Raw genomic sequence first — 55994 nt, 5'->3', positions numbered from 1 at the left:
CGCAGCGCATCATGGTCAGCTACGACGAGCCGGGGCACCCCGTGGTGTACACGGTGTCGACGGTCACGTTCTGACCGCGGCAGGCCCGTCGAGCGCCGAGAAGACGCCCGGCAGAGTTTGAGATTTCCCACGCCGGCGACCGGCAGTAAGCCCTTGACGAACCGTCAGGGAAGCCTTCCGGGAGCTCGGGAAGCCGCGGTCGGGGCGGGCCGCCGCGGTCTCCGAGTTCCTTGTGCGGCATGGGGCGGGAGACGCCATGGAGGCCGGCGCGAGGCAAGGTGGGAGCGCGTCGCGACGTCGAGTGTGAGCGTGATGTCGACGTCGTAGGTGGTGTTCATCGCCATGTCGACGGCCAGGACGGCCTGTTGCCGTGCCACCCGGGTGCCCGAGTAGGGTCGGGGGCTGCGTGATGGCTGAGGGCTGCACCCCGGCCTCCCGGCCCCTGTGAGGGCACATGCGTACATGGCCTTCCCGGCCCCACCCGGGAAGGGTGCATGGCATGTGCACGTAGGGGAAGCGTCCGTACGCGCCGGGCACCGGGTTGCGGCTCCGATGTCTCACGGGCAGTACGGCGGACCCCCGGGTCCGTCCCCCCACACAAAGAGTCGCGCGTGCGCGGCCGCAGATCAGGAGCACCAGTGCAGGGCATCCCCCACATAGCCAGCACACCGCACGACGGGCGATTGTCGTCCGTACCCCCTGCCCGCAGGGAGCCGTACCCGGCGCAGCACCCAGGGCGGGACATGACACAGCCCGTGCCGCACCGGGGCGTCGCGCCTCGCGGGACCCCGGCCGCACGACGTCCCCAGGCCGCCGCCCCCCAACTCCCCGTCTTCATCGGCCGGTCGGGCTGGCGCAGGCGGATGCTGCAAGCCCTGGCGCTGGCCGTGGGATGCGCCTGTCTCGGGTATCTGCTGTTCGTCGGCACGCTGATCAGCGGTCTCCGGCAGTCCGTCGGCACGCACCCGCCGAGTATGAACGGACCGGTGCCGTCCGGCCCGGACACCGGCACGGCGCAGCGCGGCCACGGCGCACCGGCCCGAGCCGAGGCACACCGGCCGCCGGCCAGGGCCCACGTGGACCGCGACGACCACCGCCGCCCGCCGGCCGGCAGAGCCGCCCCGCCGGCCGGAGGCACGAAGCAGTGAGCCGGCACTCCACCGCCGTTCGGCGCCCGCCGCGCGGACACTGGCTCGTCCTCCTGCTGGTCCTCCTGGTGGTCGCCGTCACCCTCCTCTTCGAGGGCTGGACGACCCACCAGGTCGACGCCGCGCGCACCAAGCCGCCGTGCACCCGGCCGATCCCGCGCGCGGCGGACGACGGGAAGCCGCTGCTGCGGTTCGGCCCGAAGGGGGTCGCCACCGCGGCCATGCCGCCGGGGACCGTCGCGCTCACCTTCGACGGCGGCTTCGACCCGGTGTGGACGCCGCGCCTGCTCGACCTGCTGCGCAGGCACCACGCGCGGGCGACCTTCTTCGTCTACGGCAAGGACGCGGCCCAGCACCCGGAGCTGATGCGGCGGATCCTGCGCGAGGGGCACGAGATCGGCTCGTACACCTACAGCGGCGGCGACCTCGGTGTCGCCTCACCGCTGCGCGCGCGGCTCGAACTGTCGCTCACCCAGAGCGCCCTCGCGGGTGCGGCCGGCATCAACACCACCCTGCTGAGGCTGCCGCACACCACGGCCGCGGACACGCTCTGCGGCGCCGAGTGGACGGCCGCGAAGCACGCGGCGGCCCAGGGGTACCTGGTGGTCGCCTCGGACCACAAGGACCGCAAGCCGTGGCGGGGGTTGGTGACGCAGCACAGCCAGACCGACCTGGGCTACCACGAGGCCGAGGACCTTCTGCAGGACCGCGGTGTGAAGCGGTTCACCACCGTCAGCGGCGGGCTGGAACGCCTGTCCTTCCTCGACGAGGTCCCGGTCGCCCAGGAGATCAAGGGCGAGGGCCTGATCTGGTCGCAGCGGCTCGGGCACGCCTTCCTCACCGTGATGGTGTGGACGCTGACCCTCACCGGTGTCCTCGGCGTCCTGCGGATGCTCCTGTTCGCGCTGTTCGCCCGGCTCCACGTGCGCAGGCTGCACCGGTACCGGCCCGGCGCACCACGACTGCGCGAGGTGCGGGACCCGGTGACGGTCCTGGTGCCCGCGTACAACGAGGAGGCCGGCATCGCCTCCACCGTGTACTCGCTGCTCGCTTCCACCCATCCGGACCTGCAGATCATCGTGATCGACGACGGCTCGACCGATGCCACCGCCGACATCGCCGAGAACATCGACGACCCGCGGGTGACGGTGATCCGGCAGCCCAACGGCGGCAAGCCCAGCGCCCTCAACACCGGCCTGGCGCACGCCCGGCACGACATCGTCGTCATGGTCGATGCGGACACCATCTTCGAACCCGCGGCGCTGGCCCGGCTGGTCCAGCCGCTCGCCCACCCGGCGGTCGGTGCGGTCAGCGGCAACACCAAGGTCGGCAACCGGCGCCGCCTGCTGGGCAAATGGCAGCACCTGGAGTACGTCCTCGGCTTCAACCTCGACCGGCGGATGTTCGAGGTCCTGGAGTGCATGCCGACGGTGCCGGGGGCGATCGGCGCCTTCCGCAGGGACGCGCTGATGGGCGTCGGCGGCGTCAGCGACGAGACCCTGGCCGAGGACACCGACCTCACGATGGCGCTCTGGCGGGCCGGCTGGCGCGTCGTCTACGAGGAGTCGGCCGTCGCCTGGACCGAAGTGCCCAGCACCGTAAGGCAGTTGTGGCGGCAGCGCTACCGCTGGTGCTACGGCACCCTCCAGTCGATGTGGAAGCACCGTCACGCGGTGACGGAGGTCGGCCCCGCCGGACGCTTCGGCCGTCGCGTGATGCTCTACGTCACGCTGTTCCAGATCGTGCTGCCGCTGTGCGCACCGGTCGTGGACCTGTTCGCCCTCTTCGGGGCGCTGTTCCGCGACCCCGTGGAGGCCGGCCTCGTCTGGTTCGGGTTCCTCGCCGTCCAGTTGGTCACCGCCGCGTACGCGCTGCGGCTCGACCGCGAACGGCTGCGCGTGCTGTGGGTGCTGCCGCTCCAGCAGTTCGTCTACCGGCAGTTGATGTACCTGGTGGTCATCCACTCCGTGATCACGGCGCTGCTCGGCACCCGCCTGAAGTGGCACAGCATGAAGCGCACCGGAACCGCCGACCCGTATCTGATCGAAGCACCGTCCGCGGAGACGTCCGGAGCTCCGCTCGACCAGCCGCCCCCGCGGCGGAGCCTGTCGTCGCAGTGACGGGACGGAGCGGACGGGAGGGGAACCGGCGAGCGGCCGCGCGAGTCGGACCTGGGACCTGATCAAGGGAGTTGACCATGACAGACCCGCTTGACCAGCGGGCCGGACGCACCACACCCACAGGGGAGCAGGGCCGGCACGGCGACGCCGGGAGCCGTCCGGTGCGCCGGGGGCCGGTGCGGGTGACGGGCGAGCTGTGGCGCCCGGAGCCGGCGGGCGGCCGGGGACCGTACGTCGAGCCGGATCCGGACGCCGATCCCGGGCCGTACGCCGATCCGGGGCCGTACGCCGATCCGGCTCCGCAGGCCGGCCAGGGCCCGTACGCGGCCCCGGAAGGCGCCGCCGTGCACGAACGGTTCGCCGAACGCCCCAGCTCGCGCTACGGGCCCCGGCGCGCCCACGCCCGGCAGCCGAAGAAGCGCAGGAGGCTGCGGCGGGCGGTGCTCGTCCTGCTGGCCGTTGTGGGCGTCGCGGCGGGCGGCACGTACGGCTGGGCCGAGACCCGGCTCCAACGTGACGTCGACCTCGGCGCGTACGGGGACCGTCCGCCGCCCGGCGAGGGCACCAACTACCTCGTCGTGGGCTCGGACAGCCGCGACGGACTCTCCGACGACGACGTGAAGGACCTGCACGCCGGCGGGGGCGGCGGGCGGCGCACCGACTCGATGATGTTGCTGCACACCGGGGCCCATGGAACCAGCATGGTCAGCCTGCCGCGCGACTCCTGGATCACCGTGCCCGGCCGCCTCGACACGTCGACGGGCAAGACCAAGCGGCCCGAGGGGGACAAGCTGAACGCCGCCTTCTCCTACGGCGGCCCCGAACTGCTCGTGCACACCGTGGAGAAGAACACCGGGCTGCGCATCGACCACTATGCGGAGATCGGCTTCGCCGGGTTCGTGAACATCGTCGACGCCATCGGCGGCGTTCGGATGTGCCTGGAACGGGACATCAAGGACGAGAAGTCGGGCGCCGATCTGCGCAAGGGCTGCCACACCCTGAACGGCAAACAGGCGCTCGCCTTCGTCCGCGAGCGGCACCAGGAGAAGGAGGGCGACCTGGGCCGGTCGAGGAACCAGCAGAAGTTCCTGTCGACCCTCGCCCACCAGGCCGCCCGCCCCGACACCCTCTTCGACCCGCTGAAGATCGGCCCCGCCGTGCAGGCCGGCCTCGACACGCTCATCGTCGACAAGGGCATGAGCCTGCGCGATCTCAGCAGGATGTTCCGCGCCGTGCAGAACGTCACGGACGGACACGGCAAGCAGATCAACGTCCCCGTGTCCGGCATCGGCGTCCCCACACCCAAGGGCAACGTACTGAAATGGGACGCCAGGAGGTCGGTCCGGCTCTTCGACGACCTACGGCACGACCGGCCGGTGACGGAGACGGGCAAGCCGTCCCGGCACCGCGGCCCTGCCGCCCGCCGCGCGCCGTAGACGGGAACGGGAGCGCCCCGTCCGGGTCTCGGGGTGGCTCTCCCACCGCGGTGAGAAGAAGAGTCTGAACGAACAGGACCTGCTCAAGCTGGCGGCGGAACTGGTGCGGCGGGTGCATGTCCGGACCAGCCTTACGCCTCCGCCGGGGTGGCCGGTCGTGTCGCGTAGCGGTGGCGCATGGCGTCGCTGGCCGCGGGGCCTGCGGTGAAGACATAGGCGGCGCTGTCGTCGAGTCGGCGGCCGGTCTTGGCGTCGACGACGACGGGCTCGACTTCCTCGCCGCTGTGCGCGTCGATGAGGATCATGCTGCGTTCGGCCGATGTGAGGCGGGAGTTGCCCCATGCGGCCAGGGCGACGATCACCGGTCGCAGGGAGTGCCCGAGTTCGGTGAGGACGTACTCGTGGCGCACGGGGTTGCGCTGGTAGGGCCGGCGTTCCAGCAGCCCGTCCGCGACGAGGGTTTTCAGCCGGGCGGTGAGCATGCTGGAGGAGATGCCCAGGCTCTCCTGGAACTGGTCGAAGCGGGTGTAGCCGTCAAAGGCATCGTGGAGGATCAGCAGCGTCCACCACTCGCCTACGTGTTCCACCGTCGTAGACAGCGGGCACTCTCGGTCCGACAGCCTGATCCGGCTTGCCACGGCGACCACCCCCTCGGTTACTGCTAAAGTCGAAGTTAGTGGGTGCTATTTTAGCAGTAACGACGGGAGCGGACGGGAGCGGTGCCTTCTGCGTCCGCACCCGGGAACGGAGCACATCGTGACCTCCCTCAGCGAATGCCTCGAAGGCCGATGCGCTCTGGTCACCGGCGGCACCAAGGGCACCGGAGCCGCCATCGCCCGACGTCTCGCCCAGGTCGGCGCAAACGTACTGGTCACCGCCCGCAGCCGCCCTGACGACGTCGAGGAGAATGCGTTCATCACCGCCGACCTGTCCACCGCCCAGGGCGCAGCCCACGTCGCCGCCGAGGTGGAAGCCCGCGTGGGAGGTGTCGACATTCTGGTCAACACCCTCGGCGGGTCCGAGTCGCCGGCTGGAGGGTTCGCAGCGCTCGGCGAGGACGACTGGGCCAGGGAGCTGAACACGAACCTGCTGGCCGCTGTCCGCCTGGACCGCGCACTCCTGCCGCACATGATCGCCACGGGCAAGGGCGTGATCGTGCACGTCACCTCGATCCAGCGCCGCATGCCGCTGTGGAACGGAACCCTGGCCTACGCCGCCGCCAAGGCCGCCCTGACCACCTACAGCAAGGGCCTGGCCAACGAGGTCGCCCCGCACGGCGTCCGCGTCAACACCGTCTCGCCCGGCTTCGTACAGACCTCGGCCGCCGACAACCTTGTCGCCCGGATCGCCCACGAGGCAGACATCACCCAGGAAGCGGCGCTGGGCCGGCTCATGGACTCCCTGGGCGGCATCCCGCTGGGCCGTCCCAACCGGCCTGAGGAAGTCGCCGAGCTCGTCGCCTTCCTCGTCTCCGACCGCGCCTCGGCCATCGTCGGTGCCGAACACGTCATCGACGGCGGCACCACCCCCACCGTCTGAACCTGCCACCACCCCAGGGAGCGTCATGCACGGCAACCCGCCCCGAACCAGCACCGCGGACCCCCTGCCCGAGGTGATCACCCGCTACCTGAAAGCGCACCGCGCCCACGACACCGCAACCGCACTCACGGCGTTCACCCGCGACGCCACAGTGATCGACGACGGCGACACCTACGAGGGCACCGGGGCGATCGGGGAATGGCTCGACCGATCCGCCACCGAATTCCACTACACCATCCACCTCACCGGCGCCCAGCAGACCGACGCAACCCGCTACCTCGCCACCCACCACCTCGAGGGCAACTTCCCCGGCGGGGCCATCGATCTGCGCTACCAGTTCACACTCCGCGACGGCCTCATCGAACGCCTCGTCATCGAGCCCTGAGCCCCCACCCACGCCAGGAAGACCATCTGGCCCGGCCCGTGAAGTGCCATTTCCCGCAGTTGCTCGCCTCGGTGGGCATCGGTTCGGACAGTGCCGTCACTTCTCGCTCACGCCGGAGCCGCGGACGAGATTGCCTTCCTGGGCCCGGTGTTCATGGACGAGTCGGACGGCCATGGCGCCCTCCCCCGCGGCGGAGGCGACCCGCTTGACCGACCCGCTCCTGACGTCACCCGCGGCGAAGACGCCCGGCATCGTGGTCTCCAGCATCAGTGGCCCGCGCCCGAGCGATTCCCAGATGTTCTCGTCGGCCGCTGCCCGGGCGTCGGCGCCGGTGAGCACGAACCCCCGTCGGTCCAGCGCGACCACGTCCTTCAGCCACTCGGTGTGTGGCCGGGCGCCGATGAACACGAACAGGACGCGGGCCGGCAGTTCGTGACGGTCGCCGGAGGCGTTGTCCTCCACGGTCAACGACCGCAGGGTGCCCTCTCCGTTGACCTGGCGCACTTCGGTGTGGGTCAGCACCTCGACCTTCGGATGGCGTGTCACCTGGTCCACCAGATAGCGTGACATGTCCTTGCCGAGGTCGCCGCTGCGGACGAGCAGATACACCTTGGGTGCGTATTCGGCGAGGAAGAGCACCGCCTGGCCTGCGGAGTTGCCCCCGCCGACCACGGCCACCGGGTCCATCCGGCACAGGTTGGCTTCGTGGAGGGTGGCGGCGTAGTAGACGCTGGAGCCTTCCAGCCGGTCGATGCCCGGGATGTCGAGCCTGCGGTAGCGCACTCCCGAGGCCAGGACGATGGTGGCGGCCCGGATCTCGGAGCCGTCCGCGAAGGTGAGGGTGTACCGGCCGTCACGCGGTTCGAGCGAGGTGGCCTCGGCGGGAACGGTGAGCTGTGCGCCGAATTTGCGGGCCTGGAGCACCGAGCGTTCCATGAGTTCGCCACCCGAGATCCCGGACGGGAAGCCCAGATAGTTCTCGATGCGCGAGGAGGTGGCGGCCTGGCCTCCGGTGGCCATGGCGTCGACGGCTACGGTGACGAGGCCGTCCGATGAGCCGTAGACCGCGGCGGCGAGCCCGGCCGGGCCCGCGCCGATCACCACCAGGTCGTATTCACCGTCGCCGTGCGCAGAGGTGGGGAGCCCGATGAGGCGGGCGAGGTCCGCGACGCTGGGATTGCGCAGTATTTTCTCTCCCTTCCACATGACGACCGGGGTCTCGTCCGGGCGGATGCCGAACCGGCGCAGCAGCGCCTCGGCTTCCTTGTCCTTCTCCAGGTCGATCCATCGATGTGGTAGCCGGTTGCGGGCGGCGAATTCACGCAGTCGCAGGGTGTTGGGCGAGTAGCACGAGCCCAGGATCCGGAAGCCGGCGCCCAGGCCGATGAGCAGGGACCGGCGGCCGAGGTAGGCGCGCAGCACCAGGTCCCCGAGGGCCGGATCGCGTGCCACCAGGACCCGCTGGCGCTCCACCGGGACCGCGAGGACCTGGCCGGGCTTGCGTACGACCGCGGTGTCGAACGCCGTCTGCCCTTCGAGCAGACCGAGTTCCCCCAGGAAGCGGCCGGGGCCGTGTACCGCCACGGTGCGTTGGTCGGGATCGCCGTAGTCGTGGATGACCTCGACCATCCCGCTGACGATGGCAAGGAACTCCTCGCACGGTTCGCCCTCGCGGAACAGCACCTCGCCCCGCCGCGTGGTGCGGTACTCGCCGTACTGGGCCAGCGCATCGAGCTGTTCCGGCGTCAGCCGGGGGTAGGCACCGTGCTGATCGCGGGTTTCGGTCAGTATCCCATCCGGGCCCGCGGCGGTCATCAGACCACGGCCTCGTGGACGTAACACCAGCGCCAGTTCTCTCCCGGCTCGAAGGGCTGCACGATCGGGTGGCCGACGTTGGCGGCGTGCAGACGGGCGTGCTTGAGTGGCGAGGAGTCGCAGCATCCGACGTGTCCGCAGGTCAGGCACAGCCTGAGGTGCACCCAGGGAGAGCCGAGGCGCAGGCACTCCTCGCAGCCCTCGGGGGTGCGCGGTGTCACCGGGCGCACGAGCGACAGGTGCCAGTCGCTTTCGGTGGTCATGATGGTCGTCCTTCCTTGGCGGACGGGCTCAGCGGGGACCCGCGATGGTCTCCTCGACCCATTGGCGCAGCACGTTGGCGGGGGCGGCGCCGGCCTGCCGGGCGATCACCTCTCCCTGGTCGAGGAGGAGCAGGGTCGGCACGGCCTGCACCTGGAATCGCTGGGACAGCCTGGGGGCCTGGTCGACATCGACCTTGACGAGCTTGATCTTTCCGGCGAGCTCGCGGGCGACCTGTTCCAGTGCGGGGCTGACCATGCGGCAGGGACCGCACCAGGTGGCCCAGAGGTCGACGAGGACGATGGGCGCCGCCTTGTCGGCGATCTCCGCGAAGTCGTCATCGCCGGCATCGACGATCCAGGGCAACGGGGTACCGCAGCTTCCGCATTTGGGGCGCCCGTCCCCCGCTGCCGGCACCCGGTTCTTGCGGCCGCACGACTCACAGACGACCGTCTTGCTCGGGCTCGTTGTCACCGTTCTCACGCAGCCATTCCGTGCTCTGCCTGGGCCGGCCTGTCGTACGTCACGACCAGTTCACCGTTCTGGGCGTCGACCCGGATCGCCGAGCCGTCCCGCACATCGCCGCGGATGAGGGCGCGCCCGACGAGTGTTTCGACCTCGTGCGAGATGTAGCGGCGCAGCGGCCGTGCCCCGTAGACGGGGTCGAAGCCCTGCTGGGCGATGAGCTCGCGGGCCCGCTCGGTGAGTTCGACGGTGATCTGGCGTTCGGCCAGGCGTCGGCGCAGGTCGTTGAACTGCAGCTCGACGATGCGCTTGATCTGGTCCATGCCCAGGGGCTTGAACAGCACGACGTCGTCGACGCGGTTGAGGAACTCGGGGCGGAAGTGGCTTTGCAGTTCGCCCATGACCAGAGCCCGTGCCTCGGGTTTGATCTCGCCGTCGGAGGTCACCCCGTCGAGCAGATGGGCGGAGCCGATGTTGGACGTCATGATGACGACGGTGTTGCGGAAGTCGACGGTGCGGCCCTGGGCGTCGGTGATCCGGCCGTCGTCGAGTACCTGCAGCAAGGTGTTGAAGACATCGGCGTGTGCCTTCTCGACCTCGTCGAACAGGACCACGGAGTAGGGCTTGCGGCGTACCGCCTCGGTGAGCTGGCCGCCCTCCTCGTAGCCGACGTATCCGGGTGGCGCTCCGACCAGTCTGCTGACGGTGTGCCGTTCCTGGTACTCGCTCATGTCGAGGCGGACGATGCTCTCCTCGGTGTCGAACAGTGCCGCGGCGAGCGCCTTGGCCAGCTCGGTCTTCCCGACGCCGGTGGGGCCGAGGAAGATGAACGAGCCGATGGGACGGCGCGGGTCGCGGATGCCGGAGCGGGCCCGGATGATGGCGTCGGTGACCAGCTTGACGGCCTCGTCCTGGCCGATCACCCGCTCGGTGAGGATCTCGTCGAGCCGCAGCAGCTTCTCCCGCTCGCCTTCCTGCAGCCGGGTCACCGGGATGCCGGTCCAGGCGGCGACGATCTCGGCGATCTCGTCCTCGGTGACGACCTCGCGCAGGAGCCGGGTGTCGCCCTGCTTGGCGGCGAGCGTCTCCTCTTCGGCGGCCAGCCGGCGTTCGAGTTCGGTGAGTGTGCCGTAGCGCAGTTCGGCGGCACGGTTGAGGTCGTAGGTGCGTTCGGCCTCTTCCGCTTCCTGACGGACCTGTTCCAGTTCCTGACGCAGCTCCTGCACTCGCCGGATGGCCTGGCGTTCGGCCTCCCACTGGGCGTTCATGGCGTCGGCCTCGGCGCGCAGGTCGGACAGTTCGCGCCGGAGCTCCTCCAGCCGCTTGCGGCTGGCGGCGTCGGTCTCCTTTGCGAGGGCCGCATCCTCGATCTCCAGACGGGTCACCCGGCGGGTGATCTCGTCGAGTTCGGCCGGCATGGAGTCGATCTCGGTGCGCAGCCGGGCGCAGGCCTCGTCGACGAGGTCAATGGCCTTGTCCGGCAGGAAGCGGTCGGAGATGTAGCGGTGGCTGAGGGTGGCCGCGGCGACCAGCGCGGTGTCCTGGATCTTCACGCCGTGGAAGACCTCAAGACGTTCGCGCAGGCCGCGGAGGATGGAGACGGTGTCCTCCACGCTCGGCTCGTCCACCAGGACCTGCTGGAAGCGGCGTTCGAGCGCGGCGTCGGACTCGACGTGTTTGCGGTACTCCTCCAGCGTGGTGGCGCCGATCATGTGCAGCTCACCGCGGGCGAGCATCGGCTTGAGCATGTTCCCGGCGTCCATCGCGCCCTCGGCGCCGCCGCCGGCGCCGACGACCGTGTGGAGTTCGTCGACGAAGAGCAGGATGCGCCCCTCGGCGGCCTTGACCTCGCTCAGCACGGCCTGCAGTCGTTCCTCGAACTCACCGCGGTATTTGGCGCCCGCCACCAGCGAGCTCATGTCGAGGGAGAAGATGGTCTTCTCGCGCAGCCCCTCGGGGACGTCGCCGCGGACGATCCGCTGTGCCAGGCCCTCCACGATGGCCGTCTTGCCGACGCCCGGATCGCCGATCAGCACGGGGTTGTTCTTCGTCTTGCGGCTGAGGATCTGGGTGACGCGGCGGATCTCCGCGTCCCGGCCGATCACCGGGTCCTTCTTGCCGCTGCGCGCCTCGGCGACCAGATCACGGCCGTACTTCTCCAACGCCTCGTACGCGGCCTCGGGCGTCGCCGAGGTGACCCGCTGGTTGCCGCGGATGCGGGTCAGCGCGGAGAGGAAGACGTCCTTGGTGATGCCGTGTTCCTTGAGCAGACGTCCCGCCGCGGTCCTGGAGCCCTCATCGGCCAGTGCCAGGACGAGGTGCTCCACGGACACATATTCGTCCTTGAGCCGCTTGGCCTCCTGCTCGGCGGTGTCCAGCAGCTTGGCCAGCCGCTGGGTGACGTACACCTGGCCGGGTGTGGCGCCGGGTCCGGTCACCTTCGGTCTGCGTGACAGCTCGCTCATGAGCGAGGCGCGCAACGCCTTGGTGTCGGCGCCCGCTTGGTCGAAGAGCCGCGGCACCAGCCCGTCCGGCTGGTCGAGGAGGGCGAGCAGCAGATGCTCACCGTCGACCTCGGTCTGGTCCATCCGGCCGGCGATCGTCTGGGCTTCCTGAAGGGCTTCCTGCGACTTCAGGGTGAGCCGGTTCATATCCACGATTCATCACTCCTCGAGCCGGCGTTGCTGCGTCTCAACGCGGCCTCCAACTCACTGATCCGGTCGAGCAGGTCGAGCACCAGACCGAGGGAGGCGTAGTTGAGGGGGAGCCCGGCCCGTAGCCGTTGGATGCGGGCGAGAGTTGCGGGCGCGCCCGGGTCGAACCACAGCCGGCCGCTGTGGTCGCGGGTGGCGTCGACCAGGCCGAGGGTGACGAACCGCCGGACGAGATCGGGGTGGAGTCCGGAGCGTCGGGCCACGACGTCCAGGCTGAGTCTGTCGACGGGCGCGAGGGCGTAGTTGCGGACAACGACGTTCAGGGCCCGTTGCTTGTCCGGCGCCGTCGGCCGGCGATGCCCGGCCTCCGGCCCGGCGGCAGCGCGCCGTGGATCATGGGTCATCCTGGCTTCCTCGGGTCGAAGGTGGACACGGCGGCCAGCTCCTTGAAGAGCTCACGCTCCCGGTCGCTGAGTTCGGGCGGCACCATGATCCGGATTTCCGCGTAGAGATCTCCGTCGGCGCCACGGGGGTTGGGCATGCCCTCGCCGCGCAGCCGCAGCCGGCGGCCGCTGGACGAGCCCTTGGGAACGGTGACTTTGGCGGTGCCGCCGGGCGTGGGTACCGGTACCGTCCCGCCGAGCGCCGCCTCCCAGGGCGTGACGGGAAGCGCGACGTGGATGTCCCGGCCCTCCAGGCGGAATCGCGTATCGGGCTTGATCCGTACGCGGAGGTACAGATCTCCCGGGGGACCGTCGTCGCTGCCCCTGCCGCCTTCCCCGGCCAGCCGGATGCGCTGTCCGTCGACCACGCCACGCGGGATGTTGACGTCGTAGGTCCGCTGTCCGCCGAGCCCGGCGAGGGTGATGCCGCGGCGGCCGCCGTGGTAGGCCTCCTCGACACCGAGCTGGATCTCGGCCTCCTGGTCGGCCCCGGGAACCGGGCCCCAGCGTCCGCCGCCTCCGCCGCGGCCGTACAGCCCGCCGAACAGGTCCTCGAAGTTGAAGCCGGAGCCGTCGAATCCCTCGCCGTAGTCGGCGAACCGGACCCGGCCGCCGCCGGTGGACCAACCGCCGCCCCGGGCTCCCGCCCCGGCCCCCACGCCCGCCCCCACCCGTTCTTCCCAGTCCTCCGGGATCTGCCGGAAGTCCTCGCCGAAGCGGTCGTAGCGCTTGCGCGTCTTGGGGTCGGACAGCACGCTGTACGCCTCGTTGAGCTCCTTGAAGCGCTCCTCGGCCTGCGGGTCCTTGTTGATGTCGGGGTGGTGTTTGCGGGCCAGCTTGCGGAAGGCCTGCTGTATCTCGTCGGAGCTCGCGTCGCGCTGCACCCCGAGCACGTCGTAGTAGTCCCGTGCCATGGGGCGTCACTCCTGCCGCTTGCTGACCATGACGGCCGCGGGGCGCAGCTGCCGGCTTCCCTCGCCGTAGCCAGGACGCACCGCCTGCACGACGGTGTTCGGCTCGGCATCGGGGTCGTCGACGGTGCCGACGACCTCGTGCACGGCCGGATCGAACGGCACTCCGGTCTCCTCGTAGCGGGGATACCCGAGCCGGCGGAGCACGTCGACCGCCTGGTCGCGTACGGTCTTGACGCCTTCGACCACGGCGGACGGATCGGATCCGGCATGGGTGAGCGCCAGGTCCAGATTGTCGACCACCGGCAGCCAGGCCGCCGCGGTGCGGGCACGTTCCTCGTTCCGTATGGCGTCCAGTTCCTTGGCGTGGCGCTTGCGGAGGTTGTCGAGGTCCGCGAGGGCGCGGCGCCAGCGGTCCTGGAGTTCGTCGAGGGCCGCGGCGTGGTCGTCCACCTCCGGCTGCTCCGGGGGCAGGGCCTGGCTCAGCTCGTCCTGGGGCGTCGTCGGCTCCTGTTCGGTGGACATCGCCGCACCTCAGCTCTTGTCGAATTCGGCGTCGACCACGTCGTCGTCGGATCCCGCGGAGCTGCCCGAAGCACCGCCTGCCCCGGCGTCCGCCGTGGCCCGCTCCTCCGCGGACGGGCCGGCGCCTGCCTGGTGGGAGGCCAGCGAGGCGTGGATCTGCTGGAGATCGGAGGTCAGCGACCTGACCTTGTCGAGCGGCGCTTCTTCCTTGACGGCTTGCCGGGCGTCGGTGACGAGCATGTCGGCCCGTGCCTTCTCGTGCGCGGGTGCGGCGTCGCCCAGCTCGTTCAGCCGGCGTTCGACCTGGTAGGCAACGGCGTCCAGTTCGTTGCGGGCGTCCACCGCCGCGCGCAGTGCCTGGTCCTCGCCGCGGTGCGCTTCGGCCTCCTGGACCATCCGCTCGACCTCGCTCTGGTCGAGGTTGGAGCCCTCGCTGATGGTGATGCCCTGCTCGGCGCCGGTGTCCTTGTCGCGCGCGGTGACGTTCAGGATGCCATTGGCGTCGACGTCGAAGGTGACCTCGATCTGCGGCTCGCCACGGGGCGCGGGGCGGATGTCCTTGAGCTGGAAGCGGCCCAGGACGCGGTTGTCCTTCGCGAGCTCGCGCTCTCCTTGCAGGACGACGACGTCGACGGCTCCCTGGTTGTCCTCGGCGGTGGAGAAGGTCTCCGTGCGGCGCACCGGGATGGTGGTGTTCCGCTCGATGATCTTGGTCATCACACCGCCGCGGGTCTCCACGCCCAGCGACAGCGGGATGACGTCGAGCAGCAGGACGTCCTTGACGTCGCCCTTGAGCACTCCGGCCTGGATCGCGGCGCCCATGGCCACGACCTCGTCGGGGTTGACGCTCATGTTCGGGTCCTTGCCGCCGGTCAGCCGGCGGACCAGGTTCTGGACGGCGGGGATGCGGGTGGAGCCGCCCACGAGGATGACCTCGTCGATATCGCTCTCGCTGATCTTGGCGTCGGCCATCGCCTGCTTGACCGGTTCCATGGTCCGCTCGACCAGGTCGGAGGTGATCTGCTCGAACGTGGACCGCATGACGGTCTCGGTCAGATGCTTCGGGCCGGCGGCGTCCGCGGTGATGAACGGCAGGCTGACCTGCGTCTGGGTGACCGAGCTGAGTTCGGTCTTGGCCTTCTCCGCGGCCTCGAAAAGCCGTTGCAGGGCCTGCGGGTCCTTCCGCAGATCGATGCCGTTGTCCCGTTGGAAGTTGTCCGCCAGGTGGTCCACCAGCCGTCGGTCGAAGTCGTCGCCGCCCAGGTGGCTGTCGCCCGCGGTGGACCGGACCTCGACCACCCCGTCGCCGACGTCGAGCAGGCTGACGTCGAAGGTGCCGCCGCCCAGGTCGAAGACGAGCACGGTCTCGTGCCCCTTCTTGTCCAGCCCGTAGGCGAGGGCCGCCGCCGTGGGCTCGTTGATGATGCGCAGGACCTCCAGTCCCGCGATGCGCCCCGCGTCCTTCGTCGCGGTGCGCTGGGCGTCGTTGAAGTAGGCGGGGACGGTGATGACGGCTTCCGTCACCTTCTCGCCCAGCTGCTTGGCGGCGTCGTCGGCGAGCTTGCGCAGGACCAGCGCGCTGATCTCCTCGGGCGCGTACAGCTTGCCGCGTACCTCGAAGCGCGCGTTGCCGTGGTCGTCGGCGACCACGTCGAAGCCGACGGCCTTCGCCTCGTCCGAGACCTCGTCGTAGCGGCGGCCGATGAAGCGCTTCGCCGAGTAGATGGTGCCCTTGGGGTTGAGGATCGCCTGGCGGCGGGCCAACTGACCGACGAGCCGCTCGCCCGTCTCGGTGAACCCGACGACCGAAGGGGTCGTGCGGCTGCCCTCGGAATTCGGGAGAACCGTCGCCTCACCGCCCTCCCACGCGGCGATCACCGAGTTGGTGGTTCCGAGGTCGATGCCGACTGCCTTAGCCATGGGGATACTCCTTCATCGAAAGCCACGGAAGCGTTCGCGCGCCCTGTGCCGCGGGGTCTCACTCCTCGGTGGCGGTGGTGCCGGCCGCCGCGCTCCCGAGCCGGTTGAGCATGCCGCTGCTACTGGTTCACGGCTGACCGCATCAGTCTCGCGATGGCGGGCGACCCGCGGCCTGCGCCTGCGAGGCCGAAATCCGTAGGGAATCTCGGTCTGCCAGGGTGAGCTGATCAAAGGGCATATCGGACAAGATCTGCGTCATTGGGTAGTGTGGATCTCGGGCGAGTCCCTTAGAAAGGCCCGTGATCCCACCATGGCCACGACCTCGGGCACGACGGGCCGGTCCCCCCGGAACAGCTGGGGCCGCGAGCACCTGGCGAACCTGTACAGCCTTTTCGTGCTCTCGATGATCATGAATGGTGCGCCGGACGAGAGCGACGTCCTGACGCGGGCCCTCACCGCCGTCGGCACCCTCGGTCCGTGCCGCGCCGAGGCCGCCTACCTCACGCTCGCCAACGGCCTGACCCGCACACCCGCCGACTGGCCCCACGCCACCCCCCACCTCGATGCCCAGGTCCGCAGACTGGGCGGTCAGGGTGGGCCGGTCACGGTGCCGGACCGGGAATGGGGCTGGAGCCTCGCGCTGCGCAGCACGGCGGACGCCATCGGCCACCTGGTGGTCAGCGCACCGGCCCAGCCCACCGATGACGAGTACTTCCTGCTGCGGGTCCTGGCTCAGCAGACCGCGGCGGCCCTGACGCAAGCCATGGCCCGGCGCACGGAACGCCACCGTGAACAGCAATTGCGGCAGCTCAGCGATGACCGCGCGGCCACGAACGCCCGGCTCACCACATCCGTCTCCGAACTGGAGCATCAGCGCTCCGTCCACGAGATGCTCAGCGACGCCTCCGCGCACGACGACGGCGTACAGGGAATCGCCGAGGCCCTCCACCGGCTCACCGGCTACCCGGTCGCCATCGAGGACCGCTTCGGCAATCTGCGGGCCTGGGCGGGCCCGGGCCGCCCCGACCCCTACCCCAAACCCGAGGCGACCTCGCACGAAGAGCTTCTGCAGGATGCGGCCCGCCGGCAGCGTCCGGTGCGGGTGGCGGAACAGGTCATCGCGCTGGCCCAGCACCGTGGCGAGGTCCTCGGCACCGTGGCCTTGATCGACCCCGAAGCAGGCTCCGGCGAGGAAGAACGGTTCGCCCTCGATTACGCCAGCACCGCGCTGGCCCTGGAACTGGCCCATCTGCGCAACCTCGCCGAGGTGGAACTGCGGCTACGACGTGAACTCGTGGACGACCTGATCACCGGCACCGATGACGCGAGCGCCTACGCCCGGGCCGCCGCCGTCGGCCATGACCTGCGCGGTCCGCACTATCTCGCCGCCGTGCAATGGGTGGGCCGGCCGGCCGACGACACCTTCGTGCAAGCGGTCGGCAGGTCGGCAGCCGGGCTGCGGATGCGGTCACTGCTGGCCAGACGGTCCGGGATGGCCGTCCTCGTACTGCAAGGCCGTCCCCCAGCGAAGGCCCTGCACGAGGCAGTGGGCCGCGAACTCGGCTCACCCACCGGCTCGATCGGTGTGGGCGGCCGCTGCGACACCCCGAGCGAGATCCCCCGCTCGTTCCAGGAAGCGTTGCGCGCCCTGGAGGTCCGCCAGCGCTCGCAGTCCCCCCACGGCGCCACGACCTTCGACGAACTGGGTCTCTACCGCATCCTGGGGTCGGGCGGCGGCTACCGGGAGGTCGAGCAGTTCGTCCGTGAGTGGCTCGGCCCGCTCCTGGACTATGACGCCGCCCACCACTCGAACCTGGTCCGGACCCTCTCCCAGTACTTCGAGTGCGGCGGCAACTACGACGCCACGGCAGCCGCCCTGGCCATCCACCGCAGCACCCTGCGCTACCGGCTCCAGCGCATCCGCGAGGTCAGCGGCAGCGACCTCGGAGCCGTCGACAGCCGGCTGAACCTGCACGTCGCCACCCGGGTGTGGAAAGTCCTGGGCGGCTGACCCTGACCAGGAGGCGAGCGATGCACCGGCGGACAGCGGACACCCCCGTGGCCGCTGTCGCCCACCTGGGCGGAGTACCACTGACTCCCGGCGACCACATCTGTGCCCTGTACCGGGGGCGTGCCGAGCGGGACCAGCTCATGACCCCCTTCTTGGCGGAGGGCCTGAGTACAGGGCACCTCTGCCTCCTCTTGGGTACGGAGGGCGACGGCTGTACTTTTCGCGACGTCTTGGCCTCTCACGCCCCCGCGGTGGGCCGGGGCGGCAACAACCTCCAGATCAGGGGCCCGAACGAGTATCTGCGGGACGGGACCTTCGACGGAGACCGCGCACTGGCCCGGCTCTCCGCATGGTCGGACGAGATGTTCCCGTCCGACAACGACACCTGCGCCCGGCTCGCCGCCGACATGAGCTGGGCCCAGCCCTTGGTGCAACCCGCCTTCGTCCAGGACCTGGTCCGGTACGAGATGCACGCGACCCGGTGGCTGCGGTCGCATCCTCAGGTGGTGATGTGCATGTACGACCTGGAGATGTTCCACAGTGACCTGATCGTCCCCCTGATCAAGGCCCATCCGAAGGTCTGGCTGAACGGCATGATCATGGAAAATCCGTACTTCCTCGATCCCGACGAGGAGACCGGGCCACCGGCCTCCGGGGAGACCTGACACCGCTTACCGCCCACGGCTCCGGCCGTGCGCACATCCCGCCGTCCGGTTCCGGCACGGAACCCCGGCTTGCCGCACGGAACGCGGCGCTGCCTATCCGACGTCCTTGGGTGGCGGAGCCGAGCCGTCACCGTGCCCCCGCCGGAGTTCCTGTTCCTCTTCCGCATCCGTCGCCTCTTCCTCCGGTGCCGGTCGCTCCTGTCGGTCCTCCCGCGCCTCCCGGACCGGCTCGACATCCCGTTCCAGCGGTGTCGTGCCCAGTGCGGCCGTCAGCTCCTCCAGGGCCCCCAGCAAAAGTTCCGCGCCACGCCGCACCACCGGATCATCACCGTCGTCCGCGCCCTCCCAGGCATCGAGCGCCGCCGCTACCCGTTCCCATCCCGGGGCCCGCCGCTCGCGTACGTCCCGGGCCGCACGCGCGGTGTCCGCCCGCAGGGCCGCCGCGAACAGTGCGGCTTCCGGGACGGGCCGCACCCCTCGTCCCGGCAGATGGGCCTCCAGAAGCATCGCCGCCCGCCCCATCGACGCGAGCGCCTCGTACGCGTCCTGGGCCGCACTGCGGGTCAGTCCACGATGCTTCACCGGCTCATGCTTGGACCGCTCGAAAGCCTCGTCCCACGCGGCCTCCTTCTCACGGGCGGCAAGCAGTGCCTGCCGCACTTCCGCGCGATGCTGGCCGCCGGGATCCGCGTAGCTGCCGACCACCGCCGCCGCGTACCGCCCGTTCGCGGCGAGCCAGTCCGCGAGACGGTCCAGCAGTCGTGGGGTCTCCCAGGCCGGAAAGATCACATAGGCCAGCATCGCGAGCGCACCGCCGAGCAGGGTCAGCAGCACCCGGTCCCGCACCGTCTGGTGCCACTCCTCGCCCCCCATCCCGAGCAGGAAGACAACATACGCTGCGGCGAAGGACTGCGAGACCGCGTACCCGGTGCGCATCAGCAGGTACATCAACCCGGCCGAGAACACGGCCAGCCCGCCGGACAGATATGCGCCCGGGTGAGCCAACTGCACCACTCCGGTGGCCAGTCCGACGCCGACGAGAGTGCCGGAGAACCGGGCCACGGCACGGGAGTAGGTCTGGTGGAAGTCGGGCCGCAACACCATGACGGAGGTGATCGGCACCCAGTAGCCGTGGCCCAGCGGAAGCGCATTGCCGAGCAGGTAGCCGAGGCAAGCCACCCCGGCGAGACGTACGGCGTGCCGGAGAACCGTCGAATCCCAGACGAGCTCGCGGCGCATCGCACGCAGCACGACCGGCACCATCCGGAACATGGTCGGACGCACCAGTGCCGGGGCGTTCGCCGCGTGAGGGTCACCGCTGTCCGCGGTCTCCACGACCTCGTGCAGCAGATCGAACAGCCGCACCGCCGCCAGCCGCGCCGGCCCCCGCAGCACCTCGTCGTCCCCGGCCCGGAGGGTCTCCATGGCTTTGGAGGGCGCCCGGACCGGGGTACCGCGGCGGATCGAGTGGGCAGCGGCGTCCAGCACCTCGCCGGCCGCCTTCAGGAGTTCCCGCGTCCGGTCGCGTTCCGGCCCCTCCGCCGGAGCGCCGACCCGGGGGTCGGCGAGGGAGGCGAGGACCGGGCGGATGCGCTCGGCCAGGCCGCGGGGGCCGTGCAAGGCGGCGGGCCGCCGGCGCGCCTGCCACGGCGTGACCGCAGCGGCGTCGCGGGCCGTCATCATCGGTTCCGGGGCGAAGGGGGCCACCGGGTCGTGCCGCAGCCGCCGGGCGTAGTCGGCCACGGCGGCGAGGGCGTGGGCGAGCGCATCCCGGTGCGCTCCCCAGCGGCGGATCGGGAACAGCAGGATCAGCGTCGCTTGCACCACACCGCCGAAGGCGATCACCGCGGCGTGCTCCAGCGCCTGCACCACGGTGGTCGGCAGGGTGACGGTCACCAGCATGATGCCGATCGTGGTGGCCGCGACGATCCCGGAGGTCGAGCCCGCGGCCCAGGCCATTCCGGCGCCGAAGGACCACACGGCGAGCAGCAGGAGGAACGGCACGGGGTGCGCCCCCGCCAGGTATCCCAGGAAGGTGCTGAGCGCCAGGCCCGCGCCGGCGGCCAGCGCGATCACCTTGCGCGGGCGCCAACTCCGCTGGAACGTGGCGGTGCCGGCCGAGAAGGCTCCGAACGCGGCGGACGTGGCATAGGCCGGGGAGACAAACCACAGCGCGAGCCCGATCACGGTTGCCACTCCGGCCGCGGCGCGCAGTGCGACCAGCGGCTCGAGCCGGGTCCGCTCAATCGTCAGCCCGGAGCGCACGACCAGCCCCAGCGCCCGCAGCCACGTCACGGCGCCGAGCTTAGGGCGAGGCCGGGGCCGTCCGCCGTCAGCCGCACCGTGCACCCGCCCACGTGAGCCACCACGCGGTGCCGCCCGGGAACGAACCGAGGAGTCCGGCCGGAACGCCGGACACCAGACGGGGCCGATCCAGGCGCCGCTGTCCCGGGCGCCGACCCGGCGACATCCCGATGTGTGGCGGCTGCGCCCGGGTTCCGGGAGCCGGGCAGCCAGCTGAGTGTTCGCCTGGGTGAGTGAGAGCAGCTACAAACACGAACTGCCTAGTCACCGTGGTCGTCGAGCAGCGCTCTGCGACGTTCCTGTTCGCGCTTGGAGTAGGCGGCTGCCCGGATCACCTCGTCGCGCTCCAAGCCCGATCCAAGGGCGCCGCCCACGGTGGCGACCGAAGCGACGAACCAGGACAACGTCCAGTACTCCGTGCCGTGAAGCGGGGTTCGTGTCAGGGAAGCGAACACTCGGTCGTTGAGGATGAACAGCGCCGACACCAAGTTGATGACCATCAAACCCACGTAGCAGACGAGCACCCCGATCCCCACGGTCACGACGGTCGAGGCGTTGTAGAGAGCCGCCCTCTGCCTCGCCTCCGGCGAGCTCTCTGGTGGTCGATGCCACAGGTTCGCGTCCACGATCAGCCAGCCGATCATGATCGCGACAGACCCGACCGTGGCGATCACGAGGCGTGGCGTGCTCAGGGACGCGGCCAGGCTCCAGACGGTGGAGTTCACGGTGGCGACTGCTCCCGTGGCGAGTGCGGCCGCCAGGGCTTTCGACAAGCCCGGCACCAACCGCCACGGCCGGTTGGCGCGGACCATACCGGCGAGCACCCGCAGGTAACCGCGCGGCCCGCTGACGACGTACCGAACATCGTCGGCCTCCTCCTCACCGGGTTGGCCCGGATGAATAGGCGCGAGACGATCGACGAAGGGCCCCAGAAGCGGCTGCCTTCGCGGAGGTCCTTCAGCCCCAGTGGTTTGCGGACCCGCCAAGCCAAGCACAGCTTCTTCAACGGCCCGCCGGGCCCTTGCCTGCAGCCGCAGGCCGCCCAGTGAAGGAAGAGAGAGCAGCGCCAAGCCGTGTTCGTGACTCAGATTCACAGCGAGCTTGCGCCCGTGTGAGTGCAGCGGAAGGTCGGTGAGGGCCACGACGATGTCCCAGTTCTCCGCACTCCCACGGTCCCTGATCCGGCGCATCAAGGTGGTCGGGTCCTCGGTCCCTGAGGTGAAGGGCTCACTGACCACCTCGACGTCGAACCGTCGCCCCTGGCCCGACTTGTCGGCGAGCCGATCAGGAAGTGTCCGGGCCATGCGCTGAGCGATCTCCGTCGGCGCGTCCGGGTCCGCGAGGAGCGCCACGACCGTAACGCCCTGCGACGACACCGGCATCGCTGGACCCTTCTCGTCGACTGTTCCCGCGATCGCAAGTGCCCACAGGATGCCCCCGGGGTGGCGTCGGCGCCGTGTGACACGCTGGCCCTCGCCGGCCGGTGCAGGCGGTACGGCCAGATCTCCCCGTTCTCCCGGTACAGGGCAACGCTCCCGTCTGCACCGCATGCCGCGTCACCGGCCACCCGTTCGGTGTCCAACCCGGAGGGACGCATCGATCCGCGCCCACCGCACGTCAGGCAACGGCACACCCAAATCAACCATCCCCTGATCCAAACGAAACCGCCTGGTGCAACGCGGTGACTGCCGTGTTTGAGAGGTCCTCGCGCACTTCGCGGTCCGTCCCGGAGCCGCAACACGACACCCTGCCTGAGCTGTTGGTGCTCCGGAACGCGTCGTGGCCTGCAACCTCAACCGACTCACCGACCACGGGGCTCCTGGTGGTCGGCGCGGATGGCGCGACTTCCGCTCTCCGGTCGTACCGGCTGGCCCCCTGACCTTCGTCCGCTAGGAACGGTCAGTGAACGTCCCGGTGCAGGCCCGCAATTCAGATCGCGATCGCCGGTTGGGCCAAACCGGCGATCGCGGCGACCATTGAGGTTGTCCGCATCCGGCTGGGCTTGGCGGTGGAGCCGTAGCGGACACCCCAAGAAGGAAGTGAACATCGCTCCTGATCGCGAGCAGGGCACCGCGTCCGCACCACCGGATCGTGGTGAGCTACGACGAGCGGATCACGCGGTCGTCTTTGTCGTCTGAACGGCGAGGCTCTGACCTGCACAGATCCTGCTCCGGGACGCGGTCGGCGGCCACGCTCCGGCGGTCCTCGTAGCGGCTCCTCCTGACCCGGGTGTCAGGATCGCGTCACGGAGTCGGTAGCGTGGTCGGGTGAGTGAGAAGACCCTGCAGCACCGGATCGACGGTCCCGACGACGCCCCCGTACTCGTCCTCGGTGCGGCGCTGGGAACCACATGGCACATGTGGGACCGGCAGATCCCCGAGCTGGCCCGCCACTGGCGGGTCGTCCGTTTCGACCTGCCCGGCCACGGCGGTTCCCCCGCCCACGCGGCGTCCTCCATCGCCGAGCTGGCCGACCGGCTGATCGCCACGCTCGACGGCCTCGGCGTGGACCGCTTCGGCTACGCCGGCTGCAACATCGGCGGCGCCATCGGTACGCAGCTGGCGCTCACCCGCCCGCACCGCGTCACCTCCCTGGCACTGGTGTCCTCCTCACCGCGCTACGGGACCGCCGACGCCTGGCGGCAGCGCGGCGTCGTCATCCGCACCAACGGACTCGACCCGATCGCCCGCACCGCCCCCGAGCACTGGTTCACCCCGGTCTTCGCCGGCGCCCAGCCCGCCATCGTCGAATGGGCCGTCCAGATGGTGCGGACCACCGACCCCGGCTGCTACATCGCCGCCTGCGAGGCGCTGGCCTCCTACGACGTGCGCTCCTCGCTCGGCCGGGTCGGCGTGCCCACGCTCGTCGTCGTCGGCTCCGAGGACCAGGTCACCCCGACCACCGACGCCCGCACCCTGGTCGCCGGCATACCCGACGCGAGCCTGGCGCTGGTGCCCGGCACCTCCCACCTGGCGCCCGTCGAGCAGCCCGCGGCCGTCACCGAGCTGCTCATCCGGCACTTCACCCACGCCTGGCACGACAAGCCCGGCCCCGGCGGCCAGGCGGCCATCGGTGCCGCGGCCCCCAAGCCGCAGATCGCGCCCCCGCCGCCCCCGCAGGCGCCGCCCGCCGCCATAGAGTCCGGCCTCGCCCAGCCCGAGCAGGACCGCGGCGGCACGTACGAGGCGGGCCTCAAGGTCCGCCGGGAGGTCCTCGGCGACGCCCACGTCGACCGCGCGCAGGCTGCCGCCGACGACTTCACCGGCGACTTCCAGGACTTCATCACCCGTTACGCCTGGGGCGAGACCTGGACCCGGCCGGGCCTGGACCGCCGCACCCGCAGCATCATCACGCTCACCGCGCTGACCGCCCGCGGCCACAAAGAGGAGCTGGCCCTGCACACCCGCGCGGCCCTCCGCAACGGCCTCACCCCGTCAGAGATCAAAGAAGTCCTCCTCCACACCGCCATCTACTGCGGCGTCCCGGCCGCCAACTCCGCCTTCGCGGTGGCCCAGCAGGTCATCCGCGAGGAGACGACGCCGGAGGGGTGAGGGGGCCGCGGGCCCACGTTGAGCCCTCTTGCGGGGTGCGTCTTGCGCCGCCTTTGTGGATTGGGTCTTGCGTCGGCTCTTGTAGGTGGGCCGCCTCTTGTGGGTGGGCGTACCGTGCGTGGCTTCTGTGGTGGTCGACCGCATCGTGGGAGGTGCCTCTGGTGTTGGCGGCCGTGTTGCGTGAGCCCCTGTTGTGGTCGGCCGTATCGTGTGGGCCCCTAGTGTTGTCGGCCGCATCGTGTGCGCGCCCCATTCCCCGCCGCCCACCCGCGCTCCTTGGTTTTTCCCCGCCGCCCACCCCCCTTCGGGGGGGCGGGTCAGGTGACGAGAGAGCCTGGGTGGGCGGGTCAGGCGACGAGGGGGCGTGCGCGTCAGGCCCCGTCGGGTACGGCCCGGCGACCACCCCGCTCGCCGCCCCGCCCGCAGCTCCGCCCCACCCCGGCGTGCGGCACCCCCCCGACCGCGACCCGATAGGGCCCCGCCCACCTCCCGGGCGCCCGCCTATGTCCCGGCGTCCGCCCACCCCGGAGGGCCGCGCCCACCCTCAAGGAGCGCCGCGCCCACCCCCAGCGCGGCAAGATGGCAAACATGGAACTCACCAAGAAGACCCATGCCTGCGTCCGGCTGGAGAAGGACGGGCAGACACTCGTCATCGACCCGGGTGTCTTCAGCGAGGAGGACGCGGCCGTCGGCGCGGACGCGATCCTGGTCACCCACGAGCACATGGACCACTTCAACGAGGACCGGCTGCGGGCGGGCATGGAGGCCAACCCCGGCGCCGAGATCTGGACCCTCGCCAGTGTTGCCGAGCAGCTCTCGGCCGCGTTCCCGGGCCGCGTCCACACCGTCGGCGAGGGCGACACCTTCACCGCGGCCGGCTTCGAGGTCGAGGTGCACGGCCAGCTGCACGCCGTGATCCACCCCGACATCCCGCGCATCACCAACGTCGGCTATCTCCTCGACGGGGGCGCGGTGTTCCACCCCGGCGACGCTCTCACGGTCCCCGAGGGCCGGACGGTCGACACCCTGCTGCTGCCCGTCCACGCGCCCTGGAACAAGGTGGCCGAGGTGATCGATTATGTCCGCGAGGTCGCGCCCCGGCGGGCCATCGACATCCACGACAGCCTGCTACAGGACCACGCCCGCCCGATCTACGACTCCATGATCGACAAGCTCGGCGGCACGGACCACGGCCGGCTCACCCCCGGCAACCACACCACGGTGGGCTGACCCCCGCGGGTGACCGAGCCCCACAGACCGAGCCCCACAGACCGGGTCCGGCACCGGCATCGGTCCGGCCCCGGCATCGGGTCCGGCACCTGCCCCGGCATCGGGTCCGGTCCCGGCACCAGGTCCGCTTCCGGCACCGGGCCCGGCCCCGGCACCGGGTCGGGCCCCATCCCCGACCGGGACCGGACCCGGGCTGTCAGTGGCGGGCGGTAGGTTTGCAGACATGCGCATCGCGACCTGGAACGTCAATTCGATCACCGCCCGCCTGCCGCGGCTGCTGGCCTGGCTGGAGAGCTCCGGCACGGACGTGCTGTGCCTCCAGGAGACCAAGTGCACCGCCGAGCAGTTCCCGTACGAGCAGCTCCGCGAGCTCGGCTACGAGGCCGCGGTCAACGCCAACGGCAGGTGGAACGGCGTCGCCGTGCTCTCCAAGGTCGGGCTGGAGGACGTCCGCATCGGCCTCCCCGGCGGGCCGCAGTACGACGGCGTGGAGGAGCCCCGGGCGATCTCGGCGACCTGCGGACCGGCCCGGGTCTGGTCGGTCTACGTCCCCAACGGCCGCGAGGTCGACCATGCGCACTACACCTACAAGCTCGGCTGGTTCGAGGCCCTGAAGACCGCGGTCGCCGAGGACGCGGCGGGCGACCGCCCGTTCGCGGTCCTCGGGGACTACAACGTCGCCCCCACCGACGAGGACGTCTGGGACCCGGCCGTCTTCGTCGGCTCCACCCACGTCACCCCCGCCGAGCGCGCCGCCCTCCAGGCCCTCCGTGAGGCGGGCCTGTCGGACGTCGTCCCGCGCCCCCTCAAGTACGACCGCCCGTACACCTACTGGGACTACCGTCAGCTCGCGTTCCCCAAGAACCGCGGCATGCGCATCGACCTCGTCTACGGCAACGCCCCCTTCGCCAAGGCCGTCTCGGACGCCTACGTCGACCGCGAGGAGCGCAAGGGCAAGGGCGCCTCGGACCACGCCCCGGTGGTGGTGGACCTGGACGTCCCGCCCGTCGGGGAGTAGCGCTGCCTCGGGGCGTAACGGCCTCCCTCAGGGCGGCACGAGGCGCGTCCCTCAGCGCACGAACGTCCGTGAGGGCACGAGCACCCGCAGCTCGATCGATTCGCCCAGTGCCCGCAGCCCCGCGTCGCCCGGGTGGAGGTGGTCGCCGCTGTCGTAGGCGGGGAGCATCCGGGTCGGGGCGGCCGGGTCCCGGAGTACGGCGTCGAAGTCCAGGATCGCGTCGAAGGCGCCCCGGCCGGCGCCGTCGCGCAGGAAGGCGTTGACGGCCTGGCGGCGGGCTTCCGCGGCCGGGGTGCAGTCCGGGTAGCCGCCGCACGGCGTGAGGGTGGCCGCGACCGCCCGCAGCCCCCGCTCGTGCGCCCGCCGGGCGAGCGCCCGCAGGCCGGCGATGACGTCCTCGGCGGGGGTGCCCCAGCGCACGTCGTTGATGCCCTCGAAGACCACCACGGTCCGCGCCCCGGCCTGGGCCAGTACGTCCCGTTCCAGCCGGTGCTGGGCGCTGACCCCTCCGGTGTCCGTGCTCACCCCGTCGCCTTGATAGCGGTCGGTGACGACGCGGTTCGCCGAGATGCCGTGATTGAGCACGCCGTAACGGGGCAGCGCCTGCTGGGCGCCGAAGCGGCGGGCGAGGACGTCCGGCCAGCGGCGGTTGGCGCCGCTCGTCGACTTCACCCCGTCGGTGATCGAATCGCCCAGCGTGACGATCGAGCCGGGCCCGCCGTCGACCTCCAGACCGGTCAGGAACGGCCAGAAGGCCATGGTCTGCGGATAGCCGCCGCCGCCCGGGTCCCGGGAGCGGTCGCCGCTGCCGTCGGCGCTCAGGTACGACAGCTGGGCCGCCTCCTGGTGCACCGGCGCCGCGGTCACCGTCCCGGGCAGATGAAGACTCACCAGCAGATCGGTGTCCGGCGGGACGGTGAAGGCCGCGGGATCGCTGAACAGCTCCGCACCGGCCGGGACCCGGGCCCCGGCCCGCGCCCGGAAGGTCAACGCCACGGGCCGGCCGTCGGCCGCCGCTCCCGTACCGCGTACCGCGATGCTCGCCGCCCCGATGGCGACCGGCGCCGCCGCGAAGGTGTTGGCGATCCGGATCCGCGGCCGCGGCCCGCCCGCGCCGCTGTGGACCACCAGCCGCACCGTACGGTCCCGCCAGGGGCCGACGGCCCGGAAGCCGGCCGTGCTCGCCGCCCAACTCCCGGTGTGGCCGCGCCCGGTGTCCCGTACCGACAGCGCGAAGACGTGCAGGGCGGCCGCCGGGGCTGCGGGCGGCAGCACCACCGACGCCACCTTCCGTCCCGGCCGCAGCGCTACGGTCACCGCGTACAACCGCGCCGGACCGGCCGACTGCCCGTCCGGGCCGTTGAGGTGCGGCAGCGCCACCGCCTTGGTGCTCAGCGGCCCGGAGCGCCAATCGGGGGCGATGAGTTCGTAGACACTGTGCGAACCGTCCCGGTAACGGACGGTGCCGCGCCCGGTGGCCTGGCCGCCCGTACCCGCCACCAGGAAGGTCAACGCATCGCCCCGGCCGCGCACCGCGACCGCCTGGCCGTCGGCCCGGACGTTGTCCGGTGTCCCGGCCGCGCTGCGCGGCCAGTGGAGCCGCGCGCCGTCGAGGGCCAGCTCGGTCCCCGGCGACCAGCCGGCCGCCGCCAGGTCCTGGGCGGACAGCGAGTGGCCCGCGCCGTCGAAATCGGCCGCGCCGGGGCGGGAGTTGTCGCTCACCGCCGTGTTGTCGAAGAGCCGGGGCAGCGGGCGGGGCGCCGCCGCCGTGGTTGCCGAGGCCGCCGGTGCGAGGGTGGTGCCCGGCAGCGCGGTGATGAGCAGCAGCAGTGACAGGGCGGTGCCCCATCGGCGTAGGCGCATCGGTCGGTGTCCCCCTCCGGCCGCGGATCCGCTTCGGGCGCACTGAAGGTAGGGAGCCTGCGGGGGCGCGTCAAGGTGGCGGACGGCGCCCGGTCATGCCGCGCGCCTGTGGCCCCGACCACAGGTCGGGTGGGACCCTGCACACCATGAACATGTCTTTCCTGGACAAGTGGCGCAAGCGACCGCCGTCCCATCGGTCCGTGCCGCTCGCCGAGTCGGTGCGCGCCGACCCGGAGAGCGTCGTCGAGTTGCTGTCCGAGTGCGAGCTGCTGCGGTCCCATGCGGCCACCGCGGGCGTCGAACTCGACGACTCCGTACGGTCGTTGGAACGGCTGGACCAGCTCAGGCCGGACTGGCGGGACGACCCCGAGGTGGCCCCCTGGCTCGGCAACGACGCGGGTCTGTACCTGGGCACCGTAGTGGTGCGTACCGTTCACGGAGCGGTCTGGCACGTCTGGCCGGACGGGCAGCCGGTGGTCCGGCTGGCGTCCGGGCGCGAGATCGACGTGGTCGCGGCCGGCCATCAGTGGGCCGACGACGGCGCACCGGAACTCTCCCAGGTCTATGCCGAGGCCGCGGAGAGCTGACCCGTAGGCCCAGGCCGCGGAGAGCTGACCCATAACACGAGGCCGCGAGAGCTGACCCGTAAGCCCGCGATCCGTCGTACCCGCCCCGGACCTACCGCCCCCGCACCCGCCGGCGAGGGCGCCCTCCGACCCCGAACACCATCAAGCCGACTTACCCGATTTATCCCCCCGAACCCGCCTGTACGTGCGTGTCAGGGCGTACCGCCTCATTCTCCCCGGTAGTTTGCGGGCTCTCCGCTGTACGGATGAGAGTGGGCAGGTCGGACATGGCCGGTGAGGCGCTGATTGAACTGCGCGGGGTCAACAAGCACTACGGAAAACTGCACGTCCTCCAGGACATCGACCTCACCGTCGGCCGTGGGGAGGTGGTCGTGGTCATCGGGCCCTCCGGGGGCGGGAAGTCCACCCTGTGCCGGGCCATCAACCGCCTGGAAACCATCGAATCGGGCACGATCACACTCGACGGCAGACCGCTGCCCGAAGAGGGCCGGGCGCTCGCCCAGTTGCGCGCCGAGGTCGGCATGGTCTTCCAGTCGTTCAACCTCTTCGCCCACCGGACCGTGCTCGACAACGTCATGCTGGCCCCGGTGAAGGTCCGCAAGAAGCGGAAGGACGAGGCCGCGCGGCGCGCCCGTGAGCTCCTGGACCGGGTCGGGCTCGCCTCCCAGGCCGAGAAATATCCCGCCCAGCTCTCCGGCGGCCAACAACAGCGCGTCGCCATCGCCCGCGCGCTCGCCATGGACCCCAAGGCGCTGCTCTTCGACGAACCGACCTCCGCACTCGACCCGGAGATGATCAACGAGGTGCTGGAGGTCATGCGGCAGCTCGCCCACGAGGGCATGACGATGGTCGTCGTCACCCACGAAATGGGCTTCGCCCGGTCCGCCGCCAACCGCGTGGTGTTCATGGCCGACGGCCGGATCGTCGAGGACCGCACCCCCGAGGAATTCTTCACCGCCCCGCGCAGCGAGCGGGCGAAGGACTTCCTCTCGAAGATCCTCAAGCACTGAACGGGGGTGCCGCCATGCCATACCGACACACCACGCGCCTGCCCCGCACCCGCACGGCCCGCCTGCTCGCCGTAGTGGCCGTCCTCGCGCTGGTCCTCGCCGGCTGCGGCCGGGCCGGCAGCCCACCGGTCAAGGGCCCCAAGGGCAGCGAACTGCCCCGCTACCCGGTCGCCAAGAACTTCCGGCTGCCGTCCTCCCCGACCTGGACGGCGGCCAAACGCCGCGGCCACCTCATCATCGGCGTCAAGGAGGACCAGCCCTACCTCGGCGAGAAGGACCCCGCCACCGGCGTCTACACGGGCTTCGACATCGAGATCGCCAAGATGATGTCCGCCGCCCTCGGCTTCCCGCCCCGCACCATCCAGTTCCGGACCATCGCCTCCGCCAACCGCGAGACCGCCCTCCAGAACGGCCAGATCGACCTCTACGTCGGCACCTACACCATCAACGACAAGCGCAAGAAGCTGGTCGGCTTCGCCGGTCCCTACTACCTGGCCGGCCAGTCCCTGCTGGTGCGCACCGACGAGCACGACATCCACGGACCGCAGGACCTGGCCGGCAAACGAGTCTGCTCCGCGGCCGGCTCGACCCCGTACCAGCGCATCCAGTCCGAGTACCCCAAGGCCGTCCTCGTCGCCTACGACACCTACTCGGTGTGCGTGGACAACCTGCTCACCTTCCAGGTCGACGCGGTCACCACCGACGACGCGATCCTGCTCGGCTACGCCGCCAAGGTCCCCCGCGAACTCAAGGTCGTCGGCAAACCCTTCTCCGAGGAGCCCTACGGCATCGGCGTCCCGCGCGCCGACAACGCCCTGCGCTTCGCCCTGGACGACGCGCTCGCCGTGAACGAGAAGAACGGCAACTGGAAGAGGGCGTACGACGCGACCCTCGGACTGTCCGGGATGCCCGCCCCCAAGCCGCCCCCGATCGACCGCTACCCGGCGTCCTGAGCCGCCAAGGAACCGACCGATGAACGTTCTCCTCGACAACCTCTCCCTCTACGCGGAGGGGCTGCTCGGCACCGTCGAACTCACCGTCTACGCCTCCCTGCTGGCGCTCGCCATCGGCTTCCTCATGGCCGCCTTCCGGGTCGCCCCGGTCCGCTCGCTGCGGGCCTTCGGCACCGCCTGGGTGACGGTGCTCCGCAACACCCCGCTGACCCTGCTGTTCTTCGCCGTGGTGCTGGGCCTGCCGCGGTTCGGCCTGGTCCTGCCGTTCAAGCTCTTCGCCATCCTGGCGCTCGGCTGCTACACCTCCGCCTTCATCTGCGAGGCGGTCCGTTCCGGCATCAACACCGTGCCGACCGGCCAGGGCGAGGCGGCCCGCAGCCTCGGCATGACCTTCCCGCAGACCCTCGGCATCGTCGTCCTGCCCCAGGCGTTCCGCTCCGTCATCCCGCCCATCGGGTCCACCCTGATCGCGCTCGCCAAGAACTCCGCGATCGCCGGCGCCTTCAGCGTCGTCGAACTGCTCGGGGTCTACAAACCGCTCAATGAGCTGGGTTACAGCATCATCTGGACCTTCGTCTGGATCGCCGTCGGCTATCTGATCGTGACCCTGTCCATCAGCGCGATCTTCAACGTGCTGGAGAAGCACTACGGAGTCGCCCGATGACCGCCAACGCCCTCTACGACGTCCCCGGCCCCCGGGCCAGGGCCCGCCACCGGGCCTACGGCCTCGCCGGAACGCTCGTGATCCTCGCCCTGATCGGCTGGATCCTCTACCTCCTCTTCGTCACCGCCCAGTTCACCACCGCGAAGTGGAGCCCCTTCACCTACATCGGCATCCAGGAACTCCTGCTGACCGGACTGGCCAACACCCTGCGGGCGTTCGGATTCGCCGCGGTGCTGTCGTTGGCCTTCGGCGCGGTGCTCGCCATCGGGCGGCTCTCCGTCCACCGGCCGATCCGCTGGCTGTCCACGCTGATCGTGGAGTTCTTCCGCGCGATGCCCCTGCTCGTCATGATCTTCTTCATCTACGTGGCGCTCCAGGTGCCACCGCTGCCCGCCCTGGTCGCCGGCCTCACGCTCTACAACGGCTCGGTCCTCGCCGAGGTCTTCCGCAGCGGCATCAACGCCGTCGAACGCGGCCAGGGCGAGGCCGCCTACGCGCTCGGCATGCAGAAAACCCAGGTCATGACGTACGTCCTGGTGCCGCAGGCGGTCCGGGCGATGCTGCCGGCGATCATCAGCCAGCTGGTCGTCGCGCTCAAGGACACCTCCCTTGGATTCCTCATCACCTACGAGGAGTTCCTGCACGCCGGCAAGCTCATCGCCTCCAACCTCGACTACGACCTGCCGTTCATCCCCGTCGTCATGATCATCGCGCCGATCTACATCGGGATGTGCATGCTGCTCTCCTGGTTCGCCAACTGGGTCTCCCGGCGCCAGAAGCGCAACCCCAAGGTCGAATCCGCCGAGGTGGCCGCCGCCGAACCGGGGAACCTCATGACGGGCGACCACCAGCGGCCTGCGCTCTGAGTCGGGGGCCTGAGGCAGGTGTCCTGGGGCGGCGGCTTCTGACACAGGTGTCCCGGGGTGGTGGCTCCTCCAGGCAGGCAGGCAGGTCGGTGGGTGCCCTGGGGCGGGCTCCTGAGGTAGGTGCCGTGGGACGGTGGCTCCTGAGGCAGGCAGGTCGGTAGGTGCCCTGGGGCGGTGGCTCCTGAGGCAGGTGCCGTTGAGGCGGTGGCTCCGCTCCTTCCGGGGACGTGGCGTGCGGAGCCGTCGTCAGCGGATGCGGCGGGCGAGCCAGGGGCTGAGCGCCCCGCCCAGGACCAGCTCCTTGTACGTCTCATCGCCGGGCAGCGGCACGACCAGCCACTGGCCCGGCGGGAAGAACCGCGTCTTCACGTGGGCCAGACCGCCGTACACCGACCGCAGGAACGCCGGCACCGCATCCCGCGGCACATCCGCGAACTCCACCCCGTCCACGGTGACCTTCGCATCGTCCTCGGGGAACAACTGGACGGTGACCGCCGGGTCCCCGCCCAGCTCCACGAATGCCTCGTGCGGCAGCGAGCCGTCCGGGTCCAGTACGGCGAACGCCCCGGCGGAGGTGCGCCGGGAGGTCACATCCGCACCGATGTCGTCCGTGACGGTCACGTCGAGGCGGTACTCCTCGGCGACCTCCCGGACGGCCGTGACGGCGGACTCGGTCGTGGGCAGATGCGGCTGCGGCAGCGGGCCGGGATCCGGCAGGGGCTGCGGGCCGGGAGCGGAATTTCCCATACCAGCGATCATGCCACCGGCTGTCTTCGGGCCCGGGCGCACGGCCGCGCGGGGCTACACCCGCCACACCCCGTCCCGCATCAGCTCCCGCCCCGCCTGCTCGTTCACCTCGCGCCACGCCAGGATCCGGCGCGGCCGGAACACGAGGAACACCCAGGCCTCCCGGCCGCGCGGATCCCAGCCGAGCTTCCCGCTGAACGCGCTGCCCATGCCCTCGGGCAGCGCGTCGGACGCGACGGTCTCGACCGTGCTCTCGATGAGGACCACGTCCCGGGTGGGCCCCAGCGCCACCCAGCAGACACCGTTGGCCCGCAGATTGCGGGCCGTCGGGTTGTTCTTCTTCGTGGCCATCACCAGCCGCTCGTCATGCCAGACGAACGACAGGGGCACGAGGTAGGGCGCGCCGTCGGCGGCCGCCGAGGAGACCCAGGCGTCCTCGTCCGTCGTCAGCCGTGCGAGCACATCGCGCTTGCGCTGCCCGGCGTCGCGGGCCGGTGGTGGGGAGATGACCATGCGGTGAGGCTAGCGACCACGAACCCCCGCCGCCTCGGGCCTGCGCTGTACGCCTTGGGGCCTACGACCGGGCGTCGGGCTCGCGGGCGTCCGGCTCGCGGGAGGGCGGCGGCCGTTCCGAGCGGGGCTCGCAGAGGAGAACCACGGGTCGATAACCAGGGGTCGAGAACTAGGGAGCGAGAACCAGGGGTTGAGAACCACGGGTTGATACGGGGTGAGGTGGGGTCAACCCGTGGTGCGATGACCGGGGGCGGCGTTCATGGAACCGTTGATGACATCAACAGCCCGTCAGGCCGAAGACCCGGTCGGACAACGTCATTTCGGGAGGCCCACCATGACCACGCTCACCCCCATCACCCCCATCACCCCGCTCACCCCCCTCGACGTAGAGCGTTCCCTCGTTACCTGCTCCCGCGCTTCCTGCTCCCGCGCTTCCTGCTCCCTCGCATCCTGCTCCGTCGCATCCTGCTCCGTCGGGGTTCGTCATAGCCACGCCGACTCTCCCCACCGGGCCGACGAACCGGGGCCGGCGCCCCCGCGCCGTCTACTCGCGCACCGGGACGGAGACGTACGACGGATCGTCCGCGGGAGAGGAGAACGTCAGTCGGGCCCCGGACGGATTGTGCTCGATGTACAGCGGATCGACGGTGTCCACGACCACCGCCAGCTTGTGCCCGGCCGGCACGTCGTACGCGGTCGAGAACAACTCCAGGTCCACGCCGAACGGCTGCCCGGGCGTCTTGCCGTGGAAGGTGAACGGCGCGTGGGTGACCAGCTTGCCGATGCCGAGCGGACCGACGTCATAGAGGTACGCGATCGCGGTACCGCTCTCGGCGGTGCTCGTGACGGTGGTGTGCAGACGGGTGGTGCCGCGAACCCGCTGCCCGGTCTCGTACCGCTCGGACTGCCAGACGGCGGCCAGCGAACGTGGCAGCAGCGGGATCGAGGCCATCGGCGGCAGCCGGAAGAACTGGTCCAGCATGCTGGAGAGGAAGATCAGCCCACCGTCTGCGCCGGAGTCCCAGTTGGTGTGGATGTTCCGGCTGCCGTCCAGGGCGATCTTCCGGTGCGCGGACGGCACGTCCTTCCAGCTCTTGTAGCCCTCGTAGGCGCCGGTGGAACGCGACTTGAGCAGTACCGGAGATTCCTTGTCGACCCCGTTGTCGGCGCCCTTGAGATAGTGGTCGAACCACCGCTTGGTGTCGGTCCAGGTGTCGTCGGGAAGCCCGAACAGCCCGAAGGCCTCGGCGGTCGCATGGTCGCCGGGCCGGAACTCCAACCGCTTCGGCCCCTTGAGCTTCTCGAAGAAGTCGGCGTACTGGTTGGGCGGGAAGAGCGAATCGCCCCAGGCGTTCCCCAGCATGATCGCCGCGCCGTTGGCGTTGATCCGGTCCAGGTAGGTGGCGGGGGAGCGCTTCTTCCCCCAGGCGACCAGGTCCTTCTCCTTGGAGAGGTTGGAGGTCATGAAGTCCTTGAGGACGGTTCGGAGTTCGGGGCTCGGCCGCCCGGTCAGCTCACCCGCGCCGCCGAGCATCGCCGCCGCCTGCAGATGCTGGGTCCGTCCGCTGTATATCGAGTCGATCAGGTTGGCCCAGCCGCTGAGCGCCGCCACCACCTTGATCCGCTTGTCGAACGCGGCGGCCAGCAGACTGATCCCGGCCCCGTAGGAGACCCCACCCATACCGACCTTCTGCGGATCGGCAGGGGTGTTCGCCAGTGCCCAGTCAATGACCTTCGAAGCGTCGGCGATGTCCTCGGGCCCGGCGGTCTCGATCTCACCGCCCGACTGCCAGAAGCCGCGCGAGTTGTATCCGACGACCACATATCCCGCGTCGGCCAACTTCTTGGCCTGTGCCATGTATTCGACCTGCGGCATCGCCCAGCTGGTGGGCAGCACGATGACCGGGTACCGCCGAGTCCCGTCCGCGCCGGCCGGGGTGAAGACGTTGGCCTTGAGGGTGATCCCGCCCTCGCCCTTGATGTCGACGAACCGCACGGAAGCGGACCCGGCGGACGCCGTGGCCGCGGAGGCGGCGTCCGGGGTCGCCGCCTGAGCGGTGGCCGGTGCGCCGGTGAGCACGGTCGTGGCCAGCACCGCCGCCGAAACGGTGCCGATCGCGGCGCGCAGGGTCGTACGGGAGGGGGTCATCTTCTGCTCCAGATCTCGATGCGAGCCGGCCGCACGCTGTCTGGGGACAGGAGGGGCATACGCCCGGCCCGAGGTGACTGGAGAGTAAAGTCCGACCCTTACCGAAGGTAACCCATCGGTAGGTTACGGGTGGGTAACAGCATTGGGTCGGGCGTGAGTCGGGGGTGAGGCGAAGGTGAGGTGGGGGTGAGTTGGGGTGAGTGGTGCTGAGTCGGGGGCGAGTTGGGGTGAGCGGTGGCGAGTCGGGGGTGAGTTGGGATGAGCCATGGTGAGTCGGGGGTGAGTGGTAGCGAGGGGTGGCGAGTTGGGGGGGGCGAGTGGGGGGACGAGCTAGGGGTGCGTTGGGGTGGGTGGAGGAGGGGGAGGGGAGGGGTGGGGCCGGGGGGAAGGAGAGGCAAGGATGAGCCGAGAGCTGGTTGGCGGTGAGTTTGGGGAGGGCAGTTCATGAAGGCGACTGAGGCGGCTCAGGCGACTGAGGTGGCTGAGACGACTGAGGCGACTAAGGCGACTGAATTGGCTGGGGCGACCGAGGCGGCTGGGCCGACTGAGGCTGCTGAGATGGTGGCGCGGGTGCAGACGCCGTTCGATGTGAGTGAGCGGCGGGCCTGGGTGGGGAGTGCGGCCGCCTACGAGACCGGGTTCGGCAGGCTGTGTGCGTATGCGGTGCCGGCGCTGCTCGAAGCTGGTGGGGTGGGGCCGGGCACGCGTGTGCTCGATGTGGGGACGGGCCCGGGGGCGGTGGCCGTGGCGGCGGCTGCGCGGGGCGCTCAGGTGGTGGCAGTGGATGCCGAACCCGGGATGGCTGAGCGTGCCGCCCAGGCCGTTCCGGATGCTTTCGTATACATAGCGGCTCTGCCTCAACTTCCTTTCGGGGATGGCAAGTTCGACGCCGTTGTGGGGAACTTTGTGCTCAATCATGTGGGGCGGCCGCGGGTGGCGCTCGCGGAGCTGCGTCGGGTGACCCGGCCGGGCGGACGGATTGCGGTAACGGTCTGGGCGGTGCCGGCGGCGTCCGGGCAGGCGCTGCTCGGCCGGGCCGTGGCGGCAGCCGGGGTGCCGCGGCCGGCCGATGTGCCCGCGCTCGCGCCGGAGGACGACTTCCCGCGTACGGAGGAAGGGCTCACGGCGCTGCTGAACGAGGCGGGGCTCGTCGAGACGGGGTGCCGTTCGTTGGTCTGGAGCCACCACACGACCTTGGAGGAGTGGTGGCAGGGGCCGGCGGCGGGGGTGGCCACGATAGGAAGGATCGTCACCGGTCAGGGGGCGGAAGGGGCCGAGCGTATTCGGCAGCAGTTCGCCTCGCTGGCCGAAGAGTTCACGGATGGCAACGGTGGGCTGGTGCTGCCGCACCGGGCGTTGTTGGCGTACGGGAGGGTGCGCCAGGTGGCGTGAGGGCCCATCACCGTGGGGCCCGAGCGCGCGGCAAGGGCGGCAGGGTCACAGGGACTTGCTCGTGGAGCCGTCGGAGACTCCCCCCACTACCGCGGCATCTACGATCTACGACGCACACTGAGCGGGAGGAAGGGCGTCTGCCTGGCGGTCTTCCACGTCGCGGACTTCGACCCTGCAGACCCCCACCCTGCGGTCTTCTGCGTCAAGCGGTCTGCGGTGTCGCGGATTTCTACGTTGCGGACGTCTAGCTCGCGGGGGAGACGGTGGGCGGGGTGGGGGCGGCGGAGAGGGTGGTGAGGAAGGTTGAGAGGGCGGCGTTGAAGTCGGTCTCCTGTTCCAGGTTCGGCATGTGGGCTGCTTCGGGGATGATCGCCAGGGTGCTGTTCGGGATGCGCCGGTGTAGGTCCTGGGCGTCGCTCACGGGGGTGTACACGTCCTCCGCGCCGACAACGACCAGTGCCGGTACGGACATTCGCGTCAGCAGCTCCCGGTAGTCGGGACGCTCGGCGCGGCCGCGTAGGGCGGCCGCCGCGCCCTCGGGCGGGGTGCCCGTCATCATGCCCAGGACGTGTGCGGCTACCTCCGGCCGGGCCGCGATGGTGCTCGGTGCAATCATCTTGTCGAGCACCTCCTGCGCATAGCCGGTCATCCCCTCGCGCAGCAGGCGCTCGGCCATTGCTCGGCGGCCCGCCTTGCCCTCGTCGGTCTCGGGTGCCGCGAACGTGTCGGCGAGCACCACGCCACTGATCCGCTCGGGGAAGAGGCGGTAGCACTCCATGACGATCTGGCCGCCCATGGAGAGCCCGCCCAGCACGCAGCGCTCAATGCCCAGGTGGTCGAGCAGGCCGGCGATATCGCGGGCGAAGGTCTCCAGCGGAGTGGTGCCCGGGACGACCGAACTCTCGCCGTAGCCCCGCAGATCGGGGGTGATCACCCGCCGGCCGGCCCGGCTGAAGTGGGCGATCTGCGGACGCCACATGGAGCGGTCGAAGGGGTGCCCGTGGATGAGGACCAGTGGTTCGCGGCCTTCCTCGTTCCGGTGGCTCTCCTTCCGATCGCCCGCGTCCTCGTAGCCGATGGTGATCTCGCCTATGACGGCTGATCCGGCTGTTCCGTGTGATGCGGCTGACCCGGTTGATCCGTGTGATGCGGCCGATCCGACTGATCCGAGCGATTCCATGTGGGACATCCCCTCAGCGGCAATGTGATGGCTCGATGCTATGAGGTGCAATCGCTCGGCACAATAGGGATAATGTGCTCGGTGCAATGCGGGATGTGTGGCAAGGTTCGGTGCAAGGTTCGGTACGGGACGGGGGCCTGTTCCCAAGCCCGGTCCAGGCACCGGACCCGGGCCAGGGCTCAAACCCGGCCCCGGTTCATACCTGACCGGGTTCAGAGCCAGCCCGGACCAGAGGGGCGGGAAGGCGGGAAGGGGCGACGATGGACGACTACCGAGGGTTGGCTGATGGGTTGGCGGCGGACATTGCGGCGGGGCGGTTGCGGCCCGGGGAGCGGTTGCCGCCGTTGCGGCGGTTCGCCCGGGACCGGCGGATCGCCAGTTCCACCGCGGCCCGCGTGTACCGCGAACTGGGTCGGCGCGGACTGACCGTCGGCGAGGTCGGCCGCGGCACCTACGTCCGTACCGCCGTGCCGCGCGCCGAAGTCGCCCTGGCCGAGCCCGCGGAGGCCCGGATCGACCTGGAGCTCAACTTTCCGGTGTTGCCCGAGCACCCCGCACTGCTCGCCAAGAGCCTCGAACGTCTGGTGCGCCCCGACGCGCTGGCCGCCGCGCTCCGTCCGGTGGGCCCGGCCGGTACGGCCGCGGCGCGGCAGGTCGCGGCCGCCCATCTCGCCCGGGCCGACTGGGCCCCGGAACCCGACCAGTTGCTCTTCGCGGGCAACGGGCGGCAGGCGGTGGCCGCCGCGATCGCCGCGCTGGTGCCGACCGGTGAACGGCTGGGCGTGGAGGCGCTGACGTATCCCGTGGTCAAGGGCATCGCGGCCCGGCTGGGCATCACCCTCGTCCCGCTCGCCATGGACGAGCACGGGCTGACGCCCGACGCGGTCCGGGCCGCCGCCCCGCTGCGCGCCGTCTACCTCCAGCCGGCGTTGCACAACCCGCTCGGCATCACGATGCCCGACCCGCGACGACGTGAACTGGTCGATGTCGCCAGGGAGTTGGACCTGAAGATCGTCGAGGACGCGATCTACGGGTTTCTGCGCCCCGACCTTCCGCCGCTGGCGGCCCTGGCGCGGGAGCGCACCGTCGTGATCGACAGTCTGTCCAAGCGGCTGGCGCCCGGCCTGTCCCTGGGGTTCCTCACGGCGCCCGAGCAACTGACCCGCGAGCTGGTGACCGCGCTCCGGTCGGGGACCTGGACCGCGTCCCGTTTCGCGCTGGAGGCGGCCACCGGCTGGATGGCCGACGGCACCGCGGCGGCCCTGGAGGAGGCCAAACGTGCCGATGCGGCCGACCGCCAGCGGATCGTCGCCGAGCGGCTGGCCGGGTTCCGCGTCCGGGCCGATCCGCAGGCGTACCACTGCTGGTGGGACCTGCCGGAGCCGTGGCGGGCCGACACCTTCGTCGCGGCCGCCGCGCGCCGGGGGATCGCGGTCACCCCGGCCGGAGCGTTCGCCGTCGGTACGGGGCACGCGCCCAACGCCGTACGCCTGGCGCTCGCCTCCCCGCCGCTGGACGCCCTGGCCGAGGCGCTGGACGTACTGGCCGGGCTGGCCCGGGGCGTACCGGAGGACAGCGGTCCGGCGGAGTGAGCGGATGGTCGAGTGGGTGGGCGGTCGGTGAGTGGACGGTCGGTGAGGGGATGGTGGAGTGGGTGGACGGTCGGTGAGCGGACGGCCGAATGGGCGGACGGTCGGGTGGGCGGACGGCCGGGACGGTGCGCGGTCGTCGGGAGTCGCGTCGGCCCCTCGGCTCAGGTGCCGCTCATCATGTCCGCGAGACCGGTCCGCATATCGTCGGCGTTCATCACCGGCTGGAGCGAGACCTTCGCGTTCAGATCCACGAAGAACGATTCGAGCAGTGGCGGCATCTGGGAGGACTGCTGCATGTCGAAGTAGAAGAAGCAGGTGCGGTCGCCGTCTTCGAGGGTGAAGTACGCCGCCTCCGGCTGCAGGGCGGCGAATGCCGCATCCATGATCTTCGACAGGGTGCCGTTCTTGAGTACCGCGTTGCCCGCCTCGGTCGGTATCCGGGCCTTCAGGACCATCCTCATCGGGCTCACTCCTCGGCTGGCTGTGGAGTCCTCTTCTGTCCCTGTATCTCCCCAGGGTCCTGTTTGTTTCAGCGTCTCACGGCGTGGCCCGGCGGTCAGGCCGGGCAGTCGGACCGAATGGCCAGGCAGCCGCACCGAAAGACCGGGCCGGTGGCCGGCCCCGCAGTCGGTGCTCCCCTAGCCAATGGCCCGGCAGTCCGTGACCCCGTAGCCAGTGACCCCGTAGCCAGTGCCCCCCGCAGTCAGTGCAGCGGTTCGGGGCGGCCGGTGGGTGGTACTTCCTCGGCCGGTGGCACCGGGCCCGGTGGCGTACCGTCGCCGAACGGGCGGCCGCCCAACTCCTCGCGGTGGTGCGGCGTCAGCCAGCCGGACAGGTCCGGGCCGACCGGGACCAGGCCGGTCGGATTGATGCCCGAGTGCACCCGGTAGTAGTGCTGCTTGATGTGGTGGAAGTCGACGGTGTCACCGAAGCCCGGGGTCTGGAACAGGTCCCTGGCGTAGGCCCACAGCACCGGGTCCTCGGCCAGCTTGAACCCGTTGCACTTGAAGTGGCCGTGGTAGACCGCGTCGAAGCGGACCAGTGTGGTGAACAGCCGGATGTCGGCCTCGGTGATCGTGTCGCCCACGAGGTAGCGGCGGTCCGAAAGCCGCTCGGACAGCAGGTTCAGGCGCCGGAAGAGATCGTGGAAGGCCGATTCGTACTCGCTCTGCCCGGTGGCGAATCCGGCCCGGTAGACCCCGTTGTTGACGTCGCGGTAGACGCCCGCCATGACCACGTCGATCTCCTCGCGCAGCGGCTCCGGGTACAGGTCCGGCGCGCCGGGGCGGTGCAGCGCCGTCCATTCCGTCGCGAAGTCCAGAGTGATCTGCTGGAAGTCGTTGGTGACCAGCTGACCGCTGGGGATGTCCACGACGGCGGGCACGCTGACCCCGCCGGGATAGTCCTTCTCGCGGGCGTCGTACGCCTCGCTGAGGTAGCTGATGCCGAGTACGGGGTCGCGGCCGTCCGGGTCCAGGGTGAAGCGCCAGCTGCGGTCGTCCTGGATGGGGTCGGCGATGGCGAGCGAGAGCGCGTCCTCCAGCCCGAGCAGCCGCCGGGAGACCACGGCGCGGCTCGCCCACGGGCAGGCGCGGCTGACCACCAGGCGGTAGCGGCCGGCCTCGACCGGCCACCCGTCGCGGCCGTCCGCCGTGATGCGGTCCGCGAAGCGGCTCTTGGAGCGCTTGAACGGCTTGCTGCCGTACGCGGCGTTGCCCGCGCCCTCGGTGTGGCCCGCGCCCGCGCCCTCGGCGTTGCCGCTGCCGCTGCCGTCCCCGTTGGGGTCGCCACTTCCCTTGCTGTTGCCGGGCATCACCGGCTCCTTCCGTCTGCGGTGAAGCGGACCGTCAGGTCCTTACGCCCCTCAACCCCCTTGTTCTCCATCGTGTGCCCTCCGGGGCCGAACCTCATGGCGGGCATCCCGAACCCGGGCGGGCGACCGGGCCCCTTGCCGGCTTCCCGCTGACACCCACCAAACGCTCCGGAATTCCGGATTTCGCACGCCTTGCGGCAGGTCGCATGCCTTACGGCAGGTTGCGCGGCTTACGGCAGATTGAGTGTCTTGCCGGCAGGTCGGGTGTGGTCGGGTGTCTTGCGGGCAGGTCACATGTATTGCGGTGGAATTCCGCCGGAACGCGCGATGGAATGTGCGAAAGGTGTCCCAAGGGACCTGTTCAGCGACCCGGAGCACTGCCTACCATCGCTCGATGATCAAGAAAGCATTCAGCGTCGCCCTGGTGGGCGCCGCATTCCTGGCACCGTCCGCGACCGCCGGCGCGGCGCAGGGCTGGCAGCGCGTCGGGGGTGGCATCACGGCCGGTCTCAGCGGCATCGTGGTCGACGGCCGGCACGGCGGCACGGTGGACACCCTCGCGGTCCGCGACAACAAGAAGCCCGGTGAGAATCGCGTGGTCGCGATCGCCTACCGCCCCGGCACCGCACCCCGGGTGACCCCCCTGACCTGGCGCGGCACCCTGCCCGTCGACCTTGAGGGGATCGACGCCGTACCGGGCCGGGCCCACGAGTACGTGGCCCTGGCGAGCGACGGAACGGCGTACCGCATACGCCGCGAGAACACCACGGTCCGGGTCCTGCGCACCTTCCGGCTGCCGGGTATTTCGCCTGACGGAAACTACGAAGGATTGGCGCTGGCCGCCGTCGGCCACGGGAAAATAGCCGCCGTCTGGGCGGACCGTGGAAGCAATGATCACCCCGGGAAACTCACCGCGGCGGAATGGGACCCGGACACCAATGCATTCGGCTCCCGGGATTCCGCGAAATTCCGGGCACCGTACCCGAAGAAGGACGTCCGGCAGATCTCCGACGTGAAGCTCTCCTCCGACGGCGCGCTCACCGTGTCGTCCACCTCGGACCCGGGCGACGACGGACCGTTCGACTCCGCGCTCTACGCCGCCGGGCACCTCTCCGTCGGCAAGCACGGCGCCGTCCGGCTGAAGGTCTCCGACGCACCGAAGCGACTCGCCACTTTCTCCGGGCACAAGGTAGAGGCGCTGGCCTGTCTGCCGAAGTCCGCCAAGGGAGTCCTGGGCTCGGACGACGAGAACGCCGGCGGCTCGATCACGGAGGCCTCCTTCTGCCACCCGTGACGGGTTCCTTCCACCGTTCCTGACGGGTTCCTTCCGCCGTTCCTGACGGAGTCCCGCCCTCGGCTTCATGGCGTTCTGGCGCTACGGGGCAGCCGTCCCTGCCCCACCCCCGTCCCTGCCCCACCCCCACCCCCGTCTGCCCCACCCCGACCCGGCCTCACCCCAGGTGGGTCAGGTCCGGTCGCAGTCGGTGCCAGATCGGGTGGCGCAGCCGGCCGGCCGAGGTCCAGCCGCTGAAGGCGATCTCGGCGACGAGCCGGGGCTCGGCCCAGTGGGCGTCCGACGCGTCCACCGGGTTGACGAACGGGGAGCGGTCCAGCGGGATCACCCCCAGGTACCGCGCCAGTTCATGGCGCTCCCGGTCGGACAGCCCGGAGCCGACCGAGCCGACGTACCGCAGCCCGGACGGCTCCGCCACCCCCGCGAGGACGGAGCCGGGCAGCCCGGCCAGCGTGCCGTGCCCCTCCAACCAGCCGCCGATGACCACGTCGAGGGTCTCCAGATGCTTGGTCTTGCGCCACTCGGGTGACCGGACCCCGGGCAGGTACAGGGAGGTGAGCCGCTTGGCCACCACGCCTTCGAGCCCGCCCTGCAGCGAGGCCTCCCACGCCTGCTGCCCGTGCCCCTCCACATGGCCGGGCACCGACCAGTTGGGGCCGCGCAGTCCCAGTCCGGCCAGTGCGGTGCGGCGCTCGACGTACGGCGCGCCCAGCAGCGACCCTTCCAGATACATCAGGTCGAAGATCACCAGGTGGACCGGGTGCTCCATGGCCAGCCGGGCGGTGCGGCGCGGATTCACCACGCCCATCCGGCGCTGCAGCAGCCCGAAGTCCGGCCGCCCGCGCGCATCGAGGACCACGACCTCGCCGTCCAGCACCGCGATCCGGCCCTGCAACTGCGCCCCGAGCGGCGCCAGCTCCGGATACGTCGTCGTGGCGTCATTGCCCGCCCGGGTCACCAGCCGGATCGTGCCGTCGCCCGCGGTGTTGATGATGCACCGCGCGCCGTCCCATTTGGCCTCGAACGCCCACGCCGCCTCCTCGTGCGGGGCGGGCAGCGGCCCGACCGTGGCCAGCATCGGCTGGATCACGGGGTACGGAGCCGGGCCGCGCCCGGTGGAGGGGGCCATGGTTCGATCATCGGCCGACGGGCGGGGGTTCGCAGATCGACGCCGGGCCGCCGCGAGGCCCTCCGACCGCGCACCGGACCAGCCGTCCGAACAAGTCATCCGGACCAACCGCCGGGCCAGCCGCTGTACCAGCCGCCCTGCCGGCCATCCCGTCAGCCGCCCCGTCAGCTGTCCGGCCGCCGGAAGACCAGCAGATAGCGCCAGAAGAGCAGCCGGCGGATACGGCAGCCGGGGAGCAGCTCCGCGGCCTCCCGACGGATCCGGGAGAGCGGCACGGTCGGCGGGGCGGTCGGTGCCTTCACCCGGTCCGCCACCCCCGGCGGCCCGAGCGCCTCCGCCGTGCCCACGGCGAGCCGGGCGACGGCGTTCACCGGTACGGCGGCCAGGCTCCAGGCCCAGTCGGCCGGCGTCCGCTCCGGATAGCAGCCGAGGACGGCCAGCACGCCACCGGGCGCGAGCGCCGCCCGGAGCGCGCTCACCGTCTCGAAGGGCATGTGGTGCAGGCTCGCCAGGCAGGAGATGAAGTCGTAGTGGCCGGGCGGGAGTTGGAGCCGGGACGCGTCCGCCCGCTGGTAGCGCACCGGTGGTGCGCCGGGCGTCTCCGCGGCGGCGGCGCGGGCCCGGGCGAGCGCGTCCGGCGACGGATCCACCGCATGGACGTCGATGCCCCGCGCGGCCAGCCGCCGCGCGAACCGCCCGGTGCCGCATCCGACGTCGAGCGCCGTACGGCAGCGCGGCGGCAGCTGCCGTAACAGCAGCCGGTGGTAGTGGTCGTTGTGATCGAACGGCATGCGGCGACTGTAGGCGACGGTACGAGGGCTCCCCGGCGCGCAGCCAGTCCGTGCATGCCGACCCACCAGGCACGGGCGGTCCCCGCCCGGCGCCGGCCCCGCCCCCTTACCTAAGATCGTTTGCGGTATGCCGAGAGGCGTGGACCGAGCGAGCGACGGAGGGGTGCCGATGAGTCGGGGAGTGCTGGTCACGGGGGCCTCGCGGGGGATCGGACGGGCGGTGGCCGAGCGGTTCGCCGCGGACGGGGACCGGATCGCGCTGCACTACGCGTCCCGGCGGGAGGCGGCGGAGGAGGCCTTCGCCGGGCTTCCGGGGAGCGGACACGTGCTGGTGCACGGGGACGTCAGTACCCCGGAGGGGGCCGAGGCGGTGGTCGCGGCCGCCGTGCAGGGGCTGGGCGGCGTCGATGTCCTGGTCAACAACGCCGCGGCGAACGAGCCGCATCCGCTGGACCGCACCACGTTCGAGGACTGGCAGCGGGCCTGGCGGCGGATCGTGGACGTCAATCTGCTCGGTGCGGCGCATGTGAGCTACTGCGCGGCGCGGAACATGATCGAGCGCGAGGTGGAGGGCCGGATCGTCAACATCGGCTCGCGCGGCGCCTACCGCGGTGAGCCGGACCATCCGGCGTACGGCGCGACGAAGGCGGCGCTGCATGCGATGGGCCAGTCGCTGGCGGTGCACCTCGCGCCGTACGGGATCGCGGTGGCGTCGGTGGCGCCGGGGTTCGTGACCACCGAGCGGGTCGCGGACCGGCTGACGGAGGAGGTGCGGCAGCAGAGCCCGTTCGGGCGGGTCGCCGCGCCCTTGGACGTGGCCGCGGCCGTCCACTATCTCGCCTCACCGGAAGCGGTCTGGTCCTCGGGCGCTGTATTGGACGTGAACGGCGCCTCGCACCTGAGGTGAGGGCCATCCACGGGTGTGCGGACCCGGGCCGACAGGTCGCCGGAAAAGGGGAAGCCCCGGCCGAACGGGGGAATTCGGCCGGGGCAGCTTGGGGGAGGGCGCTCGGCGCCGCTTCCAATTGAACGATAAACCACTCACCAGAGCAATACGCTGCGGAGTGACCGTTCTCACCCTTTGATGCGTGTTTGTGATCGTTCGGTGATGCGCCCGAAGCCGGCCGCCAGTGACAGGGGCCCGCATGCGATCTGCGCCCTCACGGTTCGATGCGGGCCGGTCGGTAGCCGTCGTCCATCAGGCGCGGCAGATATCGGTCCAGCGCGTCGACGGTCTGGCTCCGCTCCCCGCCGCCGTCGTGCGAGAGCACGATCGCGCCCGGGTGCAGCTCCTCCATGACCGCGTCGATGATGCTGCCCACCCCTGGTTCCGTCCAGTCCCGTGAGTCGATCGCCCAGCCGACCGGCGACATGCCCAGCTCGTTGCAGATGCTCAGCGAGGGATCGTCCCAGGCACCGTACGGGGCCCGGGCCAGGTTCGGGGCGGCGCCCAGGACGTCGTCGATCAGGCTGCTGGTGCGGCCGAGTTCGCTGCGTACCGCGCCCGGCGGCAGCCCGGGGAGCTGGGGGTGGGTCCAGGTGTGGTTGCCGACGGCGTGGCCGTCGTCGGCGATGTCCTGCAGCAGCTCCGGGAAGGCATCGGCGTATTCCCCGACGACGAAGAAGGTCGCCCGGGCCCCGTTGCGGCGCAGGATCCGCAGGATCTCCGGGGTGTGGTGGGGGTGCGGGCCGTCGTCGAAGGTCAGGAAGATCTCCCGGCGGTCGGTGCCGAGCGTGTGGGCGACGTCCGGGTGCGGCGGCGAGGCCCCCGGCCCGGAGAGCGAGGTCTCGCCGGCCATGGGGCGCAGCCGGTACGCCTCCGAGGTGCTCGCCGGATCGGGGCGGCCGGGGGTGCCGCGGGGCGGTGGCCGGTGCCGGTCCGGCCGGTCCCCGGCGGCCTCCGGCGTGCCGTCCGCGGGCGGGAGGAAGAAGCGGCCGGCGGAGAGCGCGCCCACCGCGAGCGCGGCCTGCAGCAGTCTCCGCCTCGTATGGATGTGCTTATCCGATGGCATCCTTCGGTGCTCTCATGCGGGTTTCCGCGCGAGCGGGAACGACACCGGGGGCAGCGGGTTCCGTACCCGATCGGCCGGCCGGCGCGGGGCGGTTGCCCTACGGGCGCGAGGCGCGTGCGCCAGGCGGCTCCGCGGTACCGCCGACGCCCCGCGCCCGGACGGTGCTACGGGCTGACCGCCAGCACGATGTACGCGGCCAGCAGGGTGAGGTGGACGCCGCCCTGGAGGGGGGTGGCGCGGCCGGGGATGACCGTCAGGGTGCCCACGATCACGGTCAGCGCGAGCAGCACCAGATGGCTGGCGCCCAGGCCCAGGACCAGCGGCACCGGCAGCCAGACCGTGGCCAGCGCGACCGCGGGGATGGTCAGGCCGATACTGGCCATCGCCGAGCCGAGACCGAGGTTCAGACTGGTCTGCACGCGGTCGCGGCGGGCCGCGCGGACCGCCGCGATGGTCTCCGGCAGCAGCACCAGCAGCGCGATCACGATGCCCACGACCGACGACGGCAGACCCGCCGCGGCCACCCCGGACTCGATGGCCGGCGACACGCCCTTGGCCAGCCCGACCACCGCGATCAGTGCCAGCGCCAGCAGGCCCAGGCTGAGCAGCGCGGCCCGTGCGGTCGGCGGATCGGCGTGGTCCTCGGTGTCGATCACCTCGCCGGACGGGGTCACCGGCAGGAAGTAGTCCCGGTGCCGGACCGTCTGGGTGGTCACGAACAGGCCGTAGAGCACCAGCGCGGCCAGCGCAGCGAACACCAGCTGCGGGGTGGAGAACCGCGGGCCCGGCGCGGTCGTGGTGAACGTCGGCAGCACCAGGCTCAGCCCGGCCACGGTGGCGACCGTCGCCAGCGCGGCCCCGGTCCCCTCGGCGTTGAAGACGGCCACCTTCCGCTTGAGCGCACCGACCAGCAGACACAGGCCGACGATCCCGTTGCAGGTGATCATCACCGCCGCGAAGACGGTGTCCCGGGCCAGCGCGGCGCTCTTCTCCCCGCCGTCCGCCATCAACGTGACGATCAGCGCCACCTCGATGACGGTCACCGCGACCGCCAGAACCAGCGACCCGAACGGCTCGCCCACCCGGTGCGCGATCACCTCCGCGTGGTGCACCGCGGACAGCACCGCCGCGGCCAGGAAGTACGACACCAGCCCGACCAGCGGGGGCGGGAGCGCCCGTCCCCACGTCAGGGCCAGCAGCACCACCGCCAGCACCGGCAGCACCGTCGTCCAGTGCAGGACGGGCGAACGGAGAGACGCGATCATGCCGACGAGCTTCGCAGACGGCCCGGACATATCCCGGCAAAAGCACCGCACTCAGGGCCGCCGCCCTCTCGCGCTCAGGACCGCCGCGGCGCCGCGCTCAGAGCGACCGCCGTACCGGGCGGCGGCACCGACCGCGCTCAGGCCGCCGCCCGGTGCCCCTTCGGCTCCGCCGGCGCGGTCGCGGCCTTGGTGACGTCCGCGACCAGCTCGACCACGTCCGGCCCGTACGCCTGCGAATTGACCACCTTCAGCAACAGGCAGAACTGGCCGTCGGCCCCGTGCCGGCGTGCCAGCTTGGCCCGGTTCCGGACGAGATGGCGGACCGCGGCCCGGTGGGTGACCGGACGCTGCCCGGCCGCCAGGAACACCGGACGGCCGCCCTCACCCGCCGTCAGCCGGGCCAGCAGCACGTACTCCACCGTCCCCGGCTCCATCCGGTACGCCGTACCGCCGATGGTGAAGGTGCCCCGGCCGGCCCCGGAGTCGTCGCCCGGATGCACCGCGACCCCCGGCAGCAGGCTGGCCATATGGGCCGCCAGCCGGCGGTGCACGGTGGGGTCGCCGACGCAGAACTCGGTGCGCGCCCCGAACCCCTGGAGTCCGGTGTCGTGCGGGGCCACCTCCGGGTGCGCACCGCAGTTCTCGATCACCGCGGCCAGGCCCAGCAGCGCCAGCGCGTCATGGCGCGGGATGGACCAGTGGGGCGAGGAGCTGTCGCGGTGGGTGACCAGTACGCACTCCGAACCGCCCGGCAGCCCGAAGAAGCTCTGTTCGCGGTCCAGCTTCCGACGGGCCGCGGCCGCTTGGCCGGCCCAGCCGGCCACCAGCCCCACGAGGAGGGCCGCGGTCGCCACGGTCAGGAGCAGCAGGGTGTCATCCATGGCCGGGGAGCGTAGCGGCTGCCCGGCCGGGTGTTCGAGGGCGGGGCACCGGACGGCCGCGGAAAGCGCCCCCGCCGGCCCGCCGTGGCCCGTCGTACGCCACCTCCCGTGACGTCCGCCGGATGTCCGGAACGTGACGTTCACCGCCGTCCCGCGGCCGCTGTGTGCCGTCCGTGTGTCGTCGATGTACCGTCCCGCGCGGCGACGTTGATGGGCGCGGCGGGTCCGATTAGCCTCCTGGGACCGTTCGTTCGAATGAGCGGTCCCAGGGAGGGCGCGCAGCGTGAGCGTTGACGAGAGTCAGGAGAGTGCGACCGGAGCCCCGGCCCGGCACGCCGGGGCCGCGGCCGGGGAGTTGGCGGGTCTCGCCGAGCAGTCCCGGGCGCTGGCCGACGGCAGCGTGACCTCCACCGCGCTGGTCCGGCGCTCGCTGGAGCGCATCGAGGCCACCCAGAGCACCGTCAACGCCTTCCGGCGGGTACGCGCCGAGGCGGCGCTCGCGGAGGCCGCCGAGGCCGACCGCAGACTCGCCGCCGGCGAGCGGCTGCCGCTGCTGGGCGTGCCGGTCGCCGTCAAGGACGACACCGATGTGGCGGGCGAGCCCACCGCGTTCGGCTGCGCCGGTGAATTCCCGCCGAAGGAACGGGACTCGGAGGTGGTGCGGCGGCTGCGCGCGGCCGGCGCGATCATCGTCGGCAAGACCAACGCCTGCGAACTGGGCCAGTGGCCGTTCACCGAGGGCCCGGCCTTCGGCAACACCTGCAACCCCTGGAACCTCGCGCACACCCCGGGCGGCTCCTCCGGCGGCTCGGCCGCCGCGGTCGCGGCCGGCCTGGTGGCGGCCGCGCTCGGCACCGACGGCGCCGGCTCGGTACGGATCCCCGCCGCCTGGTCCCACCTCGTCGGCATCAAACCCCAGCGCGGCCGGATCTCCACCTGGCCGGACCCCGAGGCGTTCCAGGGCATCACCGGCATCGGCCCGCTCGCCCGCACGGTCGAGGACGCGGCGCTGCTGCTGGACGTGGCCGCCGGCAACCACGCCGGCGATCTGCACCGCCCGCCCGCCATCGCGGCCCGCGAAGCGGTCCGCCGCGACCCGGGCCGGCTGCGGATCGCACTGTCCTGGAAGGCGGCCACCACCTTCACCCGCAAACCGCTGCACCCCGACGTCCGGGCGGCGGTGACCGACGTGGCCCGCGCCCTGGTCCGGCTCGGCCACTTCGTCGAGGAGGCCGAGCCGGACTACGGGCTGGTGGGCCTGGCCTTCGTCCCGCGGGCCACGGTCGGGGTGGGGGAGTGGGCCGCCCGGGTCCCCGACCGCGCCCTGCTGGACCGCCGGACGCGGGGCTCGGCGCGGCTCGGCCGGCTGCTCGGCGGGCCCGTACTGCGCCGCGCCCGCGCCGTCGAGAAGCGCCAACAGCAGCGCATCGGCGCCCTGTTCGGCCCCTACGACGTCCTGCTGACGCCCACCACGGCGACCCCGCCGCCGCGCATCGGCACCCTGGCGAAGATGAGCGGCTGGCGCACGGATCAGGCCATGATCGCCGCCTGCCCGTACGCCTGGCCGTGGAACGTCCTCGGCTGGCCGGGCGTGAGCGTACCGGCCGGATTCAGCGCGGACGGCCTGCCGCTGGGCGCCCAGCTCCTCGGCCCGGCCCACGGCGAGCCGCGGCTGATCTCACTGGCCGCCCAGCTCGAGGCCGAACTGCGCTGGTACGAGCACTGGCCGCCGGCCCACCCGGCTCGGATCGACGGCACCGTGGTCAGCCGAGGAGCGTGAGGACCGCCTCGGTGCTGCCGGTCTCGCCCAGCCGCGGGAAGACCTTCGCCAGGCTGTTGTGGTGTGCCGCCTCGTCCAGGTCGGCCATCGCGTCGGTGACCAGGGTGACGTGGTAGCCGTGCTCGTGCGCGGCGCGGGCGGTGGACTCCACGCCGATGCTGGTGGCGATGCCGGCCAGCACGATCTGGGTGACCCCGCGGTCGCGCAGCTCCCGGTCCAGCCCGGTGCCGTGGAAGGCGCCCCACCGCTGCTTGCTGACGGTGAGGTCGCCGGGCTGCCGGTCCAGTTCGGGCACCAGCTCCGCCCAATCGGCCGGCGGCGTACCGCCCCCCGTCGGGAACTCCGTACGGCCGGGCGCACCGCCGGTGACGTTCACCAGCACGACCGGCAGCTCGCGGGCGCGGAACGCGGCGGCCAGTCGGGCGGCCCGCCCGACGACGTCGGTGGCGGGCACCGGCACGGTGGGCAGTCCGGTGATCCCCTTCTGCAGGTCGATCAGGACCAGGGCGGTCTTCGGGTCGAGGGTGGTGAGGGGCATGACGCTCCTTGTAGGTGGAGGGTGAAGGGCGGAGGGTCGGGGAAACCGCGGAGGCTGGTGTGGCGCGGGTGAGGTGAGTGGCCGGTGGCCGGATCTAGCCGCCGGTCGGGGTGGTGGCGCCACGGCGCAGCGTCCGGTCGGCGACGGTCAGGACGCACAACGACAGGCCCAGGACGACACCGATCAGGGCGATGCGGTGCAGCCCCGGGTCCGCGGCCTGCGGCCCGTAGAGCAGCCCGATCAGGCCGGCGGCGGTGATCGCGCCGAGGTACTGGGCGGTGCGCTGCAGCCCGGCCGCCGCGCCCACGCCGTCGGCCGGCGCCTGGGCGTAGACCGCCGCCTGGTTGCCGGTCGAGGCCAGGCCCTGCGGGATGCCGAAGAGCGCTCCCGCGCACAGCAGCACCAGCAGCGGGCTGGTCCCGTGGAGCAGCAGGAAGACCGCGCTGCCGGCGGTGAGACAGCCCGCGGCGACGGTCAGCGGCGCGCGCAGGCCCCTCGTCCGGGCGCCCACGAGCGAGCAGACGGCGGCCGCACCGGACATCGGCAGCATGACCAGCCCGGCGTGGAAGGACGAGTAGCCGTGCGCCTCCTCCAGCCACTGGCCGAAGCCGTAGAGCACGCAGTAGATGACCAGGTACGTCAGGCCCTGCCGCAGATAGGTCAGCACCAGCGCGCGGTTGCCGGCGAGCATCCGCAGATCGATGAACGGCTCCGGGTGGCGCAGCTGCCACCACACCAGCACGGCTCCCAGCACGGCGGTCGGCGCCAGCAGCAGCCACTGTGGCTCCTGCAGTCGCAGCAGGAAGAACATCGCGCAGGTCAGCGCGGCGGCGAACAACCCGATGCCCAGCGGGTCGAGCGAACCGGCGCCGTGCGCCGTGCGTTCCGCGGCGCCCGGAGTGACGGCGCCCCGTTCCGCACCGTCTGCACCATCCCGCCGCCCGTCCGCCGGCAGCCAGGCCAGCGCGCCCGCCCCGGCCAGCAGCGCCAGCGGGACATTGACCGCGAACACCGCGCGCCAGCCCGCCGTCGCGACCAGCAGCCCGCCGAGCGTGGGCCCGACCGCCGCACTGCCCAGCGCGGCCAGCGAGAGCCGCCCGAGGACGTACCGGGGCGTGGGCCGGCCCAGCCGGCGGGACTCGGCGCGCAGCAGGGCCATCGCCGCGGGATAGGCCGCCGCGGTACCGATGCCGAGCACAACCCGGGAGACGATCAGCAGGGTGAAGCCGGTCGCCAGCGCCCCGATCAGCCCCGCGGCACAAACAGCCAGCATGCCGGCGAGGAACACCCGGCGCGGGCCGATCCGGTCGGCCAGCCGCCCCATGGAGGGCTGGCCCACCGCGCTGGAGAGGTAGAGCGCGGAAACGAGCCAGGCGGTCTGCGCGGCGCCGACGCGGAAGTCCTGGCCGATGGCCACCAACGAGGTGGCGATCATCGTCGAGTTGACGGGGTTGAGCAGCGATCCGAGCAGCAGCGGCGTCATCAGCCGGGCGCCGAAGGCCCGGTCGTCCGGCTGCGCCGGCCCGGCGCAGCGACCCGGCACGTCCGCCGAGCGACCCGGCACGTCCGCCGAGCGGCCGGTGGTCCCTTCCCTGGCGCCGGAGTCGTTCATTCCTGCGTCAGCCGCCGTATCAGCCCGGTCGCCTCGGCCAGGGTCCGCTGCTCCTGTGGTGTCAGCCGGTCGGCGATGGCCACCGCGAGCCAGTTGTGCTTGGCCCGGCGCACCGCGTCGATCAGCCGGCGGCCCTCCTCGGTGAGCGAGAAGACCACCTGGCGGCCGTCCGTCGGATGCGGGCTGCGGGCGAGGACCCCCCGCTCCTCCAATGCTCCGACGGTCAGCCGCATCGACTGCGGCCGGACCAGCTCGGCGCGGGCCAGCGCCGCGATCGTGGCGGGGCCGTCGGTCTCGATGCGGGAGAGGACCGCACGCTGGGAGGGGGTGAACTCGCCGTCCGACGAAGCGACGCGCAGATGTCGCATCAGCTGGGAGAGGGTCGCCCGCAGTTCCGTCGCGAGCTGTTCCTGGTCGTTGTCCGGCATGTGCCCACCGTAAGAGATCGACAGGCAATCTTGCAAGTTTGCCTGTCGAATTTCCCGTTCCCTCCCGGACGCGCCACGCAGGAGATGGTCTTGCCAGCGCCCATGGCGGGGCCTACGGTCACCTCCACACGCGTAGATCCCGCGTGGGCTGCAGGCTGACTTACGGACGAGGGAGCAGCTCATGGCCGATGTTGTGCGTGCCGCACTGGTCCAGGCGACCTGGACCGGCGACACCGAATCGATGATCGCGAAGCACGAGGAGTACGCCAGGGCGGCGGCCGCGCAGGGCGCGAAGGTGATCGGCTTCCAGGAGGTCTTCAACGCTCCGTACTTCTGCCAGGTCCAGGAGCCGGAGCACTACCGCTGGGCCGAGCCGGTGCCCGACGGCCCGACCGTACGCCGGATGCAGGAACTCGCCCGCGAAACCGGCATGGTCATCGTCGTTCCGGTCTTCGAGGTCGAGCAGTCCGGCTTCTACTACAACACCGCGGCCGTCATCGACGCCGACGGCACGGTCCTCGGCAGCTACCGCAAGCACCACATCCCGCAGGTCAAGGGCTTCTGGGAGAAGTACTACTTCAAACCGGGCAACGCCGGCTGGCCGGTCTTCGACACCGCCGTCGGCAAGGTCGGGGTCTACATCTGCTACGACCGCCACTTCCCGGAAGGCTGGCGGCAGTTGGGCCTCAACGGCGCCCAGCTGGTCTACAACCCGTCCGCCACCTCCCGCGGCCTGTCCGCCTACCTGTGGAAGCTGGAGCAGCCCGCGGCCGCGGTCGCCAACGAGTACTTCATCGCGGCGATCAACCGGGTCGGCGTCGAGGAGTACGGCGACAACGACTTCTACGGCACCAGCTACTTCGTCGACCCCCGAGGCCAGTTCGTCGGCGAGGTCGCCAGCGACTCCAAGGAGGAACTGGTCGTCCGCGACCTGGACTTCCGGCTGATCGACGAGGTCCGCCAGCAGTGGGCGTTCTACCGCGACCGCCGCCCCGACGCGTACGAAGGGCTGGTGCAGCCGTGACCCACCACCCCCACGACCCGGCCGATCTGCACGCCCGCCACCGGTCCGTACTGCCCTCCTGGCTCAGCCTCTACTACGAGCGGCCCCTCGAACTCACCCACGGCGAGGGCCGGTACGTCTGGGACGCCGAGGGCAACCGCTACCTCGACTTCTTCGGCGGCATCCTCACCACCATGACGGCCCATGCGCTGCCCGAGGTCACCAAGGCCGTCAGCGAGCAGGCCGGCCGCATCATCCACACCTCGACGCTCTACCTCTCCCGGCCCATGATCGAACTGGCCGAGCGGATCGCGGCGCTCTCCGGCATCCCCGACGCCCGGGTCTTCTTCACCACCTCGGGCACCGAGGCCAACGACACCGCCCTCCTGCTGGCCACCAACCACCGCCGCTCCAACCAGATCCTGGCGATGCGCAACAGCTACCACGGCCGGTCCTTCTCGACCGTCGGCGTCACCGGGAACACCAGCTGGTCACCCACCAGCCTCTCGCCCCTCCAGACGCTCTACGTCCACGGCGGGGTGCGCAGCCGCGGCCCGTACGCCGGCCTGGACGACCGGGAGTACATCGCGGCCTGCGTCGCCGACCTGGAGGACATGCTCCAGCAGACGGCCGGCGGCGTCGCCGCGCTGATCGCCGAACCGGTCCAGGGCGTCGGCGGCTTCACCCTCCCGCCGGACGGCCTCTACGCCGCCTTCCGCCAGGTCCTGGACCGGCACGGCATCCTCTGGATCAGCGACGAGGTGCAGACCGGCTGGGGCCGCACCGGCGACCACTTCTGGGGCTGGCAGGCCCATGCGGACAACGGCCCGCCCGACCTGCTCACGTTCGCCAAGGGCATCGGCAACGGCATGTCCATCGGCGGGGTGGTGGCCCGCGCCGAGGTGATGAACGCGCTGCCCGCCAACTCCATCTCCACCTTCGGCGGCAGCCCCGTCACGATGGCCGCCGGCCTCGCCAACCTCACCTACCTCCTCGAACACGACCTCCAGGGCAACGCCCGGCGGGTCGGCGGCCTGCTCATCGAGCGCCTACGGGCGGTCGCGGCCGGCCTCGACGTGGTACGCGAGGTACGCGGCCGGGGCCTGATGATCGGCATCGAACTGGTCCGCCCCGGTACGGACGTCCCGTCCCCCGAAGCGGCCACCCAGGTCCTGGAGGCCGCCCGCGAACGCGGCCTCCTGATCGGCAAGGGCGGCCAGGGCGGCGCGGCACTGCGGATCGCTCCACCGATGTCTTTGACGGTCGCCGAGGCGGAAGAAGGAGCGGAAGCCCTCGCGGAGGCGCTTCGGGCTGTTTGACGTTCGTAGCTGTCTGCGGCGCCGCGGGGCGCTGCGCTTTGCGGCGCCTCCCACGTACCTGTCCGTCCCGCCGTGGGTCGTCTCGCCGTTGCGCTTTGCGGCGCCTCCCACGTACTTGTCTGCGGCGCCGCGGGTGTTGGTCGCCGTTGCGCCTGCGGCGGGCTGGGTTCTGTTGGGTGCGGTGACGGTCCTCCGGGGCCGGTTGTGTGGAC

At 71.3% G+C, this 55994-nt stretch carries 50 protein-coding genes (1 of these 50 running past the window's edge); 24 read left to right on the top strand and 26 right to left on the bottom strand.

Features of this window, described 5'->3' with window-relative positions; all coding sequences use genetic code 11:
• From ACFV1J_RS31100 to ACFV1J_RS31080, 5 genes are all read left to right on the top strand, one after another.
• Nucleotides 1–74 carry the 3' end of a hypothetical protein gene (locus tag ACFV1J_RS31100; protein ID WP_385863625.1) on the top strand. 499 nt of this gene lie to the left of the window's left edge, so the window shows 74 of its 573 coding nt (coding positions 500–573); its start codon lies off the left edge, out of view; it ends in the stop codon at nt 72–74.
• Nucleotides 75–743: 669 nt separating this feature from the next.
• Nucleotides 744–1148: a hypothetical protein gene (locus ACFV1J_RS31095; RefSeq protein ID WP_385863623.1), complete on the top strand. Its 405-nt coding sequence runs from the start codon at nt 744–746 to the stop codon at nt 1146–1148.
• Entirely contained in the window at nt 1145–3268 is a 2124-nt protein-coding gene (locus ACFV1J_RS31090; protein ID WP_385863622.1) for a bifunctional polysaccharide deacetylase/glycosyltransferase family 2 protein, read from the top strand. The genes ACFV1J_RS31095 and ACFV1J_RS31090 overlap by 4 nt, the downstream gene beginning before the upstream one ends.
• 77 nt (nt 3269–3345) lie before the next feature.
• On the top strand, nt 3346–4704 hold the full coding sequence (locus tag ACFV1J_RS31085) for an LCP family protein (RefSeq protein ID WP_385863621.1): 1359 nt from the start codon (nt 3346–3348) through the stop codon (nt 4702–4704).
• The gene (locus ACFV1J_RS31080) at nt 4682–4912 is read left to right on the top strand and encodes a hypothetical protein (protein WP_385863661.1); all 231 of its coding nucleotides are present in this window, start codon (nt 4682–4684) and stop codon (nt 4910–4912) included. The genes ACFV1J_RS31085 and ACFV1J_RS31080 overlap by 23 nt, the downstream gene beginning before the upstream one ends.
• Here the strand turns inward: ACFV1J_RS31080 and ACFV1J_RS31075 are convergent.
• Nucleotides 4836–5291 (bottom strand): winged helix-turn-helix transcriptional regulator, encoded by a 456-nt coding sequence (locus ACFV1J_RS31075; protein WP_385863619.1) that lies wholly within the window; start codon nt 5289–5291, stop codon nt 4836–4838. The genes ACFV1J_RS31080 and ACFV1J_RS31075 overlap by 77 nt on opposite strands.
• A gap of 169 nt (nt 5292–5460) precedes the next feature.
• On the opposite strand from ACFV1J_RS31075, the gene ACFV1J_RS31070 reads away from it, so the two are divergent.
• Nucleotides 5461–6243 (top strand): SDR family oxidoreductase, encoded by a 783-nt coding sequence (locus tag ACFV1J_RS31070; RefSeq protein WP_385863617.1) that lies wholly within the window; start codon nt 5461–5463, stop codon nt 6241–6243.
• Between the two features lie 25 nt (nt 6244–6268).
• Nucleotides 6269–6628, top strand: coding sequence for a nuclear transport factor 2 family protein (locus tag ACFV1J_RS31065; RefSeq protein WP_385863615.1), 360 nt, complete (start codon nt 6269–6271; stop codon nt 6626–6628).
• A 96-nt stretch (nt 6629–6724) separates the two neighbouring features.
• Here ACFV1J_RS31065 and ACFV1J_RS31060 read toward each other — a convergent pair whose 3' ends face one another.
• Genes ACFV1J_RS31060 through dnaK form a run of 8 tightly spaced genes read right to left on the bottom strand, consistent with a single transcriptional unit; the run spans nt 6725 to nt 15622 of the window.
• On the bottom strand, nt 6725–8443 hold the full coding sequence (locus ACFV1J_RS31060; RefSeq protein ID WP_385863613.1) for an FAD-dependent oxidoreductase: 1719 nt from the start codon (nt 8441–8443) through the stop codon (nt 6725–6727).
• Entirely contained in the window at nt 8443–8706 is a 264-nt protein-coding gene (locus tag ACFV1J_RS31055; protein ID WP_385863612.1) for a UBP-type zinc finger domain-containing protein, read from the bottom strand. Before ACFV1J_RS31055 ends, ACFV1J_RS31060 begins: the two co-directional genes overlap by 1 nt.
• A gap of 28 nt (nt 8707–8734) precedes the next feature.
• Complete coding sequence (gene trxA, locus ACFV1J_RS31050) at nt 8735–9178, bottom strand: thioredoxin (protein WP_385863660.1); 444 nt, start codon at nt 9176–9178, stop codon at nt 8735–8737.
• Between the two features lie 5 nt (nt 9179–9183).
• Entirely contained in the window at nt 9184–11826 is a 2643-nt protein-coding gene (gene clpB, locus ACFV1J_RS31045) for an ATP-dependent chaperone ClpB (protein WP_385863611.1), read from the bottom strand.
• Nucleotides 11817–12227 (bottom strand): chaperone modulator CbpM, encoded by a 411-nt coding sequence (locus ACFV1J_RS31040; protein ID WP_078953265.1) that lies wholly within the window; start codon nt 12225–12227, stop codon nt 11817–11819. Before ACFV1J_RS31040 ends, clpB begins: the two co-directional genes overlap by 10 nt.
• Nucleotides 12224–13180 carry a DnaJ C-terminal domain-containing protein gene (locus tag ACFV1J_RS31035; protein ID WP_385863608.1) on the bottom strand — a complete coding sequence of 319 codons (957 nt, stop codon included), beginning with the start codon at nt 13178–13180 and terminating at the stop codon, nt 12224–12226. The genes ACFV1J_RS31040 and ACFV1J_RS31035 overlap by 4 nt, the downstream gene beginning before the upstream one ends.
• Nucleotides 13181–13186: 6 nt before the next feature.
• Complete coding sequence (locus ACFV1J_RS31030) at nt 13187–13702, bottom strand: nucleotide exchange factor GrpE (RefSeq protein WP_385863606.1); 516 nt, start codon at nt 13700–13702, stop codon at nt 13187–13189.
• Nucleotides 13703–13711: 9 nt separating this feature from the next.
• Nucleotides 13712–15622 (bottom strand): molecular chaperone DnaK, encoded by a 1911-nt coding sequence (gene dnaK / locus ACFV1J_RS31025; protein ID WP_385863603.1) that lies wholly within the window; start codon nt 15620–15622, stop codon nt 13712–13714.
• A 310-nt stretch (nt 15623–15932) separates the two neighbouring features.
• On the opposite strand from dnaK, the gene ACFV1J_RS31020 reads away from it, so the two are divergent.
• Nucleotides 15933–17633, top strand: a complete 1701-nt coding sequence (locus ACFV1J_RS31020) for a PucR family transcriptional regulator (protein WP_385863601.1) — start codon at nt 15933–15935, stop codon at nt 17631–17633.
• A 20-nt stretch (nt 17634–17653) separates the two neighbouring features.
• A complete protein-coding gene (locus tag ACFV1J_RS31015; protein ID WP_385863599.1) occupies nt 17654–18298 on the top strand; it encodes an MEDS domain-containing protein in 645 nt (214 codons plus the stop codon).
• 93 nt (nt 18299–18391) lie between these two features.
• Here ACFV1J_RS31015 and ACFV1J_RS31010 read toward each other — a convergent pair whose 3' ends face one another.
• Both ACFV1J_RS31010 and ACFV1J_RS31005 read right to left on the bottom strand, forming a co-directional pair.
• Nucleotides 18392–20593, bottom strand: a complete 2202-nt coding sequence (locus ACFV1J_RS31010) for an FUSC family protein (protein WP_385863597.1) — start codon at nt 20591–20593, stop codon at nt 18392–18394.
• Between the two features lie 269 nt (nt 20594–20862).
• Entirely contained in the window at nt 20863–21984 is a 1122-nt protein-coding gene (locus ACFV1J_RS31005; RefSeq protein WP_385863595.1) for a hypothetical protein, read from the bottom strand.
• 885 nt (nt 21985–22869) lie between these two features.
• Here ACFV1J_RS31005 and pcaC point away from each other — a divergent pair.
• From pcaC to ACFV1J_RS30990, 3 genes are all read left to right on the top strand, one after another.
• Nucleotides 22870–24153: a 4-carboxymuconolactone decarboxylase gene (gene pcaC / locus ACFV1J_RS31000; protein WP_385863593.1), complete on the top strand. Its 1284-nt coding sequence runs from the start codon at nt 22870–22872 to the stop codon at nt 24151–24153.
• 588 nt (nt 24154–24741) lie between these two features.
• Nucleotides 24742–25383: an MBL fold metallo-hydrolase gene (locus tag ACFV1J_RS30995; protein ID WP_385863591.1), complete on the top strand. Its 642-nt coding sequence runs from the start codon at nt 24742–24744 to the stop codon at nt 25381–25383.
• Nucleotides 25384–25606: 223 nt separating this feature from the next.
• Nucleotides 25607–26401, top strand: coding sequence for an exodeoxyribonuclease III (locus ACFV1J_RS30990; RefSeq protein ID WP_385863589.1), 795 nt, complete (start codon nt 25607–25609; stop codon nt 26399–26401).
• Nucleotides 26402–26452: 51 nt separating this feature from the next.
• Here the strand turns inward: ACFV1J_RS30990 and ACFV1J_RS30985 are convergent, their stop codons facing one another.
• Nucleotides 26453–28264 (bottom strand): GDSL-type esterase/lipase family protein, encoded by a 1812-nt coding sequence (locus ACFV1J_RS30985; RefSeq protein ID WP_385863586.1) that lies wholly within the window; start codon nt 28262–28264, stop codon nt 26453–26455.
• A gap of 146 nt (nt 28265–28410) precedes the next feature.
• Here ACFV1J_RS30985 and ACFV1J_RS30980 point away from each other — a divergent pair, with 146 nt between their 5' ends.
• The 5 genes from ACFV1J_RS30980 to ACFV1J_RS30960 all read left to right on the top strand — a co-directional run bounded on the left by ACFV1J_RS30980 (nt 28411) and on the right by ACFV1J_RS30960 (nt 32344).
• Nucleotides 28411–28851: a DUF6278 family protein gene (locus tag ACFV1J_RS30980; RefSeq protein WP_385863584.1), complete on the top strand. Its 441-nt coding sequence runs from the start codon at nt 28411–28413 to the stop codon at nt 28849–28851.
• Between the two features lie 266 nt (nt 28852–29117).
• Nucleotides 29118–29861: an amino acid ABC transporter ATP-binding protein gene (locus ACFV1J_RS30975; RefSeq protein ID WP_385863658.1), complete on the top strand. Its 744-nt coding sequence runs from the start codon at nt 29118–29120 to the stop codon at nt 29859–29861.
• 14 nt (nt 29862–29875) lie between these two features.
• Entirely contained in the window at nt 29876–30814 is a 939-nt protein-coding gene (locus tag ACFV1J_RS30970; RefSeq protein WP_385863581.1) for a glutamate ABC transporter substrate-binding protein, read from the top strand.
• 19 nt (nt 30815–30833) lie between these two features.
• Nucleotides 30834–31478: an amino acid ABC transporter permease gene (locus ACFV1J_RS30965; protein ID WP_385863579.1), complete on the top strand. Its 645-nt coding sequence runs from the start codon at nt 30834–30836 to the stop codon at nt 31476–31478.
• Complete coding sequence (locus tag ACFV1J_RS30960) at nt 31475–32344, top strand: amino acid ABC transporter permease (RefSeq protein WP_385863578.1); 870 nt, start codon at nt 31475–31477, stop codon at nt 32342–32344. The genes ACFV1J_RS30965 and ACFV1J_RS30960 overlap by 4 nt, the downstream gene beginning before the upstream one ends.
• 246 nt (nt 32345–32590) lie before the next feature.
• Here the strand turns inward: ACFV1J_RS30960 and ACFV1J_RS30955 are convergent, their stop codons facing one another.
• The 3 genes from ACFV1J_RS30955 to ACFV1J_RS30945 all read right to left on the bottom strand — a co-directional run bounded on the left by ACFV1J_RS30955 (nt 32591) and on the right by ACFV1J_RS30945 (nt 35753).
• On the bottom strand, nt 32591–33043 hold the full coding sequence (locus tag ACFV1J_RS30955; protein WP_385863656.1) for a hypothetical protein: 453 nt from the start codon (nt 33041–33043) through the stop codon (nt 32591–32593).
• Between the two features lie 102 nt (nt 33044–33145).
• Nucleotides 33146–33604, bottom strand: a complete 459-nt coding sequence (locus tag ACFV1J_RS30950; protein ID WP_385863576.1) for a pyridoxamine 5'-phosphate oxidase family protein — start codon at nt 33602–33604, stop codon at nt 33146–33148.
• 544 nt (nt 33605–34148) lie between these two features.
• Complete coding sequence (locus ACFV1J_RS30945) at nt 34149–35753, bottom strand: alpha/beta fold hydrolase (protein WP_385863574.1); 1605 nt, start codon at nt 35751–35753, stop codon at nt 34149–34151.
• A gap of 558 nt (nt 35754–36311) precedes the next feature.
• On the opposite strand from ACFV1J_RS30945, the gene ACFV1J_RS30940 reads away from it, so the two are divergent.
• Entirely contained in the window at nt 36312–37145 is an 834-nt protein-coding gene (locus ACFV1J_RS30940; RefSeq protein WP_385863571.1) for a class I SAM-dependent methyltransferase, read from the top strand.
• A gap of 244 nt (nt 37146–37389) precedes the next feature.
• Here the strand turns inward: ACFV1J_RS30940 and ACFV1J_RS30935 are convergent, their stop codons facing one another.
• On the bottom strand, nt 37390–38124 hold the full coding sequence (locus tag ACFV1J_RS30935; protein WP_385863569.1) for an alpha/beta fold hydrolase: 735 nt from the start codon (nt 38122–38124) through the stop codon (nt 37390–37392).
• A 461-nt stretch (nt 38125–38585) separates the two neighbouring features.
• Here ACFV1J_RS30935 and ACFV1J_RS30930 point away from each other — a divergent pair, with 461 nt between their 5' ends.
• A complete protein-coding gene (locus tag ACFV1J_RS30930; RefSeq protein ID WP_385863567.1) occupies nt 38586–39917 on the top strand; it encodes a PLP-dependent aminotransferase family protein in 1332 nt (443 codons plus the stop codon).
• 161 nt (nt 39918–40078) lie between these two features.
• Here the strand turns inward: ACFV1J_RS30930 and ACFV1J_RS30925 are convergent, their stop codons facing one another.
• Together ACFV1J_RS30925 and ACFV1J_RS30920 are read right to left on the bottom strand one after the other, a co-directional pair.
• The gene (locus ACFV1J_RS30925) at nt 40079–40378 is read right to left on the bottom strand and encodes a hypothetical protein (protein WP_385863564.1); all 300 of its coding nucleotides are present in this window, start codon (nt 40376–40378) and stop codon (nt 40079–40081) included.
• 242 nt (nt 40379–40620) lie between these two features.
• Nucleotides 40621–41730 carry a glutathione S-transferase family protein gene (locus ACFV1J_RS30920; protein WP_385863562.1) on the bottom strand — a complete coding sequence of 370 codons (1110 nt, stop codon included), beginning with the start codon at nt 41728–41730 and terminating at the stop codon, nt 40621–40623.
• Between the two features lie 394 nt (nt 41731–42124).
• Between ACFV1J_RS30920 and ACFV1J_RS30915 the strand changes: the two genes are divergently transcribed.
• Entirely contained in the window at nt 42125–43024 is a 900-nt protein-coding gene (locus ACFV1J_RS30915; RefSeq protein ID WP_385863560.1) for a hypothetical protein, read from the top strand.
• A gap of 157 nt (nt 43025–43181) precedes the next feature.
• On the opposite strand, the gene ligD is transcribed toward ACFV1J_RS30915, so the two are convergent.
• Both ligD and ACFV1J_RS30905 read right to left on the bottom strand, forming a co-directional pair.
• Complete coding sequence (gene ligD / locus ACFV1J_RS30910) at nt 43182–44153, bottom strand: non-homologous end-joining DNA ligase (protein WP_385863558.1); 972 nt, start codon at nt 44151–44153, stop codon at nt 43182–43184.
• Nucleotides 44154–44317: 164 nt separating this feature from the next.
• Nucleotides 44318–44944: a class I SAM-dependent methyltransferase gene (locus ACFV1J_RS30905; RefSeq protein WP_385863556.1), complete on the bottom strand. Its 627-nt coding sequence runs from the start codon at nt 44942–44944 to the stop codon at nt 44318–44320.
• A 169-nt stretch (nt 44945–45113) separates the two neighbouring features.
• Between ACFV1J_RS30905 and ACFV1J_RS30900 the strand changes: the two genes are divergently transcribed.
• On the top strand, nt 45114–45851 hold the full coding sequence (locus ACFV1J_RS30900) for an SDR family NAD(P)-dependent oxidoreductase (RefSeq protein WP_385863554.1): 738 nt from the start codon (nt 45114–45116) through the stop codon (nt 45849–45851).
• 253 nt (nt 45852–46104) lie between these two features.
• Here ACFV1J_RS30900 and ACFV1J_RS30895 read toward each other — a convergent pair whose 3' ends face one another.
• From ACFV1J_RS30895 to ACFV1J_RS30885, 3 genes are all read right to left on the bottom strand, one after another.
• The gene (locus ACFV1J_RS30895; protein ID WP_385863551.1) at nt 46105–46956 is read right to left on the bottom strand and encodes a polysaccharide deacetylase family protein; all 852 of its coding nucleotides are present in this window, start codon (nt 46954–46956) and stop codon (nt 46105–46107) included.
• 164 nt (nt 46957–47120) lie between these two features.
• Complete coding sequence (locus tag ACFV1J_RS30890; RefSeq protein WP_385863550.1) at nt 47121–48221, bottom strand: calcium:proton antiporter; 1101 nt, start codon at nt 48219–48221, stop codon at nt 47121–47123.
• A gap of 137 nt (nt 48222–48358) precedes the next feature.
• Entirely contained in the window at nt 48359–49102 is a 744-nt protein-coding gene (locus ACFV1J_RS30885; RefSeq protein ID WP_385863548.1) for a hypothetical protein, read from the bottom strand.
• Nucleotides 49103–49385: 283 nt separating this feature from the next.
• Here ACFV1J_RS30885 and ACFV1J_RS30880 point away from each other — a divergent pair, with 283 nt between their 5' ends.
• Nucleotides 49386–50882 carry an amidase gene (locus ACFV1J_RS30880; protein WP_385863545.1) on the top strand — a complete coding sequence of 499 codons (1497 nt, stop codon included), beginning with the start codon at nt 49386–49388 and terminating at the stop codon, nt 50880–50882.
• Here ACFV1J_RS30880 and ACFV1J_RS30875 read toward each other — a convergent pair.
• The 3 genes from ACFV1J_RS30875 to ACFV1J_RS30865 form a co-directional block, all read right to left on the bottom strand.
• Nucleotides 50866–51420 (bottom strand): isochorismatase family protein, encoded by a 555-nt coding sequence (locus ACFV1J_RS30875; RefSeq protein ID WP_385863543.1) that lies wholly within the window; start codon nt 51418–51420, stop codon nt 50866–50868. The two genes, ACFV1J_RS30880 and ACFV1J_RS30875, sit on opposite strands and share 17 nt — an antisense overlap.
• 94 nt (nt 51421–51514) lie before the next feature.
• Nucleotides 51515–53032: an MFS transporter gene (locus ACFV1J_RS30870; protein ID WP_385863541.1), complete on the bottom strand. Its 1518-nt coding sequence runs from the start codon at nt 53030–53032 to the stop codon at nt 51515–51517.
• Entirely contained in the window at nt 53029–53460 is a 432-nt protein-coding gene (locus tag ACFV1J_RS30865) for a MarR family winged helix-turn-helix transcriptional regulator (protein WP_385863539.1), read from the bottom strand. The genes ACFV1J_RS30870 and ACFV1J_RS30865 overlap by 4 nt, the downstream gene beginning before the upstream one ends.
• A gap of 181 nt (nt 53461–53641) precedes the next feature.
• Here ACFV1J_RS30865 and ACFV1J_RS30860 point away from each other — a divergent pair, with 181 nt between their 5' ends.
• Complete coding sequence (locus ACFV1J_RS30860; RefSeq protein WP_385863536.1) at nt 53642–54484, top strand: nitrilase-related carbon-nitrogen hydrolase; 843 nt, start codon at nt 53642–53644, stop codon at nt 54482–54484.
• Nucleotides 54481–55782: an aspartate aminotransferase family protein gene (locus tag ACFV1J_RS30855; protein WP_385863534.1), complete on the top strand. Its 1302-nt coding sequence runs from the start codon at nt 54481–54483 to the stop codon at nt 55780–55782. Before ACFV1J_RS30860 ends, ACFV1J_RS30855 begins: the two co-directional genes overlap by 4 nt.
• Nucleotides 55783–55994: the final 212 nt, after the last annotated feature.

This window comes from Streptomyces sp. NPDC059649 (genome assembly GCF_042734445.1).
Lineage (GTDB): Bacteria > Actinomycetota > Actinomycetes > Streptomycetales > Streptomycetaceae > Streptomyces.
The sequence above is the reverse complement of the archived record's forward strand: the minus strand, read 5'-3'. Positions and strand labels throughout refer to the sequence as shown.

Excerpts from the sequence above, each read along its gene's own strand:
- ACFV1J_RS30960 (WP_385863578.1), top strand. The coding sequence starts at position 31,475 with ATGACCGCCAACGCCCTCTACGACGTCCCCGGCCCCCGGGCCAGGGCC.
- ACFV1J_RS30895 (WP_385863551.1), bottom strand. The coding sequence starts at position 46,956 with ATGCCATCGGATAAGCACATCCATACGAGGCGGAGACTGCTGCAGGCC.
- ACFV1J_RS30860 (WP_385863536.1), top strand. The coding sequence starts at position 53,642 with ATGGCCGATGTTGTGCGTGCCGCACTGGTCCAGGCGACCTGGACCGGC.
- ACFV1J_RS30905 (WP_385863556.1), bottom strand. The coding sequence starts at position 44,944 with ATGCCGTTCGATCACAACGACCACTACCACCGGCTGCTGTTACGGCAG.
- ACFV1J_RS31040 (WP_078953265.1), bottom strand. The coding sequence starts at position 12,227 with ATGACCCATGATCCACGGCGCGCTGCCGCCGGGCCGGAGGCCGGGCAT.
- ACFV1J_RS31005 (WP_385863595.1), bottom strand. The coding sequence starts at position 21,984 with ATGCCGGTGTCGTCGCAGGGCGTTACGGTCGTGGCGCTCCTCGCGGAC.
- ACFV1J_RS30935 (WP_385863569.1), bottom strand. The coding sequence starts at position 38,124 with ATGTGGCGTCCGCAGATCGCCCACTTCAGCCGGGCCGGCCGGCGGGTG.
- ACFV1J_RS30900 (WP_385863554.1), top strand. The coding sequence starts at position 45,114 with ATGAGTCGGGGAGTGCTGGTCACGGGGGCCTCGCGGGGGATCGGACGG.
- ACFV1J_RS30970 (WP_385863581.1), top strand. The coding sequence starts at position 29,876 with ATGCCATACCGACACACCACGCGCCTGCCCCGCACCCGCACGGCCCGC.
- ACFV1J_RS31015 (WP_385863599.1), top strand. The coding sequence starts at position 17,654 with ATGCACCGGCGGACAGCGGACACCCCCGTGGCCGCTGTCGCCCACCTG.
- ACFV1J_RS30995 (WP_385863591.1), top strand. The coding sequence starts at position 24,742 with ATGGAACTCACCAAGAAGACCCATGCCTGCGTCCGGCTGGAGAAGGAC.
- ACFV1J_RS30915 (WP_385863560.1), top strand. The coding sequence starts at position 42,125 with ATGATCAAGAAAGCATTCAGCGTCGCCCTGGTGGGCGCCGCATTCCTG.
- ACFV1J_RS31065 (WP_385863615.1), top strand. The coding sequence starts at position 6,269 with ATGCACGGCAACCCGCCCCGAACCAGCACCGCGGACCCCCTGCCCGAG.
- ACFV1J_RS30950 (WP_385863576.1), bottom strand. The coding sequence starts at position 33,604 with ATGGTCATCTCCCCACCACCGGCCCGCGACGCCGGGCAGCGCAAGCGC.
- ACFV1J_RS30920 (WP_385863562.1), bottom strand. The coding sequence starts at position 41,730 with ATGCCCGGCAACAGCAAGGGAAGTGGCGACCCCAACGGGGACGGCAGC.
- ACFV1J_RS30945 (WP_385863574.1), bottom strand. The coding sequence starts at position 35,753 with ATGACCCCCTCCCGTACGACCCTGCGCGCCGCGATCGGCACCGTTTCG.
- ACFV1J_RS30930 (WP_385863567.1), top strand. The coding sequence starts at position 38,586 with ATGGACGACTACCGAGGGTTGGCTGATGGGTTGGCGGCGGACATTGCG.
- ACFV1J_RS30965 (WP_385863579.1), top strand. The coding sequence starts at position 30,834 with ATGAACGTTCTCCTCGACAACCTCTCCCTCTACGCGGAGGGGCTGCTC.
- ACFV1J_RS31085 (WP_385863621.1), top strand. The coding sequence starts at position 3,346 with ATGACAGACCCGCTTGACCAGCGGGCCGGACGCACCACACCCACAGGG.
- ACFV1J_RS30975 (WP_385863658.1), top strand. The coding sequence starts at position 29,118 with ATGGCCGGTGAGGCGCTGATTGAACTGCGCGGGGTCAACAAGCACTAC.
- ACFV1J_RS31030 (WP_385863606.1), bottom strand. The coding sequence starts at position 13,702 with ATGTCCACCGAACAGGAGCCGACGACGCCCCAGGACGAGCTGAGCCAG.
- ACFV1J_RS31020 (WP_385863601.1), top strand. The coding sequence starts at position 15,933 with ATGGCCACGACCTCGGGCACGACGGGCCGGTCCCCCCGGAACAGCTGG.
- ACFV1J_RS31095 (WP_385863623.1), top strand. The coding sequence starts at position 744 with ATGACACAGCCCGTGCCGCACCGGGGCGTCGCGCCTCGCGGGACCCCG.
- ACFV1J_RS30990 (WP_385863589.1), top strand. The coding sequence starts at position 25,607 with ATGCGCATCGCGACCTGGAACGTCAATTCGATCACCGCCCGCCTGCCG.
- ACFV1J_RS30940 (WP_385863571.1), top strand. The coding sequence starts at position 36,312 with ATGGTGGCGCGGGTGCAGACGCCGTTCGATGTGAGTGAGCGGCGGGCC.
- ACFV1J_RS31055 (WP_385863612.1), bottom strand. The coding sequence starts at position 8,706 with ATGACCACCGAAAGCGACTGGCACCTGTCGCTCGTGCGCCCGGTGACA.
- ACFV1J_RS30925 (WP_385863564.1), bottom strand. The coding sequence starts at position 40,378 with ATGAGGATGGTCCTGAAGGCCCGGATACCGACCGAGGCGGGCAACGCG.
- ACFV1J_RS30870 (WP_385863541.1), bottom strand. The coding sequence starts at position 53,032 with ATGAACGACTCCGGCGCCAGGGAAGGGACCACCGGCCGCTCGGCGGAC.
- ACFV1J_RS30985 (WP_385863586.1), bottom strand. The coding sequence starts at position 28,264 with ATGCGCCTACGCCGATGGGGCACCGCCCTGTCACTGCTGCTGCTCATC.
- ACFV1J_RS30980 (WP_385863584.1), top strand. The coding sequence starts at position 28,411 with ATGAACATGTCTTTCCTGGACAAGTGGCGCAAGCGACCGCCGTCCCAT.
- dnaK (WP_385863603.1), bottom strand. The coding sequence starts at position 15,622 with ATGGCTAAGGCAGTCGGCATCGACCTCGGAACCACCAACTCGGTGATC.
- ACFV1J_RS31060 (WP_385863613.1), bottom strand. The coding sequence starts at position 8,443 with ATGACCGCCGCGGGCCCGGATGGGATACTGACCGAAACCCGCGATCAG.
- ACFV1J_RS30875 (WP_385863543.1), bottom strand. The coding sequence starts at position 51,420 with ATGCCCCTCACCACCCTCGACCCGAAGACCGCCCTGGTCCTGATCGAC.
- ACFV1J_RS30890 (WP_385863550.1), bottom strand. The coding sequence starts at position 48,221 with ATGATCGCGTCTCTCCGTTCGCCCGTCCTGCACTGGACGACGGTGCTG.
- ligD (WP_385863558.1), bottom strand. The coding sequence starts at position 44,153 with ATGGCCCCCTCCACCGGGCGCGGCCCGGCTCCGTACCCCGTGATCCAG.
- ACFV1J_RS30885 (WP_385863548.1), bottom strand. The coding sequence starts at position 49,102 with ATGGATGACACCCTGCTGCTCCTGACCGTGGCGACCGCGGCCCTCCTC.
- ACFV1J_RS31035 (WP_385863608.1), bottom strand. The coding sequence starts at position 13,180 with ATGGCACGGGACTACTACGACGTGCTCGGGGTGCAGCGCGACGCGAGC.
- ACFV1J_RS30865 (WP_385863539.1), bottom strand. The coding sequence starts at position 53,460 with ATGCCGGACAACGACCAGGAACAGCTCGCGACGGAACTGCGGGCGACC.